The following is a 55,714-nucleotide window of genomic DNA, read 5'->3' on the forward strand; positions in this document are numbered from 1 at the left end:
AGGATGGCCAGCTGGGTGACGAGCATTTCGATCGGCGGGATCAGCACCACCAGCAGCGCCAGCGCGATGGCGAGGGTATTGCCCCAGACGAATCCCTGCAGCGCGCCCCAGGCGGTCACCTTGAAGTTCGGCCCGTACAGCGACCAGCCGTCGGTGTACATGGTGTGCAGCACCTGCCACGGCCCGGGCACGGTGCCATTGGCCACGTGCAGTGCGGCGAGCACCGCCCACACCCCCACCAGGATCACGATGCCCGCGAGGCCGCCGAGCGTGGAGATGTGCAGCCGCCCGCGCAGCGCGGTCAGCGCGCCGCGCGGTTCGTCCCGCACCGATTCTGTTGCCGTGCTTGTCATTCGGTCACCACCCCGCCCTGTCCGGTGCGCCCGAACAGCAGCTCGGACAGATAGTCGCAGAGTTTGTGGAATTCGGTGGTGCGCATCATCTCCGGGGTGCGCGGGCGCGGCAGGTCGATATCGACCATCTCGACCACGCGGCCGGGCCGCGGGCTCATCACCGCGACCACATCGGACAGGAACACCGCTTCGGCGATGCCGTGCGTGACCATCAGTGTGGTGGCGGGCTTTTCGGTCCAGATGCGCAGCAGTTCCAGGTTGAGCCGCTGCCGGGTCATATCGTCGAGTGCGCCGAAGGGTTCGTCCAGCAGCAGGATCTTGGGTTTCACCACCAGTGCGCGGGCGATCGAAACCCGTTGCCGCATACCGCCGGACAGCTGCGCGGGTTTGGCCTTCTCGAAGCCTTCGAGTCCGACCAGGGCGATCAGGTCCGCGATCAGTCCGGGATCGGCGGGCAGTCCGGCGACCTGCAATGGCAGTTTGATATTGGATTCCACGGTGCGCCAGGGCAGTAGCGCCGAATCCTGGAAGGCGATGCCGAATTCGTGTCTGCGCCGCAGTTCGGCCGGTGTCTCGCCATTGATGCGGGCGGTGCCCGCGCTCGGGGTGTCGAGCCCGGCGAGAATGCGCAGGATGGTGGATTTCCCGCAGCCGGAGGGCCCGAGCAAGGACAGGAACGCGCCCTCGTCGGTGTGCAGGTCGACCGAGTCCAGCGCGGCGACAGTGCGCCGCCCGGAGCGGAAGGTCTTGCTCAAACCGCTGATGTGTATGCCTGTTCCGCCCGAGCTCATAGGGCCACGATAGGAGCAGGGAATTGCACCGAGATTGCGAATCGGCAGACTGGATTTCGCGCCGGTTACGACTGCCGCCCGAATCCGGTTACCGAATCCTCACCAGCCGGAGGGTTCGAACCAGTCCCGGGCTTCCCGGCGAAACAGCAGCACGATCAATACGAGCGAGGTGATCGGGCCGAGCGGTCCCGGCGGATGCCCGTCGGTGATCGACGGCACCGTCCACAGCATATTTAGCACGGCCAGCAGAATCGCGCCGATGCGCACCGACTGGCCCTCGGACTGAAAGGTCAACGCCACCAGCCCGAGCAGCCACGCCGGTATGAATGGAATCGCGGTCTGGATGGCGGAACTACTTCCCAGCAACCAGCCGGAGGACGCCGTACACAGGATTCCGACCAGGGCCATGAGCACCGCGATGAACTGTGCCGCGCGCACCGCCCGCGGCATCCGGTACGTCTCGTCTACTCCCTGCCCGTGGTCGGACGGGGTCCGCAGATCCGGCATCCCAGCGAATTTACCCCGCCGCGCCGGGCCGATCCGGTCACCACGCCGCCGCGCGGCAGTGCCGTGCGCCACCTGTCCACAGTCATGCACAGCCGCCGTGGGGATTACCCGCTAACTATGAGCGAGCGGCCACCGGTTCCAATTCGGTGACTCGAACGGTCGGCATCAACCGGTCGCGCAGGACGCGGTCTATCTCCCCCGCGACCGGAATGACCACGGCGGCGGCCGAAGTGGCGACGGCGTCAGTGAGCAGGGCGGGCCAGTTGGGGGTGCGGGTGCCCGCGAGGCCCGCGATGATGGCCGCCACGGCGGCATCGCCCGCACCGGTGGGGTTGCCCGCGAGCGGTTCGGGCAGGGCGGCGGACCAGGCGCGATTGGCGGTGACCGCGATCATGCCCGCACCGCCGCGGGTGACGATGACCGCGCCCGCGCCGTCGGCGATGAGCGGGTCCACCGCGGCCAGCACTTCCGGAACGGTGGTGGCGGGGCGGCCGGTGAGTCGTTCCAGCTCTTCGGTATTGGGGGTGAGGATGACCCCGGGCACGCGGGCGGAGAGTTCCAGCGCCGTCCCGTCGAGATCGCAGATGGTGGGCACCCCGGCGTGCACGGCGGTGCGGGCGAGTTCGGCGGGCAGGCCGGGGTCGACGCCGCCGGGTAGTGATCCGGCGATGACCATGCCGCTCATATCCGAGAGCATGCCCGCGACCCGCACCCGCAGTTGATCGACCGCGTGCGGTTCGGAGATGCGCGGCCCGGGCTCCCAGAGCGCGGTGGCGGTGCCGTCCCCGGATTCGCTGATCACCACGGTGCGCCGCACCCACGGCAGTGCGTGCACGAAGTCGACGGGCATCTCCAATTCGGCCGCGGCGGCGAACGAGTGATCGCTGAATCCGGTGGCGCGCGCGTATTTGCCCAGCTGATTGAGCACCCGATTGACATTGATGCCGCGACCGCCGAGCCGCTGATCCACCGAGCGCACCCGGTGTGCGCGGCCCCGTTCGAACTGCTCGACCCGATAGGTCATGTCGTAGGCGGGGTTCATGGTCACGGTGAGGATCACCCTGACAACTAGTTCATGTCCGCACATCGGACGCAAGACCCAAACCTCTCGAATGGGCAGTGAAAGGGTTCGCAAAGGCGGCAGTTCGGACGGATCAGTCCGGTACGGCCCGCAGGATTCGGGTGCCGAGCACGCGTAGGTGATGCTCCACATCCCGTTGGATGCCGAACCGGCCCGGGCCCAGATACTTTCGCGGATCGGAGCTGGCCGGGGCCGCCGCGAGCGCGGTGCGGACCGCCTCGGTGAGCGCGATATTCAACCGGGTGCCGATATTGATCTTCACCATGCCGTGCCGCACGGCGGACCGCAGGCCATCATCGGGCACACCCGACGAACCGTGCAAGACCAGCGGGATATCCAGTGCCTTCGCCAACCTCGCAATGAGATCGGTGTCCAGGGTCGCGGCGCGGGTCTGCATGGCGTGCGTCGAGCCGACCGCGACGGCGAGCGCGTCCACCCCGGTCGCGGCGGCGAAGGCGACGGCCTCATCCGGATCGGTGCGCACGCCCGGCACGTGCGCGCCGTTCTTCCCGCCGACCTCACCGAGCTCGGCCTCGACGTAGACCTCGCGTTCATGACACCACCGCGTGATCGCGGCTGTGGCAGCGACATTTTCGGCATAGTCCAGCGCCGCCCCGTCGTACATGACCGAACCGATCCCGACCTCGACCGCCTCCTTGACCAGATCGATCTCGGTGGCATGGTCCAGATGCACCGCGAGCGCGGCCGAACTGTCCTGCGCGATTTGCAGGCAGGCGCGGGCCAATGGCTTCACGCTCCCGTGATAGCGCGCCGTATTCTCCGAAATCTGAAGTATCGCGGGCCTTTCCACGGCTTCCGCGGCGGCGGCGATGGCTTCGGCGTGTTCGAGGGTGATCACATTGAACGCGCCGAGCCCGCCCGGCCGGGCCAGTTCGATCAGTCGTGGAATCGGGGTGAGCATGGATTCTCCTAGTAGAGCCAGGTGTGCCAGTCCCGCACCCGGATCTCCGGAATGAGGCGGGCGCGTAGGTCGAGATCGATCTCGCCCGCCACCGGCCGCGCCACGGCGGCGGCGGATGTCGCCACCACCTCGGCGACCAGTGCGGGCCAATCGAGTTCGGGCGCACCGAGCCAACCGGGTGCGATGGTCTCCGGAAAGGACAGCTCGGGCGGGATATAGCGGGGAATCTTCGGCAGCGCCGCCAACCCGGCAATGAGCGCCGCGGCGGCCGCATCCCCCGCCCCGGTCGGATTTCCGCTGATCGCGGTGGGCGGGGCAGCGGACCAGCCCTTCCCGCGCACGGTCGCGAAAACCCCTGCCGGGCCGAGCGTCGCGACGATCACGGCCACCCCCGACTTCTGCATCGGCTGCACCACATCCAGCAGCCGACCCGGGTCCTCGGACACGTCGCCGAGCAGCGCGGCACGGTCACCCAGAGCACCGCCGGGCACCGAGGCATGATCATTCGGAGCACTGCGGGGCGATGCGGGATGTCCGCCCGGAACCCCGCTCAGCAGTGCCGCGAGTTCATCGGTGTTGGGCATGAGCACGACGCCCTCCACCCTGGCGGCGCGACGGAGCGCCTCACCATCGACATCGCAGATGACCGGCACGTCGGCGCGGATCGCGAGGCGGGCCAGCGCGGCCGGGAAGCCGGGGTCGAGTCCGGCGGGCAGTGAGCCGGAGATGACCAGGCCGCGCGCCTGCGGCAGCCGGGCGGAGATGCGGTCTTTCAGCTCGTCGGCGGCGGCCGGATCGTGCAGTGCCGCACCGGGTTCCCACAGTCCGGTGGTGGTGCCGTCCGCCTCGCTGAGGACGACGGTGCGGCGCACGTGCGGCAGCGCTTCGACGAAATCGACCGGCATCTCGGCGGCGGCCGCACGGGCGAACGCGGCGTCGGCGAATCCCATGGCGATGACTTCGTGCCCGAGTGCGCCCAGCACGCGTGCGACATTCAGCCCCTTGCCGCCGACTCGCTGTTCGACCGCCGGAATGCGCTGCACCGCGGCGTATTCGAACTTTTCCAGCCGATAGGTCAGATCGTAGGCCGGGTTCATGGTGACCGTGAGGATCATGACAACCACCGTCCGCGATGCAGCACCCGGCGCAATTCCAGTTTTTCGTCGACGGCGATGATGTCGGCATAGCCGCCCGATTTGATATCCCCGATATCGGTGAGCCCGGCGGTGGTCGCGGGCGTCATGGTGGCGGCGCGGACCGAATCATCCAGGGACGCACCACATTCCCACACCGCCCAGGCCAGACAGCGCAGCAGATGCGCGGTGCCACCCGCGATGGACCCGCTCGCGATGCGCGCCACGCCATCGCTGACCCGCACCTCCTGCGGACCGAGCCGGTACGTGCCGTCCGGCATTCCGGCAGCGGACATGGCATCGGTGATGAGCGCGATCCGCTGCGGGGCGGCGGCGAACACCAGCGCGCCGAAACCGGCATCGACGTGCACTCCGTCACCGATGAGTTCCACGGTGGCATGCCCGCGCGCCGCGGCCGCGACGGCCGCCGCCACCGGCCCGCCCGATCGATGATGCAGCGGCCGCATTCCGTTGGCGAGATGGGTGACCGAGCGCGCGACCCCGTTGGGCTGCACGGCATCCCGGAAGACTCCGAACTCGGCGTCGGTATGCCCGAGCGATACGGTCACCCCGTGATCGGCGAGCAGACTCGCCACGGCGGCGTACCCGTCCCGTTCGGGTGCCATGGTCATGATGCGCAGATGCCCGCCCGCCGCTTCGAGCAACCGCCGCGCCAGCACCGGATCGGGATCGCTGAGATAGCGCGCATCCTGTGCGCCACAACGGGTTTCGGAAAGAAATGGCCCCTCGGCGTAGATCCCGCCGATCACCCCGTCCTGCGCCAGCTCCCGCAGCGCCGCCGCCTGCGCGACCATATCGTCGGGTGCGGCCGTGACGATCCCGGCCAGTACGGTGGTGCTTCCCATGGACCGGTGATAGGCCGCCGCCCCGGCGGCTTCCTCCTGATCCACGGTGTCGAACCGACGCCCGGCCCCACCGTGCACGTGAATATCCACCAGCCCCGGCAACAGCATCCCCTCGAACGGCAACTCCCCCGATTCCGGATGCGTCACCGCCCACTGCTCATGGGTGCGCACCGCGATGATCCGTTCTCCCAGCACGGATATCACCCCGTCCTCGACGATGTGACTCGGCGCGAAGACCCGCCCGCGAATATGCACCCCGGCATCCACCGCGAAGCTCGGCACACTCACCTCGTTCGCCGCCTGCGCTTTGCGCCGCGCCCGGCTCCGGCTCGACCGATTCCGGCTCGTCCCATTCGGATGCTCGCCCGGCGCGCTCATGCCAGCACTCCGTAGCGTGCGAACAGCGCCGCGCCGGTGAGGCCCGCGCGAGCGCCGAAGGCTCCCAGCACCACTTCGGGCGCGGGGACCACGCGCAGCCGTGCGGCGAGCGCATCGCGCAGGGGTTGGGCGAGCGCTTCACCCGCACCGGCGAGACCGCCGCCCAATACGATGCGTTCGGGGCAGGCGGCGTGGATGACACCTAGCAAGCCGTCGGCGAGTGCGTCGACGGCATCGTCCACCACGGCGCGCGCGTGCTCGTCGTACGCGCGCGTGCCGCCATCGCGGGCATCGTCATCGGCATTAGCCAGGCGTTCGAATACCATTGCCGCGCTGTCACATTCGATACCGGTGCGCCGGGTGTAGGCGCGCGCTATCGCGGCGGCCGAGGCCACGGTTTCCACGCAGCCGGTATTGCCGCACGGACAGGGCAGACCGTCCGGGCGCACGGCGATATGCCCGTACTCCCCGGCCTGCCCGATGCCACCGCGCACGAATCGCCCTCCGACGGAGAGTGTTCCGCTGATCCCGGTGCCGATGATGACGACGCAGACGGTGCCCCGATCACCGCCGGCGCCGAAGCGCCATTCCGCCCAGCCCGCGGCCGCCACATCGTGTTCGATCAGCACCGGCATGCCCCAGCGTTCGGTGAAGCGCGAGCCCACCTCGATATCGCGCCACCCCACGTTCGCGCTGAACACCGCGATGGAATTGGCCGTGTCGACCACCCCGGGCAGCAGTACCGCCGCCCGTTCCACCCGTGCCCGCTCCGATTCGGCGAGCTTGTCCAGCAACGCGTCCCCGAGCGTCAGCATGGCGTCGAAGGCCGCCGGACCGCGCGGGGTGGCGACATCCCCGGCGGCGAGCACCGCGCCCGCGGCATCGCTGATCTCGGCCTTGATGGTGGTGCCGCCGACGTCCAAGCCCAGTACCAGGGCCTGCGGGCCGAGTCCGATGACGGTTTGCAGGTTCATATCGGGCTCCGATCGGACGAACACGCTCAGGCTCACATCATGGCTCAGGAATCGAGGACCACTGAGCGAGTGAGGCTACGCGGATGATCGGGATCCAGCCCGATATCGGCCGCACGAAGTACGCAGAGCCGGTGCACCCGAACCAGATCCGCCATCGGATCGATGTCCCGATGCTCGAGATGTGCGCCGGTGGCGGCGATATCGGCGGCGAATCCGGGCAGCAGCGGTCCGAACGCCCAGACCGCGCGGCCGGGCGCGGCGATGCTGATCGGCCCGTGCCGATACTCGGTCGCCAAGTAGGACTCGGTCCAGGATTGGCAGGATTCGCGCAGTTTGAGCGCGGCCTCGTCGGCGAGCGCGGCGGCGAATCCCATTCCGGTGAAGGTGATCTGGTCGGCGTACCGCACCGCGGCGAGCGCGACCGCCGGATCCTCGGCCAATACCGCGCGGGCCTGCGCGATCACCGGCGTCAGGTCCTCGCCCAGGCTCCAGCGCAGAATGGCCAGGGTGGTGGTGGCGAACCGGGTCTGCACCACCGACCGCTCGTCCACCTCGTCGATGAGGATCGAATCGCCCAGGGCGAGAACGGGTGTGCCCGGGCTCGAGCAGATGATCACGCGCGGCGTCCCGGCCGGGAGCGCGCGCAGCACATCGATCACCTCGGTGGTGGTGCCGGAGCGGCAGATGATCACATAGCGGTCGTAGTCGCGACCGATGGGCGGCTGGCCGGCGGGCCAGGCGTCGGTGAGCCCGTGCCCGGCGCGCTCGCGCTGCGCGGCGTAGGCCCGCGCCATGAAAAGCGAGGTGCCGCAACCGATCGCGGCCACGCGTTCGCCGGATGCGGGCAGTAGTGCGCGATTTCGTTCGGCGATGACCCGCGCGTGGACCCAGTTGTCCGGCTGCGAGGCGATCTCGGTGGAGAGGTGGGTGGCTGGGGTGTGTTCGGCGGAGGACAGCACCAGCCCAGCGTGCGCCCAGTGATCGTTCATGTCAAATTTACAGCCAAAGTAGTCACAATCGATCACGGCTGGGTTAGATTCGACAACGATCACCCGGTCGACCCATCATCCCCCGTTTGACCCGGGTGTGTGTATCGAAAGGTTCGACAAGTGAAAAGACGTCTCCATCGGACACTCACCGGCGTAGCCGTGCTCACCGCCGCGGTGCTGGCCACCTCGTCCTGCGGCTTCGGTTCCAAGAGCTCGGACGATAACGACCCCAACACCGTCAAACTGCTGGTGCCCTCGTACAGCGATGGCGCGCACGGCACCAAGGCGCTGTGGGACAACATCATCAGCGGATTCCACGACAAGAACCCGGACATCAAGGTCGATCTCCAGATCGAGTCCTGGAACAGCATCAATGACGTGGTGCGCACCAAACTGCAATCCCAGTCCACCACCCCGGACATCCTGAATATCGACGCCTACTCCACCTTCGCCAAGGACAAACTGCTGTACGCCGCGAAGGACGTCACCTCCGACGCCACCCTCGCCGATATCCAGCCCGCCTTCGCGCAGAACGCCACCATCGACGGAACCCAGTGGGCGCTACCGCTGTTCGCCTCCACCCGCACGCTGTTCTACAACTCCGAGCTATTCGAGAAGGCGGGCATCACCACCCCGCCCAAGACCTGGGCCGAACTCACCGACGACGCCAAGAAGATCCAGGCGCTCGGCGGCGGCGTCTCCGGATACGGCCTGCCGCTGGGAAGTGAAGAGGCACAGGGCGAAACCTCCATCTGGACCTTCGGCGCGAGCGGGAACTGGTCCGACGGCGGCAATCTCACCATCGACACCCCGCAGAATCTGGCGGGCGTCAAGGCCATGAAGGCCATCGCGGATGCCGGTGTGACACAGCCGAATCCGGGCGCGACCGATCGCAAGGACGTGATCAACGCCTTCATCCAGGGCAAGATCGGCATGATCGAGGGCCTGCCCCCGGTGCTCGGCATGATCAGCGATAAGAATCCGGCGCTGAAGTACGCCACCGCGCCCTCGCCCACCGAGACCGGCGCGCCCGTCACGCTCGGCGTGGCCGATCATCTGATGGCGTTCAAGAAGGACGGGAAGAAGCAGGATTCGATCCGCAAGTTCCTGGATTACTTCTACACCGCGGACGTGTACTCGAACTTCGTCAAGAACGAGCACTTCATCCCGATCACCAAGAGCGCGGTCACCGCGCTGGCCGACGATCCGGTGACCAAGATCTTCGCCGCCACCCTCCCGGTCGCGAAGTTCTACCCGAGCAACAATCCCAAATGGGGTGCGGTGCAGGGCGCGATCAAACAGCAGATGGGCACCATCGCGCAGGGCGCGGACCCGGCCGATGTACTGAAGAAGATCACGCAGGCGGCGAGTTGAGCAGGCGGACAACACGATTCACGGCGGGGCTGGCAGCCCTGCCGTGGATCGGCCCGGTGCTGGTGCTGATCGCGGCGATCGTGGTCTTCCCGGCCGGGTACATGCTGTGGACCAGCACCCGGGTACTGAGCCCGTACGGGCAGGATCAGGGTCCGGCCGGATTCGCCAATTACCGCAGGCTTTTCGCGATTCCGGAGCTCGGCCCGATCCTGGTGCACACGGTGGTGTGGGTGGTGGCGGTGGTCGGGCTGACCCTGCTGCTCTCGGCCGCGCTGGCGCAATTCCTGAACAAGGACTTCCCGGGCCGCACCGCGGTGCGCATGGCGGTGCTGGTGCCGTGGGCGGCATCGGTGGTGATGACGACGACGATCTTCTACTACCTGCTCGATCCCGATGTCGGCATCGTGAACCGGCTCCTGGTCGATATCGGCCTGCTCGATCGCGGTTACGGTTTCACCAAACAGCCGACGCAGGCGTTCATCGTGGCGATCGTGGTCGGCGTCTTCGTCTCGGTGCCGTTCACCACGTACACGATTCTGGCGGGGCTGCAATCGATTCCGGCCGAGGTGCAGGAGGCGGGCCGGGTGGACGGCGCGAATTCCTGGCAGCGTTACCGGCACATCACGCTGCCGCAGCTGCGCCCGGCGATCGCCGTCGCCGCCATCATCAACATCATCAACGTCTTCAACTCGCTGCCGATTCTCCAGGTGCTGACCGGCAGTATCGCGGGCTTCTCCGCCGACACCACAACCACCTTGACGTTCAAGCTGATTCGGCAGAATCAACAGGTCGACACCGCCGCCGCCATGAGCGTGCTGAACTTCGTGCTGATCGTGGTGATCATCGCGATCTACGTGAAGGTGATCCGCCCGACCGAGCAGGTGGACGCATGACGACGACCGGGCCGACGCTGTCGAAGGAACAGCGCACGCCGAAACCCCGTGTGCCACGGCGCAAACGACGACGCTGGGAACTCACCGCCGTCGGCGTATTGCTCGCGGCCATCTTCCTGATCCCCTACCTCGTGATGGTGCTGGGTTCGCTGAAATCGCGCGCCGAGATCCTGCACATTCCGCCGACCTATCTGCCGCAGCAGTGGCACCCGGACAACTACTCCACCATGTGGAACACCCCGGAGACCCCGCTCGCGTTCAATATGGTCAGCACCATCGTCATCTCGGTGGCCGCGACCCTGCTGGTGCTGCTGGTGGCGGTTCCGGCCGCGTACTACACCGCGCGCCGCCGCTTTCCGGGCCGGGTGGCCTTCCTGGGCCTGGTGCTGATCACCCAGATGCTGCAACCGACCGTGCTGGTGACCGGGCTGATCCGGGAGTTCTTCACACTCGGCATCAATGACACCTGGCTGGCCATGATCCTGGTGAACTCGGCCTTCAACCTGTCCTTCGCGGTCTGGATCCTGCACAGCTTCTTCGCCTCGGTCCCGGTGGAGATCGAGGAGGCGGCCCAGCTCGACGGCCTGTCCCGCCTGCAAATCCTGACCCGCGTCAGCCTGCCGCTGGTCTGGCCCGGCATCGTGACCGCCACCATCTTCACCGTGGTCGCGTGCTGGAACGAATTCGCCGCCAGCCTGGTCATTCTGACTACCCCGGAGAACCAGCCGCTGTCCGTGGCCCTGACCAAATTCATCGGCCAATACGACACGGCTTGGCAATACGTGTTCGCCATCTCTACGGTCGGTATCGTGCCGGTCGTCATCCTCTTCGCAGTTATCGAAAAACGCCTGGTCGCCGGTCTGACCGCGGGAAGCGTCAAATGACCGCAGCGGCCGATAGGCCCATGCGCTGGAACCGTCTGCTGGAGTTGCTCGCCGAAGCGGGGCGGCTCTCGGTGGAGGAGGCGTCCGAGCGACTCGGCGTCTCCCCCGCCACGGTGCGACGGGACTTCACCGCGCTGGCCGAACAGCAGCTGGCGACCCGCACGCACGGCGGGATCGTGGCCACCTCGGTGGCCTATGACCTGCCCGCGCGGTATCGGCACGGGGATGAGGCCAAGCAGCGGATCGCGGAACACGCTGCGGGGCTGATCGATACGCATGCGGTGGTGGGGTTGAACGGGGGCACCACGACCACCGCGGTCGCACGGGCGCTGGCGAGCCGCCCGGATCTGGCGACCGCCACCGATGAGCGGCTGACACTGGTCACCAACGCGCTCAATATCGCCGCCGAGATGGTGCTGCGGCCGTATCTGCGCACCATCTGCCTCGGCGGCATGGCGCGGCGGGAATCGTATGAGCTGCACGGGCCGCTGGCCGAGCGGTCGCTGGCCGAATTGCGTTTGGACACGGTGGTTCTGGGCGTCAACGCCATCTCGGTGGAGGGCGGGGCGCAGTGCACCCACCTCGACGAGTCCGGGGTGAATGCCGAAATGGTGCGCCGCGCACAGCATGTCATCGCGGTGGCGACCTCGGACAAACTGCATCGCACGGCGCTGGCGCGGATCTGTCCCATCGATCGGATCCACGTTCTGGTCACCGACGGTGATGCCGATCCGGAGTCGGTGGCCGCGCTGCGCGCCTCCGGGGTCCGGGTCGACCTCGTCTGAGCCAGTAAAAATCCGGAACTTTCCCGGGTATCGCCGCGCCCAGATTGAATGATTGTTAATGATCGATTTCTCTATAGACAGAGCAGAAATGCGCACTTACTCTCGGATGCACCGATAATCCGGCGCTGTCTCAGAGGACTTCTCATGCATGAACTGCCCGCCCCCGATCTGATCGGCACGATCCTCGGATATCTGCTCATGTCACCGATGTCGTTGCTGCACAACCTCGGTCAACTGCTCGCGACCCTGCGATGAGGGCGGCCATGCGCACACCGCTCCTGGGCGCCCTGGCCGCCGCACTGCTCGCCACCGGCAGCGCGGTATGCCTGACACCCGCGGCCGCGGTGCCGATTCCCGGCGGGCAGGTGACCACGCTCTTCCTGCCGGGAGCGGACGGCGTGCCGATCAACGCGGTGATCACCGCACCGCCGGATCTGGCCGAGCATCGGAATCCACTGGTACTACAGCCTTCCGGCTGGGGCATGCCCGCGGTCGGGAGCATCGGATCGGCGTACAAGCTCTCCAGCGGGGAAGGATTCGTCTCCATCGAATACACCGCGCGCGGCATGTACCTGTCCGGTGGCGATGTCGATCTGCTGGGCGATAAGGACGCCGAGGATGCCTCGGCGCTGATCGACTGGGCCATCGCGAACCTGAATATCGACCCGGATCGCATCGCCATCGCGGGCGGATCGTACGGAGCGGGCATGAGTTTGATTGCGGCGGCGCATGATCCGCGCATCAAGGCGATCGTGGCCGATTCCCCGCCCGGTGATGTCACCGAGGCGCTCGCGCCCAATGGCACACCGAAAACCGGTGGGCCGATCGCGCTCACCCTCGCGGGCGTGGCCACCAACCGGTTCAGCCCGGAACTGGTGACGCACGGACTCGACGCCATCGTGAACCACAATGCGAACGCCTTTGCCGCCCTGCCGAATCGGCATCTGCTGGCCAAGGCGATTCCACAGCTCAATGCCAATGGCACCGCGGTGTTCCTGGCTCACGACTGGCAGGACAGCCTGCTGCCGGTGGGGCCGATCTACGCCATGTTCGATCAGCTGACCGGGCCGAAGATGCTGTACGTGGTGCCGGGCGATCATTCCACCGGGGGCGGGCCGGGAAGTGTTGCCGGACTGCCCAATTCGATCTGGGATGCCGGACTGCGCTGGCTGGACCACTACGTCAACGGGGCCGATAACGGCATCGACCGGGAGCCGACGGTCAATATCCAGCCCGCGAACACGGTGAGCCCGCTACCCGATCCCCATGCCCTGGTGCACTTCCCGTCGGTTGAGGCGGCGGAGATCGCACCGCGCGAATTCGCGCTGTCCGCGCCCGGTGCGGGCGTACTGGGGGCCGATCCGAACGAATCCTGGAGCCGGGGGCTGATTTCCGCGCCGACCACCGCCGTCGCGGCGGTGCCCTACGTGACGGGCTCCCTGGCGCAATTGGGGCTGGCCCCGGCGATTCCGCTCGGCACCGTGGACCGTAACGCGGCGGGCGTATGGCGCACCGTACCGTTCGCCGGTGGCGGCGTGCTGTCCGGTACACCGCACCTACGGATCACCGCGGCCCCGTCCGGCCCGGACCTCACCATGATCGGCATCCTCTACGACGAGAGCCCCGACGGCACCGGTAAGACCATCAGCTACTGGCCGATCACCCGGCACGGACTCGCGCCCGGCGTGCCCACCACGCTGGAATGGGATCTCGCGCCGACGTATTGGAATCTCGCGCCCGGACATCGGCTCACGCTCACCGTCACCACGCAGGACCCGATCCCGTTCGAGAGTTCGACGCCGATGGGGAGCACCGTCGTCTTCGGTTCGCCGTCCGCGGCCGAGCTTCCGGTCAGCGGATCGTGAAATCGGTGCGGCACAGCGGGGCCGGAAAGCTGGGCGCGCTCACGGTGCTGGCGGCGGTGGTTCTGTGCACCGTCGCACCTGATGCTCGGGCCGATATCGCCACCCTTCCGGTCAGCGTGCCGAGCGTGCACGAATTCGCCGCCGGATCAGGCAGTTTCACGCTCGGCGGCGCGGCGCGGATTATCGCCCCGGGCGCTGCCGCATCGATCGCCGCGCGTTTCGCGGCGGATATGAACCGAGCCGGGCGCACCATGGCGGAGGGGAATGGCGCGCCCGGGCCCGGGGATGTGGTGGTGCGCATCGACGATTCCGGGCCCGAGCGGCCGGAGTCGTATCGCATCGAGATCGGCGCGGCGATCACCGCCACCGCGCGCACCGCGGCGGGTGCGATGCACGCGACACAGACTCTGCTGCAATGGTTTTCCCAGTCCGCCACGGTGCCTACCGGAACCGTGACGGACTGGCCGGACTACCGCGAGCGCGGCATGCTGCTCGATCTCGGCCGCAAGTTCCTCAGCGTCGACTGGATCAAGCAGCGCATTCGGGAGATGGCCTACTACCGGATGAACCTGCTGCAACTTCATCTCTCGGATCACTACGGCTTCCGACTGGAAAGCCGATCACATCCCGAGATCACCTCGTCCGAGCATTACAGCCGCGCGGATATCGCCGAAATAGTTTCCTACGCAGCCGAATACGGCGTAGAGGTAATGCCGGAGATCGGCTTCCCGGGACATATGAACGCCATCCTCGAAGCCCATCCCGAGCTGATCCTGCACCCCGCGACCACCGGCCCGATCGATGCCGCCACCGACAGCCTGCTCGCGGGCACCGCCGACGGTCGTATCGACCTGTCGAATCCGGGGGCGCGGCCACTCATCGAAGATCTGCTGCGCGAATATCTTCCGCTGTTTCCCGGGCGCTATTTCCACCTCGGCGGGGATGAGTACGTCAGCGATTACAGCCGCTATCCGCAGCTCGGCGGACCGGAACTGGTCGCGGACACCGTCAATTGGGCCAATGGCATCGTGCGCTCGTACGGCAAGACCGCGCGCATCTGGAATGACGGCATCCCACGCGGCAGCCGTATCCCCGTCGACACTTCGATCATCGTCGATCACTGGACCGCCGGAAACGGCCTGCTGCCCTGGCTCGGAAATGACGGCGGCCCCGAACAACTCGCCGATCGCGGCTACACCCTGAGCAATGCCGCCTTCACCCCCACCTACTGGGCCACCGGTGGTTATGCCGCACCCCTGAACTCCCCGCCGGAACTCCTGTACGCCTGGGACCCCGGCCTTTTCGTGAACGGCACCCGGCTGCGGCCCGATCAACAGTCCCGGCTGCTCGGCGCGAAACTCTGCATCTGGGCCGATGATCCGACCACCATGACCGAAGAGCAGATGATCGCGCCGGTGCTGGCTCGCCTGCCGATCATGGCTCAGCAATTGTGGGCCGGGACCAAAGGTATTGGGTACGGCGAATTCACCGACCGCACGCGCACCGCGGGTCTGCCCGCCCACTGAGCCGAAGTGGCTGTATCCCAGCGCTATTCACCACGGCACCGGTAGCGTGTCGCCCACCACCAGAGCAGAGGATCCGATGCGCCGTTCTTTCCCATCGGCCCGCGCCATCTCCGCGTCGGTACTGGCCGTCACCGCGCTGACCACCGCTGCGGGGTTCGGCATCGCCCCCGCCGGGGCCGCACCGCTCGCGTACGAATCCTGTCGGCCGACGGCCGCACATCCGTACCCCGTGGTGCTGCTGCACGGTACGGCGGACGATGCCACCGCGTGGAATGTGCTGGGGCCCAGGCTGACCGCCGCCGGATACTGCGTCTTCGCGCCCAGCTACGGCAAGGGTTCGCCGCTGATCCCGTTCGGTGGCGTCGCCGCGGTGCGGGGTTCGGCCGATGAGATGGCGGCCTACATCGACGGCGTACTCGCGACGACCGGTGCGAGCCGGGTCGATATCGTCGGCCATTCGCAGGGCGGCACCATCGCCGAGTACTACGCCAAGAATCTCGGCCGGGCGGCGAACGTCCGTGCGGAGTTGCTGCTTTCGCCGGTCAGTCACGGCACCACGCTCGGCGGCGTCACCGAGCTCGCGGATCAGGTTCCGGCACTGCACGATGCGGCAGATCGGTTCGTACTGCCCGTCGTCTGCGCCGCCTGCGCCGACCTCGAGGTCGGTTCGGATCTCACCCGCGCCCTCAACGACGGCCCGATCGCCCAGCCGGGTGTTCGCTACGCGGTGCTGGCCACGCGCGACGACACCATCAGCACTCCGGCGGGCGCGGCGTCCTTCCTCGTGGAGCCCGGTGTGCGAAACGAATTCGTTCAGGATCTGAGCCCGGGCGTGGTGACACACAAGGACATGCCCAGGAATGACACGGTGATCGCCTGGGTGTCGGCGCAACTCGCCGCGAATTGATCAATCGTCCGCGAATGTCGTTGCCAATCGGAGACATTCGCGTAGCAGGATGACCGCCGTGCATCTCCCGCCGAAACATCTGCTGCTGCAGGCTTGCCGCGGCCTCCCGCCCGAAGATCGACACCCGGTGCTGCACTGCGCGGGCCTATTGGCGGATCTGCACGAGAAGCGACTGACCGCGGAAGCCGGGGCCACCGGGCTGATCGACCACGAACGAGCCCGCATGGTGCTCGATATCGACCGGTGGGTGGCGATGGAACTGCCCAAGGCCGACCGCGACGCCCAATTGCACACCGAGACCGTCGGCACCGTGATCGACCGGCTCGCGCAATTCTCGGCCCTGGCCTATCTGACGCTCGCGTACGCCGACGAAGCCATGCACGAGGCGGCGACGCGACTGCGCGAACTCGCTCTGGCCTACGAGCATCTGGCGAACGAATTGGCCGCGGGCCGGCGACGACTGCCCAATCTGACCGGGAATCGCGAATACGAGTACTGACAGCCCGGATACGGGACCGAACACAGCACGGATCGGCTATCGATCACGGCGCGAATTCGTGTCGTCGACGGCGCCCGGCGAGGGTACGGGACGCCGTCGACAGCACAGGTGGATCATGCGCAATCCACCGTCGAGACCCGGGCCAGGGTTTACAGCGAACAGAACCCGCGTGGGAGTGCGGTGGCAGTGCCCATTCGCTGTTACCTGACAACCACCAGGCTCGAGCTCGACAAGAAGAATCGTGCGCCGCGAAGCTCGGAACCGGCGTGGATCCGACTGTGAACTTGCTGGGAACCGCGGTTTCGGCGTAACAGGTCCGCGAGATCGGCTCGTCATCCCGGCGCGCTTTTGGCCGGGATCCACCATTGGTGCGCACCAGCTGCCCGTGTGGATTCCGGCCAAAAGCATGCCGGAATGACGGGGCTTGGTTTCGAGGCTGACGGATTCAGTCGACCGGTGTGCCGGTCGGTTCCGGGAGCAGGGCGCGCAGGGTGCCGATGGTGTCGGCCTGGTGCGGTTCCTTATCCGGGCGGTAGCGCACCACGCGGGCGAACCGCAGCGCCAGGCCGCCCGGATAGCGGGGGCTGACCTGGACGCCGTCGATGGCTATCTCGACCACCAGTTCCGGCCACAGGTACACGGTGGTGCCGTCCCGCTCGCGCTCATGACGCGGGAATTCGGCTGTCTGCCACTGCAATAGCGCATCGGTGAGGCCCTTGAAGGTTTTGCCGACCATGATCGGCTCACCGCCGTCCGGATCCCGTGCGCCCAGATGCAGATTCGACAGGTACCCGGTGCGGCGGCCGTAACCCCATTCCGCGCCCAGCACGATCAGATCCAGGGTGTGTGTGGGTTTGATCTTCAGCCAGGACCGACCGCGCCGCCCCGCCGCGTACGGCGCGTCCAGGGATTTGATCATGATGCCCTCGTGCCCGGCGGCCAGCGCGCCGTCGAAATATTCGGCGGCCGCCTCGGCATCGGGGGCGATGAGCGCCGGAATGCTCAGCGCGCCCGCGACTTTCGTGAGCGCCGCGCGGCGCTCCCGCAGGGGTGCGTCCAGCAGATCGACACCGTCCAGGTGCAGGCAGTCGAAGAAATACGGGTGCAGCAGCAGTTCCTGCGCGGTCGCCGCACCGAAACGGCTCATGGTCTCCTGGAACGGGCGTGGGCGGCCGGAATCGTTGAGCGCCAGCGTTTCCCCGTCCAGCACCACACTCGTGCAGTCGAGTTCCATTACCCGCCCGACCAATTCGGGGACGCTCTTGGTGATATCGCGCAGCGTGCGGGTGAACACCCACACCTGATCGCCGTCCCGGTGCACCTGGATTCGCGCACCGTCCATCTTGTGCTCGACGCTCACATCGCCGTCGAATTCGGCCATGGCCTCATCGAGCGCCGCCCCCGGCGACGCGAGCATCGGCTGAATGGGCCGCCCCACCTCGAGCCGGAACGCCTCCAGCGCGGCCACCCCACCGCTCGCGGCCGCGACCGCCGTCACCGGTAGTCGCCCGGACAGCATGTGCGCGCGCCGCACCGCGTCGATCGGGACCTCGAACGCCTTGGCCACCGCCTCCGCCACGATCGCGGTCAGCGCTCCCTGCCGCATCTCCCCGGTCAGCAACCGCAGCACGAAATCGTGCTCGTCCGCGGTGGCCGTCGCGAAGAGCCGCTCCAACAGCTCACGCCGCCGCGCCACCGACCCGTTTCCACTGACGCCCGCGAGTTCGGTGAAAACTCGATCTACCTCGGTGACCGACAGCGTGCCGACCGCGGCGGGGGCCACCTCCATGCTGATCAGCGTCCGCCATCCGGTGCCGATCCGCCCCTGCGACAATTCGCCCGATGCCCAGGCGACAACATTCGCCAATTCCCCGGCCTCGGCCTGGCCCAGCAGCTCAGCGAGGGTATTGATCTTGATTTTCCGCGAGGAGGTCGCGCGTACCGCCTGCAACGCCTCGACCACTTGCGACAAATACATCACCCGACGGTAACTCCGAGGTCCGACACATCGGGGACCTCGGGCCGAGCGTCCCTGTGACGCACCCCTCAGCAGGGGTGCTAATTCCGGGTTGGCAGGGTTGCTAAACCGCCCATAAACTGGGCGCATGGCCAAGACTTTCGTCGGTGCGCGGCTACGTCAGCTGCGCACCGAACGCGGGCTGAGTCAGGTCTCCCTCGCCAAGAAGCTGGAGATTTCGGCCAGCTACCTCAACCAGATCGAACATGACGTCCGCCCGCTCACCGTACCGGTCCTGCTGCGCATCAGCGAGGTCTTCGGGGTGGACGCCGGATTCTTCTCCTCCCAGGACGACACCCGGCTCATCGCCGAACTCCAGGAAGTCGTCATGGATCAGGAATTGAGCATCGAGGCCGATGCCCAGGAAATCGCCGAAATGGTTTCCGCGCACCCGGGTTTGGCGCGCGCCATGGTGAATATGCATCGTCGCTATCGCAACACCACCGCGCAGCTTGCCGCCGCCACCGAGGACCGGTTCGCCGACGGCAGCGGTTCCGGAGCCATCTCCAAACCGCACGAGGAAGTGCGCGACTACTTCTATCAGCGGCAGAACTATATTCACGAATTGGATACCGCCGCAGAGGAACTCGCGACCAGAATGCGATTCCACGGCGGCGATCTGAAACGTGAGATCGCGCGCCGCCTCAGCACCGCGCACGGCGTGCAGATCGTGGAGCGCATCGATCTGGGCGACGGGGTGCTGCACCGATACGATCCGGAATTGCGCCGCCTGGAAATCGCGCCGCATCTGTCGGGCGGGCAGCGGGTATTCAAACTCGCCGCCGAACTCGCCTATCTCGAGTGCGGGGATCTCATCGAGAAGCTGGTGGAGGAGGGCAATTTCTCCAGCCCGGAATCCCGCGTGCTCGCGAAACTCGGCCTGGCCAACTACTTCGCCGCCGCGACGGTGTTGCCGTACAGCCACTTTCATGAAATGGCGGAGGATTTCCGCTACGACATCGAACGACTCTCGGCCTTCTTCACCCAGTCCTACGAGACCATCTGCCACCGGCTCTCGACGCTGCAACGCCCGCGCCTGCGCGGCGTCCCGTTCTCCTTCGTCCGCGTCGACCGCGCGGGCAATATGTCGAAACGCCAGTCCGCCACCGGTTTCCACTTCTCCTCCAGCGGCGGCACCTGCCCGCTCTGGAATGTCTACGAGACCTTCGCCTACCCAGCGAAGATCATGACCCAGATCGCCCAGATGCCGGACGGCCGCAAATACCTCTGGGTAGCCCGCACCGTGGAACGCCGCGCCACCCGCTACGGCGAACCCAGCAAGGTCTTCGCCATCGGCCTCGGCTGCGAACTCCGCCACGCGGGCCGCGTCGTCTACGCCGACGGCCTCGACCTCAACGAACCCAAGGCCACCCCCATCGGCGCCGGCTGCCGCGTCTGCGAACGCTCCAACTGCCCCCAACGCGCCTTCCCACCCCTGGGCAAAACCCTCGACATCAGCGAACACCGCAGCTCCATCTCCCCCTACGTCATCCAGTGAGACAGCCGTGGGCGTACCTCGCGACGCGGCATCCCGGGACCGGCGCGTTTGTGTTGCATCGCCGGACACCAGGCCTTTAGGGTTGGCCGGTCGTCGCTCACATAGCGACCAGAATCAGTTCCGAGGGAGTTGGGGGATATCCGGCGGATGGTTGACGACGAGATGCTCGCGGAGCGCGCCGGACGAATCGATGCCGCGATCGCGAAAGTACGCGGACGGGCCCAATCGTCCGGTGGTCTGGTTGTCGTGGAAGTCGACGCCTACAAAATGATCACCGATCTCCGTATAGCGCCGCACGCGATGAGCAGCGATTCCACGCGCTTGGCGACCGTGATCGCGGCCCTGCACAAGCAAGCCTCGGAGCAAGTCGAGACCGCGGCGGAGCAGGCGTATGCCGAGGCGACCGCGGAACGCGCGGCAGCACCCGCCGCGGCGGCCTCCGAATGGGAGGACCCGAACGAATTCGGACCGTCCCCCATTACCTTCTCGATGTGACGGGATGCGTTGACACATGGTCGGATTCGATCCAGAACAAATGCGTCAGCTCGCAACCTTCGTGCGAGAACGCGCCGATGCCATCGCGGGGAAAGTTCCGGTGGCGAATGAAAGTCGACTCGCCGCTATCGATGAAGGCAAGGGAATGAAAGGCTCTCGCATCGCGGTCACAATCTCCGAGACCGTGTTGACCCTGGATACGGTGATGAAATATCACGTCACCAAGCTGCGGCAGATGGCGGACACGACCGATGCGGCGGCCACCACAGCCGAGGGGATGGACGGCGCCAACGCAGGAAATATACAGAAGGCTGGACCGCGGTGACGGATGGCAACCTGACCGTTCCGATCGTGCTCGGCTGGAATCTGAAGCATCTGCGTGACGTGGTGGACACCCTGACGAAGGTGGGACCGGAGATCGAGACCGAAATGGTTTCGGCTGCAACACGTATCGATAAGTCGGATGATTACTTCGTCGGAGAAGGGGGCGAAGCCGCTCGCACTCGGGGCGCCACGGACAAGACCGACGGCCTCGGGACAGTAGATGTCTACGCGGCACTCGCGGGCGAGATCACAGGTGTCTGCAACACATTCCAAGTCGAAATCGCCAGGATGCAGATCGCTGCCGCCAAGACCGCGGCCTCCAAATGGGATCTCTTCTACAAGGATGACGGCGAAGTTGTCTCGCGAAAATCCAACTGGGAGACCGCGAAGAGTAACTGGATGAACCCGGTCAGCGCCATCGCCGCCAAGGAATTGGAGGAGACCGTCCTGACCAGGATGTTCAGAGAGGCACTCGCGAACGTCCTCGAACAGGATGCCAAAACCGCGAGCATTGCCGGAGTCCTGGAGAAGCTGACCGATTCGGTGAAGATCGGGATGGCGAACATCCCCAACGACCCGAAGCTCGCCAACATCCTGCTGAATTTCCAGGTGAACCCCGAGGACATGGAGGTATGGCCGAGTGGCATTGTCCTCCAATCCATCCTGGCCGTCGATCCCACCTTCACGCCGGACGCCATGACCAAATCCGAGGTGACAGCCCTGGAAAAACTGCTCGTGCGGGAAGGGCCTGCGGGATTGGTCGACTTCTACAACATCAAGAAGATGGCGACACAAGCCGCGAACGAGAGCGACTTCAGCGCGACCGTGAACGACGGTCAGGGCGACGCGTTCCGCCACACATACTGGAACGCGTTGCTCACCAGGAGATTCGGCGAGACGTTTGCCGACGAGTATGCGACATCACATGAGGGGGGCGCCGGTCAGCCGTCCCATCGTGAAGCGATGGATCTGTACAACAACAGCATCGGACGACAAATAGGCGCGGACAACCCCACTGCATCGCCAGAAGACTTGAAGACCAAAGTAACGCAGGCGATCAACGACGGGAGGGCGGTCATCATCGGGAAAGAAAACGCTGGCGCCACGCCACAGATCATGTGGAGCAACCAGATTTCCAAGGACCATCCGGAGCTGCAAGGCCTGCCTACGGACCTTTATGTACCGCTGCCGGGGAAACAATGAGGACAACCCGCACTAGGTGCTTCATTGCGCTGGTTGCCATGACGGCATCGATTCTCGGCGGCTGCTCGCTCGCGGGTACGCACGATGACAGCAAGCCGGCCTGTACGGCGGGGTTCGACATCGGGCGCGCGGCCGAGACGCTCGGATCCGCCGACCGCTTCTTCACCGAATATCAGAACGCCGAGAAGCGTGCCGAGCCAGTTCGACTGGGCGATATCACCCGGGCTGCCGGATGGTCCGACGACTGGGTGCGAATGGTCGAGGTGCCGCCGAACATCACCGAACGAGACCTGAATCGCGATGCGGGCACGTCCGAGAATTGCTGGAGGGGGCTTCCGCGGGGGGACGGCAGTGATCACACGGTGTACGGGTACTACCTGTTCGTGAAAAACGAAGGCGGTCCGATGAAGACCGTGCCCGTGCAGTCGGTGCGCTGGCCGAAAGCGGTTCGCGTGGTCGGATTCGAGAATCGCAGAGCGTTGGCCATCGATACACTGCTGCTCCCGGACCACGGTGGGCTGGTTCCAGCGCCGTAGACCGATGCCGCGGGTGCGACGACGTTCGCGGTACGACATCTCACAATCCCGATCGGGTCGGAGTCAGCTCACGCTGGCCCGGCCCGCTCGCATTTTCGGCCTCTCAGCTGCGGTCATAGCAGCGGTGATCGAATCGAACTTCGTTGCGGTGAGCGGAAATTCACGGCCACGAAACATCGGCAATCGGACTGTCATCGAGAGTCATTCCGGCGCAATACTTCCCGTTTACGGTTCCCCTCACGAATACAGCGGTTGTATACGCGGCCGTATTCGCAAGCGACGCACGTGGCGTCGATGTGCAAGTGAGAAGGGTCCGCCCAATGCAAGATTCCCACCGCCGGCAGCGAACTCAGCGCCTGGTCAAGGCCATCACCATCCCGACCGCACTGGTGCTGTCCGCAGCCATGATCGCCGGTTGCGGTTCCCGCGACAGCGATACCGCCGCGGGCTCCAACGCCAAGTCCTGCGTCGACACCTCCAAGGACACCATCAAGATCGGGTCGCTGCACTCGCTGACCGGCACCATGGCCATCAGCGAGGTGACCGTCGCGAACGCGACCAAGATGGCGGTGGACCAGATCAACGCGGCCGGCGGCGTCATGGGCAAGAAGATCGACCTGGTGCTGGAGGACGGCGCCTCGGATCCGAAGACCTTCGCCGAGAAGGCCGAGAAGCTGATCAGCTCCGACTGTGTCGCAGCGGTTTTCGGCGGCTGGACCTCGTCGAGCCGTAAGGCCATGAAGCCCAAGTTCGAATCCCTGAACTCGCTGCTCTACTACCCCGTGCAGTACGAGGGCCTGGAGGACAGCAAGAACATCTTCTACACCGGCGCCACCACCAACCAGCAGATCGTCCCGGCCCTGGACTACCTGAAGCAGAAGGGCATCACCTCCCTCTACCTGGTCGGTTCGGATTACGTCTTCCCGCAGACCGCCAACCGCGAGATCAAGGCGTACGCCAAGGCCAACGGGATCGAGATCAAGGGCGAGGATTACGCCCCGCTCGGCTCCACCGATTTCTCCACAATCGTCAACAAGGTCCGCAACTCCAAGGCGGGCGCGGTCTTCAACACCCTCAACGGCGACTCCAACGTCGCGTTCTTCCGCGAGTACTCCAACGCGGGCCTCAAACCCACTGATATGCCGGTGGTTTCGGTGTCCATCGCCGAGGAAGAGGTCGCGGGCATCGGCGCGCAGAACATCGCGGGCCAGCTGACGGCGTGGAACTACTACCAGACCGTTGACACCCCGGCCAACAAGGCGTTCGTCGCCGCGTACAAGGCCGCCTTCGGCGCCAACAAGCCCACCTCGGACCCGATGGAAGCCGCCTACACCTCGGTCTTCCTGTGGAAGAACACCGTCGAGAAGGCGAAGTCCTTCGCGGTGGCCGACATTCAGGCCGCCGCCGACGGCGTCAGCTACGACGCCCCGGAGGGCACCGTCACCATCGACGGCTCCAACCACCACATCACCAAGACCGCGCGCATCGGTGAGATCCGGCCGGACGGACTCATCTACACCGTGTGGGATTCGGGCAAGGCCGTACAGCCGGACCCGTACCTGAAGTCCTACGACTGGGCCAAGGGCCTCAAGTAATCAGATAGCCGCCGATGAGGGGCGGCCGGTGCGGAACTCGTTGCCGCACCGGCCGTTACGGCGGCCATCCCGGCCATGAGGATCGCCCACGACGCGCTGCCCCGCCACGGCGGCGCGAGAGAACCACAGAGGTATTCACAATGGAAGTCGCTGTCGGACAGCTGTTCACGGGTTTGAGCCTCGGCTCTATCCTGCTGCTCGCCGCGCTCGGTCTGTCCCTGACCTTCGGTCAGATGGGCGTGATCAATATGGCGCACGGCGAATTCATCATGGCCGGGTGTTACACCACATTCGTTGTACAGCAAGTCATTCACTCCACCGGCGTCGCGCTGATCGTGTCGCTCTTCGTCGGTTTCCTGGTCGGCGGTCTGCTGGGCGCCGCCCTGGAAATGGGTCTCATCCGCTGGATGTACGACCGTCCGCTGGATACCCTGCTGGTCACCTTCGGCGTCGGCCTGGTGCTCCAGCAGGTCACCCGGGACATCTTCGGCGCGCCCGCCAAGAACGTGGTGGCCCCCGATTGGCTGACCGGCGGCATCACCATCGCCGGAACCGTCGTCCCCAAGACCCGCATCTTCATCATGGTGCTGGCGGTCGCCGCGGTCATCGCGCTGGCCACCGCACTCAAGACCACGCCGCTGGGCCGGCGCATCCGGGCCGTGGTGCAGAACCGCAGCCTCGCCGAAACCTCCGGCGTCTCTTCCCGATTCACCGATATCAGCACGTTCTTCATCGGTTCGGGCCTGGCGGCCGTCGCCGGTGTCGCACTGACCCTGATCGGCTCCACCAGCCCCACCATCGGCCAGTCCTATCTCGTCGACGCCTTCCTGGTGGTAGTCATCGGCGGCCTCGGCCAGATCAAGGGCACCATCATCGCGGCCTTCGGCATGGGCCTGCTCAATTCCTTCGTCGAATACTCGACCACGGCCTCGGTCGCCAAGGTGATCGTCTTCATCGTGATCGTGATCTTCCTGCAGGTACGCCCGCAGGGCCTGTTCACCGTTCGCACCAGGAGCCTGGCTTGACTTCCCGCCACGCCTATCGAGTAGCGGTCCCTGCTCTCACGAGCCGAGGTTTCTGCTTCACCGACGACTGCCGTCCCGGGGTATCCCGATGAGGTCTTACGCCATCTCCACAGACTGCAACCGCCAGTCCGGCGGCCAGAATGTTCCGAGCTGCATTGACGTCACGATCGTGGGTGACACCGCAGGTTTCACAGGCCCATTCCCTGACCGCCAACGGCATGTCGTCGGCAACGGCTCCGCACGCCGAACAGAGTTTGGACGAGGGGAACCATTGGTCGACGACAATCACCTCACGCCCGTACCGGGAACCCTTGTACTCCAGCATGGTTCGGAACTGTCGCCACGAAGCATCCACGATGGCCCGCGCGAGACCGCGATTGCGAACCATCCCTCGGACCTTCAAATCCTCGATAACGAGCGTTTGATTCTCACGCACGAGTCGAGTCGTCACTTTGTGCAGGTAGTCGCTTCTCCGATCAGCGATACGGCAGTGGATGCGCGCAACCGCCCGGCGAGCCTTCTTCCGATTCTCGCCGTCGCCGGGGGCCTTCCGAGCCAGGCTCCGCTGTGCTCTGGCAAGTCTGATCTGCTCGCGGACTTCATGTTTGGGGTTCAGGATCTTCTCCCCCGTGGACAACACCGCAAGGCTCGCCAAACCCATATCGATACCAATCGCGGCATCGGTGACGGGCGGGGACTCGACTCCGGAGTCATCACACAGCAGCGATACGAACCATCTCCCGGCGCGATCGCACGACACGGTGACCGTGGACGGCTGAATCCCCTCGGGCAGTGGTCGCGACCAGACAACCTTCAAGGGTTCGGCCAACTTGGCAAGCGTCAGTTGCCCGTTGTGGTACCGAAAGCCGCTGCGCGAGTATTCGGCACTGGCACGGGACTTCTTGAGGGATTTGAACCGCGGATACCGCGCCCGCTTATCCCAGAAAGCAACGAATGCGGACTGCAGGTGTCGCAGTACCTGCTGCAGCGGAACAGCCGCTACATCGTTCAGGAACGCAAGCTCGTCGGTCTGCTTCCACAACGTCAGCATCGCCGAAGTGGTGTTGTAGGTAATTCGTTCTCCGTGCAGGCGCCAGGCCTCACTTCGAGCTTCCAACGCCAGGTTGTACACGAACCGCACACATCCGAAAGTTCGCGTCAGCTCAGCTGCCTGCACATCGGTCGGATAGAAGCGAAATTTGAACGCCCGCTTCACAGAAGCGGATTGCATGATCAGAAAATTAGCACACCCGTTCGATACGCGCCTCGGTTTTCACGAACCCGGGCTCGCGTCACCTGCCGTCAGGCGCGGGCGTCTCGGGAAGGATTCCAATGACTTCCGTTGTGCAACGGCTCAGTACCAATTCCTCGCTCAAGGCCGTGGGCGGATTCGCCTTGGCCGCAATCGTTCTCTTCGGAATCGCGCCGGCGGTGCTCACCGATTTCCGGTTGAGTCTGCTCGCCAAATTCCTGTGCTTCGCCATTGTCGCGGTGGGTATCGGGCTGGCGTGGGGGCGCGGCGGGATGCTGACGCTCGGGCAGGGCGTGTTCTTCGGGCTCGGCGCGTACATCATGGCGATGCATATGCAGATGGCCGATGCGGCGAAGGCGCACGAGGATGTGCCGGAGTTCATGTCGATCGCGGGCATCTCCGAATTGCCTTCGTACTGGCAGCCTTTCGCTTCCGCGCCGGTCGCGATCCTCGGGATTCTGGTGCTGCCCGCCGCCATCGCGGCGGTGCTCGGGTTCGGTGTTTTCAAGCGACGCGTCAAGGGCGCGTACTTCGCCATCCTGAGCCAGGCGCTGGCGGCCGCGCTGGCGATTCTGCTCACCGGGCAGCAGACCATCGGCGGATTCACCGGGCTCAGCGATTTCAAGACCTTCTTCGGCTTCCGGCTGGACGATCCGGTGAACCGGCGCATGCTGTTCTTCATCGCGGCGGGTGCGCTGCTGATCGTGGTGGCCGTGGCCCGGCAGTTGATGAACAGCCGGTACGGGGAACTGCTTGTGGCGGTGCGTGATCAGGAGGAGCGGGTGCGCTTCCTCGGATACGACCCGGCCAATATCAAGATCGTCGCCTACGTGGTGGCGGCCTTCTTCGCGGGCATCGCGGGTGCGCTGTTCACGCCGATCGTCGGCATCATCTCCCCCGCCGATATCGGCGTGGTGCCCTCCATCGCCTTCCTCATCGGCGTCGCCATCGGCGGGCGCACCACCCTGCTCGGCCCGGCGCTCGGCGCGATCGGCGTGGCGTGGGCGCAGACCAGCTTCTCGGAAGAGTTCCCGTCCGGCTGGATCTACCTCCAAGGTGCGCTGTTCATCGTGGTGGTCGGCTTCCTGCCCGCCGGCCTGGCCGGATTCGGACCCATCGCAAAGCAATTGGCGGAAAGACTGCGCTCAGCTCGCACCACCCCCGCCGTCCCGGCGAGCACCGCGATCGTGGCCTCGGTCATGTCCACCGGCGCACCGGCCGAACCGGAAACCCCTGCGGACGAAGCGAAGGTGACCGCATGAAAATGGACAGCGAATACCTCGAGATCCGCGGCCTGTCGGTCAGCTTCGACGGCTTCAAGGCCGTCTCCGACGTGGATCTGACTGTGCTGCAAGGGGATCTGCGATTCCTGATCGGGCCCAATGGCGCGGGCAAGACCACGCTCATCGACGCCATCACCGGTCTGGCCGTCGCCACCGGATCGGCGCAGAAGTCCGGGAACGAACTGATCGGCAAGAAGGTGCATCAGATCGCCCGGCTCGGGGTCGGTCGCACCTTCCAGACCGCGTCCGTATTCGAACAGCTCACCGTGCTGCAAAACCTCGATATCGCCGCCGGGGCAGGACGTTCCGCGCTCACCCTGCTGCGCAAGCGCAAATCGGTGCTGCCCGCCATCGAGGAAGCCCTGGAGACCATCGGCCTCACCGCACTGCGCGACAAGCCCGCCGGAATCCTCGCGCACGGGCAGAAGCAGTGGCTGGAGATCGGCATGCTGCTGGTGCAGAACGCCTCGGTGCTGCTACTCGACGAACCCGTCGCGGGCATGAGCGCCGAGGAGCGCGAGGAGACCGGAAACCTGCTGCGCCGCATCGGAACCGAACGCGTCGTGGTGGTGGTCGAACACGATATGGACTTCATGCGCGCCTTCGCCACCTCGGTGACGGTGCTCGCCGGTGGCCGCGTACTGAGCGAGGGCACCGTGGAAGAGGTGCAGGCCGATCCGAAGGTGCAGGAGGTGTACCTCGGCACCGCCGCCGCGGGTGAACTGCCGCCCGTCACCGAAACCCCATCCGCCGACGTCACGGAGGCCGCGAATGCTTGAACTCGTTGACCTGACCACCGGTTACGGCCGCACCCAGGTGATTCACGGTGTCTCCCTGACGGTTCCGAGCGATGGCGTGGTCGCCGTCATGGGGCACAACGGGGCCGGGAAGACCTCGCTGCTGCGCGCGGCGGTCGGACTGCTGCCCGCCAAATCCGGCAAGATCCGCTTCAATGACGAGGACATCACCAAGCTGTCGCCGTCGCGGCGGGTGAAGCGCGGTATCGCCTATGTGCCGCAGGGGCAGCAGTCGTTCCCGCAGCTGTCCACCATGGAGAACCTCCAGGTGGTGGCGGACGGGCGCAAGCGCGCCAAGGAGCTCATCGCCGAATCCCTGGATCTGTTCCCGGCTTTGAAGGAACTGCTCACCCGCAAGGCCGGGCTGCTGTCCGGTGGTCAGCGCCAGCAGCTGGCCATTGCCCGCGCCCTCATCACCGAACCGAAACTGCTCATCCTGGATGAGCCGACCGAGGGCATCCAGCCGTCCGTCGTCGCCGAAATCGAGCGAACCATCATCGATCTCACCAATCGCGGCGGTTTGAGCGTGCTGCTGGTGGAACAGCACATCGGCTTCGCGCTACAGGCCGCGCAGCAGTACTACGTCCTGCAATCGGGGCGCATCACCTCCACCGGGGCGGGTGGCGCGGGCGCGGAATCCGATGTCCGACTGGCCATGGCGATCTGATCAGGCGATCCGACATGGCGCGCAGGGGGCGTATTCCACTGTCCGAGCGGGTCTACGACGCGCTGCAACGTGACCTCGCGGCGGGCGTCCTGACCCCCACCGAACGGCTCGGCGAGGAACGCCTCGCCGAGACCTACGGCGTCTCCCGCACCCCCGTCCGCGAGGCCCTGGCCCGCCTCTACGCCGACGGTCTCCTGGAACGCCACACCGACGGCCTCTACCCCTACCGCCCCCGGGTCAACGAACTGGGCGACCTCTACGAACTCCGAATAGTATTGGAGGCCAGGGGAATTCAACGCCTGCAAACCGCGGCCGCCGGACTCGACCAGTTCGATACGACGCCCGGCGCAGCCACCCGCGCCCCCTACCTGTCCACCGCTACCGGACCGGGACCGGGTTCGACCCAGCTGCTCCATGACGCCGAGGCGTTGCGCCGCGAGTTGGAGCTGTGGCGCCAGCTCCGCGACCAGCCACCCGAGCCGGGTGCGGAACTCATCGCCGCCGATGAGCGATTCCACTCCACCCTGCTCGTAGCGGCGGGCAACTCGGCGCTGGCCGACGCCCTCGCCACCGTGCACGCCCGCGTCCGCCCGGTCCGCGCCATCGACATGCCCACCGCCGAACGCGTAGCCGCCATGGCCGAGGATCACATAGCTATAGCCGAAAGCCTGCTCGCAGGCGACCTCGACACCGCGCTGCGCACCCTCATGGCCCACCTCACCAGCTCCCGAGCCCACGTCCTCACCCGAGCCAAGCGCGCGATCGAAATGACGAAACTCGCCCAGGCCGTACGGGAGTGAGCGCCGATGCGGCGGCTGCCGTATCGGTCAGTGGTCGGTTTGGATGCGCAGGGCGGTGATGGTGCTGGCAAGGCCCTCGTACTGGTTTGTCAGCAGGACGATTTCGATGAGGCGGCGCTCGTCGTAGTGGGTGGCCAGGGTTTGCCAGGCGGCGTCGTCCAGGTCGCGGGTGGTGACCAGTTGGTCGACGGCGGCCAGCAGGGCGCGTTCCTTGTCGTTCCAGCCGGGCGCGGTGGGACCGGTGCGAATCCAGTCGAGCTTCTCCTGGGTGACGCCCGCGCGCTTGCCGAGGCGAATGTGATGATCCATCTCGTAATCGCATTCGCGCAGGTGAGCGACGCGAATAATGACGAGTTCGGACTCGTAGCGGCGCAGGCGGCCGCCGGGCATGAGCTTGCCGGAGAAGTGCAGCCAACCGCGGAACAGGCCGCCGGTGCGGCCGAGCGTGCTGAACAGGTGGGCGTCCTCGGTCCCGGCGGCGCGCGAAAGCGCTTGCCAGACAACCCAGTTGATCGGACCGAGCTCACGGAGACGGCCGGGAGCTATGCGTGGCTGCGTCGACACCATGCCTCACGCTAACAGCCTGTCCCAGTCAGCGGCCACCATATGTTCGACGCATCAGCCGATGCCGACACGACCGCCCTACACCGCGGCGATCACGATCGCCCGCCGATCCACGTGCGCCCGCTCGCTAGGGTTCGGCGCGGTGCCTGGCGCGGGAACCCAGTGCGAGGGGCAGGGTTTCGGCGGGGTGGTCGCCACGGACGCGGGCGTGCAGGTGCATATCGTGCCAGCCGTCCTCGTGCAGGGTGGCGCTGCGGTTGACGCCCTCGAGCAGGAAACCGCATTTGCCCGCCACCCGGCAGGACTGCTCATTGTGCACCGAATGGCGCAGCTCCAGCCGATGGAAACCGACCTCGTCGAAGGCCCACGCGGTGACCGCCTCGACCGCGCGCGGAGCGATGCCGCGACCGCGCGCACCGGGCATCACCCAGTAGGCGACGGCCGCCGTTCCGTGCGGCGGCTCCATCCCCAGGATCGACGCGCGACCCACCACCCGACCCGAACGGCTATCGGTCACCGCCCAATTCGCGTCCACCCCGCCGTGCCAGGTCCGGCCCCACGCGGCCACCAGCTCACCCGCCTCCTCGACGGTCTCGGCGGTGCGCCGATGCCAGCGCTGGATGAGCGGATCCTGGAACGCGGTGAACACCTCCTCGGCATCACGGCGCAGCCACGGCCGCAACACCAGATCCTCGCCCGCCGGAAGCACCGGTTGCGCGGTTCTGGTGAAGACTTCGGCGGCAACGATTGCCGGGATGGAACGCGGCATACTTCGAATTCTGCCCCGTGCGCGGCGGTGGTGTCGTGGGAAATTTCGATCGGCCGCAATCGGACTGCGGGGTCGCATTACCGCAACGGGCCACCGGTCGAGCGAAAGGCATTCCAGCCGAACAGGATTCGCAACGGCTGCGCCAACAGCCGACAGGGCCCCGCTGAGTTCCGGGCAATCTCCGGCGCGATTCGGCCACTGGCGCGACTCGGACATCGGTAGCGGAATTCATCCGGCCGACCCCACCCGGAGCCAATCCCGCGCAACACTCACCCGACTCCTCGGGATCCGTCCACCCCGCACCCGTCTGCCCAACGGGCTCGGTCGGCCCCGAGACCCGGTCGAGCCGCACGAGACCCGGCCCACCCCAGAACCCGTGCGGCCCACGAGACTTGTTCGGCCCGCGCGAGATGCGATCAACCCGCGCGAGATTCGATCAGGACCGCGAGGCCGTCGAGGGTGCGGGCCAATCCGAAGTGGTAGGCGTGATCGGCACTGTAGGCGCTGTCATGCACCTGCCCGGCGGCGGCCCCGACCCGGGCGGCGAGCGGATAGCGCTCGGCGGGCATGACCCGTTCCAGCAGCGGTGCGGCACGCTCCCACCATTCATGATCGGATTCGCCGCTGTCGGCGGCCGTTCGCGCGGTATCGATGGCGATGCGCGCCACCGAGGTGACGAAGCCGAGCAGATACGTCAGCGCGGCATCCATTTCCACATCGCTCAGGCCGAGCCCGTCGAACGCTCGCAGCTCATGGTCGTATTTGGCGGTGACGCCCGGCCCCAGCGGCGGCCGCGTGGTCGGCACGTACGCGACCCACGGATGCGCCGCGAGCAAGGCCCGATTCTCCGCCGCGATCACGGAAACCTTTTCCCGCCAAGGCATTCCGGTGAGATCCGCCCGCGGCATCGCGTGATAGACGGTATCGAGCATGAGATCCAGTAGTTCGGCCTTACCCGGCACATAGGTGTAGGTGGCCATCGGCGTCACCCCGAGTTTCGCCGCGACCGACCGCATGGTGAGCGCGCCCAGCCCCTCGGCGTCGGCGATCTCCAGCGCCGCCGCGACCACCGCGTCCACCGTGGTGCGCTGTTTGGGCCCGCGCGCCGGACCGCCCTGTCCGGGTTCGCGCCACAGCAGTTCCAGCGTGCGCACCGGATCTCCGGCCGAACTGCGCTCTCGTGCACCCATCGCCTCACCTCCACGCCGATCGTATCCATGTGACGCGCGTCACGATGCAGGCCATCGGGAATTTACGTACAAAGTACAGCGTACTTAGTACGGAGTTTATCGGCAGCGAGGAGCCCCCATGAAGATCACCGCATCCGCCCTCTCCCTGAACGTGCCCGATCCGACCGCCTCGGCGGCATTCCTGATCGACCACTTCGGCTTCACCGAGGCCATGTCCGCCGACGGCTTCGTCTCCCTGACCCGGCCGGACGCCGGAATCAACGTCATCTACCTGCGTACCGGCCTGGCCAGCTTCAAACCGGCAACCATCGCGGGCAGCGCCGGACAGGGCGTGCTGGTGGTATTCACGGTCGAGGACATCGACACCGAATACGCCCGGGTCCGGGAAGAAGGCGTCCCGATCGTCACCGAGATCGAGACCGAACCCTGGGGTGAGCGCTACTTCCAAACCGTCGATCCGAATGGAATCGTGATTCAACTCGTCCAGTGGGTCTAGTCGTGTCGATTCCGTCCCTTCCCGTTCGAGGAGTAGGTGAGGACCGCTGAACGGTCCGCCTCGAACGGGAAGGACAGGTAATGCGCAAAGTAGTGGCAATCGAGAACATGACGCTGGATGGCTACGTCGACTCGCAGACCGGAATGGGGTTCGAATGGACCTTCCGCGGCTACAGCGAAGAGGTCGACGCCTTCGGTAACCAGCACGTGCGCGCCGACGTGGACACCGCGATGTACGGGCGCAGGACCTTCGAGGGCATGCGCGGCCACTGGTCGCAGGTGCCGTCGAACCCCGACGCCAACCCGGGCGAACTCGCGCACGCGGAATGGGTCAACAATGTGGACAAGATCGTCTTCTCCACCACGCTCGGCGCGCCCGACTGGGCGAACACCCGCGTCATCGCCGCCGACGCGGCCGCGCGCGTCGCCGAACTCAAGGCCGGAGACGGTGGGACGCTTGCCATTTACGCCAGCCCCAAACTCGTGCACTGGTTCATCGACAACGGCCTCATCGACGAATTCCGGATCATGGTGCACCCGGTGACCATCGGGTCCGGCACCCCGCTCTTCCACGACAAAGCCACACTGGACCTGAATCTGCTGGAATCCAAGACCTTCGACTCGGGTGCGGCATATGTCCGCTACCAGGTCGCGTGAGCGAGAGGATCGAACAATGCGACACATGGTGCTGATCCGCCTGGACCCGTCCGCCGCCCCCACCGGCGGCCCGGACGAGCAGTTGATGGCGGATATGAACGTGCTCATCGAAGAGATGACCAAGGCCGGAGTCCTGCTGGACACCGCGGGCCTGCGCCCCACCGAGGAGGGCACCCGCGTGCGCCAATCCGGCGGTAAGCAAACCGTCATCGACGGCCCGTTCACCGAATCCAAAGAGATCATCGGCGGCTACTGCCTGCTGCAAACCCGCTCCAATGCCGAAGCGGTGGAATGGGCCTCGCGCTTCCTGCGCGTGCACGGCCCGGAATGGGAGATCGAGGTCGAGGTCCGGCAGCTCGACGACCAGGGCTGACCGCATGCGGCCACGCGAGCACTCGACATCCTCTCGACGCCAGTGCCAGGGCAGTGCGCCCAGCTGACGAGAGTCGGCCGCCCGGTGCGGAAACTCCCGGCCGCGAGGCTCATACCTCGCGGCCGTCGGAGGAGCGCGCACGTCGAGCGGTGGAGGCGGCGTGGCGCATCGAGTGGCCGCGGCTCGTCGCCGGGCTCACCCGAATCGCCGGGGATATGGGCACCGCCGAGGAACTCGCCCAGGATGCACTCGTGGCAGCGCTGGAGCAGTGGCCACGCGACGGGGTGCCGCCGAATCCGGGCGGCTGGCTGATGCTGACGGCGAAACACCGTGCCATCGACCGGATTAGGCGCGACGCCACCTTCGCCCGCAAACTCGAATTACTCGGACACCAACTGCGCATAGACGAGCACGGACCGCGCGCCGACGCGTTCGGGGTGGACGAGTCCGACACAGGCGGATTCGCGCCCGGCCGGTTCGGATCCGGCACCGCGCTGCCGCCCATCTCGGCGACGACCACCTCCGGCGCGCTGGGCAATGGAGCGTCCCCCGACAACCCTCTCACCGGGGAATCGGCAGCGGACAGCGCCGCCGAGGCAGGAGTGTCCCCGGCTGATGCGGCCGCCTCCGATGATCTGCTGCGGATGATGTTCACGGCCTGCCATCCGGTGCTGACGCCGCCCGCGCGGTCGACGCTCACGCTGCGCATGGTCGGCGGGCTGAGTACCGGGGAGATCGCGCGGGCCTATGTGATCTCGGAATCGACTGTGGCGCAACGGATCGTGCGAGCCAAGCGCACCATCGCGGACTCCGGGGTGAAGTATGAGGTGCCGCGCGGGGCGGAGTTGGCGGCACGGCTGGAGTCGGTGCTCGAGGTGATCTATCTGATCTTCAACGAGGGGTACACCGCTACGGCGGGAGATCGCTGGGTGCGAGCCGAATTATGCGAGGACGCACTGCGTTTGGCGCGCATCCTGACCGGGCTGCTGCCCGAAGAACCGGAGGCGCACGGGCTGGCGGCGCTGCTGGAATTGCAGGCGTCCCGCCTCCAGGCGCGACATGGGGCTGCCAATGAGCCTGTGCTGCTTGCCGATCAGGATCGCGCGCACTGGAACGGGCTGTACATTCGCCGCGGCTTCGCGGCGCTGGGACGTGCACACGCACTGAACCGCACGCAGGGCCGCCCGCCCGGACGCTATGCGCTGCAAGCCGCGATCGCGGCGGTGCACGCCATGGCACCGAGCACCGCCGACACCGATTGGCGGCGCATCGCCGGACTGTATGCCGTTCTCGCCGAACGGTTTCCATCACCAATCGTGGAACTGAACCGGGCCGTGGCGGTAGCCATGCTGCACGGTCCCGCCGCCGGACTCGAACTCGCCGACAAGGCAGCACAATCCGGCGCACTCGACGGCTACCACCTGCTGCACGCGGTGCGCGGCGACCTGCTCGCCAGCCTGGACCGCGGTCCCGAAGCGCGCGCCGCCTTCCTGCGCGCGGCCGAACTCACCGGCAACAGCACCGAACAGGCGTTACTGACCGGCCGGGCGGAACAAATCCCTCCGAAGGACGACTAGCCACCGCCGCGAGTACCGCTCCGGAAAAGCTACGAGCATAGACCGCCGAACAGCGCGAACCCCGGAAGTTTCCGATTCGGCGCGCCGGTCCGGCTCCCACGTGAACCGCCGCGAGGCGCGTACGGTGGAAGCTTCTCCGCCCTAGTCGTGATTACGAAAACCATTGGAATTCTCGTGATCTCGGTCGCGCCGATCCTGTTCGGCGTCGGCAGCCCGGCCGCGTACGCGGACACCGGCGCACCACCCGCCGGACTCTCCGGCCCGACCGCCACCGGCGGCAGCGCGCAAGCCCCCGGCGGTCATCAACCGCAGGCCAACGCGACCCAGCCGTCGAAGACCGGGCCGGTCTGGCAGGGCGGTGGATTGCGCTGGGTGACCGATACCGGACAGGAGCGCAGGCGGGTCACCGCCGCCGAGATCGCGCAGTTGTCCGAGTACACCAATGGGCTCTCGGACCTGTCGGTGGGATTTCTGCAATTGACCGCGGGACTCTCCCAGACCGCTCCCACCATGCTCGGATTGGCCTCCGGCGTCACCTCATTGGCGCCCGGGATGTCGGAGTTGTCATCCAGCCTGTCCGAACTGGCCTCCAGTTCGAGCGGGGCGGCCGGATTCCTGGAACCGTCCTGGGTTTTCCCGCGACCGGCGCTGAAAGCCATGGCGCTCAGCATCGTTCCACTGGACCAGTTCGGCGCGTTCGACCAGATCATCTCGCACGAGAGCAGCTGGCGGGTGTTCGCCGTCAACCCCGCCTCGGGCGCGTACGGCCTGGCCCAGGCCCTCCCCGCGCACAAAATGGGCGCGGAGGGACCGGACTGGATCTTCAATCCGCTGACCCAGCTGCGCTGGGCCTACAAATACATGAACGAGCGCTACGGCAGCCCGATGGCGGCCTGGGCGTTCTGGCAGGAACACAACTGGTACTGAGCGAGCTCAGTTGAGGGCGGCGCGGAAGACCTCTACCGCCGGGGTGGTCTCGCGACCCAGCAGCTTGCGCAGGTCGCCGCTGTCGACGGCGAGAATGCCCTGGGCGATACCCGCATCGGCGTCGGCGAGTACGGCGGCGTAGCCCGCGGGGACGCCGTTCTGCTCGAGGGCGGCGGCGTAGTCGGCCTGCGGCAGATCCTGGTAGCGCACCGGCTTACCGGCGGCCTCCGAAATCGCCTGCGCCAGTTCGGCATAGGTCGCCAGATCGCCGCCGAGTTCGTAGGTCTGCCCCTCGTGCCCGGCGCCGGTGAGCACCTTGGCGGCGGCCTCGGCGTAATCGGCGCGGGCCGCGCCCGCCACCTTGCCCTCGCCGGCCGCACCGTAGAAGACGCCGGACTCGGCCGCAGCGGTGGCCCCGTTCAGGTAGTTCTCCCAGTACCAGCTGTTGCGCAGCCGCACCACGGGTACGGACGCCTCATCCAGCGCCGCCTCGGTACCGCGGTGCTCCTGCGCCAGGATGAGCTCATTGCGCTCGGCGTTCGGAATGCTGGTGTAGGCGAGCAGGCTCACGCCCGCGCGCTCGGCGGCGCGAATCACGTTGGTGTGCTGGGCGACTCGGCTGCCGAACTCATTGCCGGAGATCAGCAGCACGCGATCGACACCCGCGAAGGCACGGTCCAGCGCCTCGGCGTCGTCGTAGCTCGCCTCGCGAACCTCGACGCCGCGCTCGGCCAGATCGGCGACCTTCGAGGCATCGCGCACCACGGCCACGGGCTGCGCACCCTCGCGCAGCAGCGCCTCGATGGTGAGGCGACCCAGCTGACCACTTGCTCCGGTGACGGCGACGGTCATGACTTCCTCCAGGTATTCAAGGGAATGAACTACGGTATCGACGTGTACTAACTAATAGTAAGCACATACCATTCCCGCACCGCAACCCGAACGGTTAGGTAATCTCGAATCATGAGCACGCCCGCCCCCGAGCACGACGACCCCACCCTGGAGGCCGACGTCTTCGCCCGAAACTGCGATTCCCGCCCGGTCCTGCAGAACGTGGCGAGCCGCTGGGGCGTGCTCTCCCTGGTCGCCCTGCGCGAAGGCGCCTTCCGCTTCAGCGCCCTGCGCCGCCGCGTCGACGGCATCAGCGAACGCATGCTCTCGCAAACCCTGCAAACCCTGGAACGCGACGGCATGATCCACCGCGAAGTCCAGCAATCGATCCCCCCGCACGTCGAATACACCCTCACCGATCTGGGCGCGAAAGTCGCCGACCAGCTCGAGGGCCTGGTAGTCCTGCTGGAAACCAATATCCACGAGATCCGCTCCGCCCAGGACAACTACCACCGCGACTGAGCGACGTCGAAATCACCTGTGCGACAAAACCATCGACGAAGGAGCGGAACCATGCCCACCGACCTCGACTACCTCGAACGCTGCGTCGAACTCGCCACCGAAGCACTCGACGCGGGCGACGAACCGTTCGGATCGGTACTGGTCGGAGCCGACGGCACCATCCTCGCCGAGGACCGCAATCGCGTCTCCGGCGGCGATCAAACCCTGCACCCCGAATTCGAACTCGCCCGCTGGGCCGCCGAAAACCTCTCCCCCGCCGACCGCGCCACCGCCACCGTCTACACCTCCGGCGAACACTGCCCCATGTGCTCGGCCGCCCACGCCTGGGTCGGCCTCGGCCCCATCGTCTACGCCGCCTCCACCAACCAACTCACCACCTGGCTAGCCGAATTCGGCGTCCCCGGAGGGCCGGTGAATCCCCTCCCCATCCGCCAGGTAGCCCCGAACATCCCCGTCACCGGGCCCTTCCCGGAGCTGACCGACCGAATTCACGCCCTCCACAGGCGCTTGCATCTGGGCGTCTGACTCCGGGATCAACCAACCCCGAGGTTGACCACTCGGGACAAAAACAGCCCGGTATCAGCGGGTTTCGCTGATACCGGGCCGGATCGAGTTGTGCTGCGGGCGAAGTGATCAGAAGTTGATCATGTGGCCTGCGAGGCCGTGGATGGCCTCCTGGAGGGCTTCGCTCAGGGTGGGGTGGGTGTGGACGTTGCGGGCGAGTTCGTTGACCGTGAGGTCCCACTTCTGGGCCAGGGTCAGCTCGGGGAGGAGTTCGGAGACGTCGGGGCCGATGAGGTGGCCGCCGATGAGTTCGCCGTACTTGGCGTCCGCGATGAGCTTCACGAAACCGTTCGGGTCGCCCAGGCCGTGCGCCTTGCCGTTGGCGGTGAACGGGAAGGTGGCGACCTTCACGTCGTAGCCCTCGTCGCGGGCCTGCTGCTCGGTGAGACCGAAGCTGGCGACCTGCGGCTGGCAGAAGGTGGCGCGCGGCATCATGCGGTAGTCGCCGAGCGGGAGGGTTTCCGCGCCGCCGATGGTCTCGGCCGCGACCACGCCCTGCGCTTCGGCGACGTGCGCGAGCTGGAGCTTCGCGGTGACGTCACCGATGGCGTAGATGCCGGGGACATTGGTGCGCATGTACTCGTCGATGGCGATGGCGCCGCGATCGGTGAGCTGCACGCCGGTGTTCTCCAGGCCGTAGCCGTCGATGCGCGGTGCGAAGCCGACGGCCTGCAGCACCTTGTCGACGGTGACGGTCTCGATATTGCCGGACTTGTTGTCCTTGATCGCGACGGTGACCTTGGAGCCGTCGTCATCGATGGACTGCACGGCCGCACCGGTGGTGATGGTGATGCCGAGCTTCTTGTACGCCTTGGTGATCTCCTTGGAGACGTCGGCGTCCTCGTTCGGCAGTGCGCGGTCCAGGAATTCGACGATCCGCACATCGACGCCGTAGTTCTTGAGAACGTAGGCGAACTCCATGCCGATCGCGCCCGCGCCGACCACCAGGATGGAACCCGGCAGGTCGCGGGTGAGGATCTGCTCCTCGTACGTCACCACATTCGCGGACAGCGAGGTCCCCGGCAGCAGCTTGGTGGTGGTACCGGTCGCGATGATGACATTGTCGAACGTGATGGTCTCGGTGCCGCCCTTGGACAGCGCGACCGAGATCGTCTTGGCATCGGTGAACGTACCCGTGCCGTCGAACTCGTCGATCTTGTTCTTCTTCATCAGGAAGTGGACGCCCTTGACGCGGCCGTCCGCCACCTTGCGACTGCGATCGAATGCAGCGCCGAAGTCGAAGCTCACCTCACCGGAAATACCGAAGGTCTTGGCCTCTTTATGGAAAATATGGGCCAGCTCCGCGTTTCGAAGCAGCGCCTTGGACGGAATGCAGCCCACGTTCAGGCACACGCCACCCCAGTATTTCTGCTCGACAATAGCTGTTCGCAGGCCGAGTTGAGCGGCGCGGATCGCAGCGACGTAACCGCCGGGACCAGCGCCGAGAACGACGACATCGTAGTGGGAAGTCACACCCGCGAGCCTAGCCCCGCCGCGCGAGTCGCACTCATCCAGCCTGCCCGGTTTCGAAGCGGCTGATCAGACCGTCCCGCACCGTGAAGCGCCAGGCGGTGCGCATGCTCCCCCACCGGTCATTGGCGTAATCGGCGACGAATTCGGTAGGCGCGGTGACCGATTCGACCTGCATCCGACCATTGGTGGTGAAGATTTCCGAATCGGTCCACTGGGCCAGATTCCGCTCATTGCCGTCATCGGACATGCTGGCGTCCGGGGTGAGGGTCTGGAAGAACGCGTCCACGTCATGCGCGTTGACGGCGTCCACGAATTTCTGCACCGTGCGATCGAGCTGGGTCATCTGATCTCCCCTTCGATACGGAATGGGTTGAGCAGGGCAAACACCGGGTTCGAGTCTAGCGGCGAAGATCGATTACGCCAGTGGTCGGTCAGTCCCGCCAGACCTGAGCGGCGATGCGGGCGAAATTTCCATGGAAGACGGCGGCACGCTCGGCGGCCGATAAACCGCGGTTCGCCAGCACCTCATCCAGCCCCGGCACATCGGATGCGCCGAGCAGATCCTCCGGCGGCGTCCACTGCAATGGACCCCAGCGGGTGAACTCCGCGGAGAACACCTCCGGATTCGCCGCCACCTCCGCATTGAAGTCATCACCGTCGAACGAGAAATCCGAGCTGAACCCGATGTGCTCGATTCCGACCAGCTCCGCGCCGTAGACGATGTGATCGGCCATGGCCTCGACGCGTTCGGCGCGCTCGCCCGGCGCATTGCGCCCCAGGAAGATGCCGACGCCGTTGATGCCGATCACCCCGCCGGTGGCGGCGCACGCCCGCGCTTGATCATCGGAGATATTGCGCGGATGCGCCCACACCGCAGCGAAATTCGAATGGCTGTAGACCATCGGAACGGTGGTGATATCGGCGATGTCCAGGCCCGTGCGCGGCGAACAGTGCGAACCGTCCGCGAACATGCCGACCTCGTTGAGGGTGCGAATCAGATCGCGGCCGTACGCGGTCAGTCCGGTGTCCTCGGTATCGAGGCAGCCGCAGCCCGCCGCATTCGCGTAGTTATAGCTGGGCAGCAGCGACCGCACACCCAGGTCGTAGAACATCTTCACATTGTCGAGGTCACCGCCGAGCGGTCCGGAATCCTCCAGATCGAAGGCGAGCGCGATGAGGTCCGGATCCGGATCGACCGCGTCGGCGATGCGCTCAACCAGCCGGAATCGACCGTCCGCCAAGGCATCTCGGCGGAATTGATCGATCATCCGCTCCGAATCCCGGGTGGAGTGCAGCGAATAACCCACATTCACCGAAAGATACGAACCCAGCGGATAGCGCGCCAGCTCGGCAATATCGGCCGAGGGCAGCAGCGGCAGGCAGCAGTGCTGTTCCCACAGCAATCCGGGACCTCCTGGGCGGATCGGCATAAAAACAGCAATCTTAACGACGATTAATGTTCCAGGCGTGAACCCGCTCGACGGCACCGCCTCCACCCATCTCATTCGATTGGTCCGGGACGCGGCACTGCGGGCCGGGGTGCGCCCCGAACAGATCGCCGCCGTGCACGGTGTGGACGAAGCGGCGCTGACCGGGGAACTCAATCGGATTCCGCTCGATTCGCTGGTTCGCCTGTGGGAGTTGATCGCGCACACCCGGACCACCCCCGGCGCGGGTGTCGCGGTGGTGCGCGACGCACCGCTCGGCAGCCTCAACACCTGGGATTACCTGGTGACAACCGGTGCGACACTGACCGATTCGCTGCGCGCCGCCCAGCCCTACCACCGCCTGGTCACCGCCGCCGCCGAGGGCTTCGACCTGGACGGCGACGGCGATCTCACCATCGGATACCGCACCACCGCGGGCGACCCCGCCGTCGTGGCCGTCGTCAATGAATACGTGCTCGCCTACTACCTGCGCCGCGCACGGGAGGCCACCGGCCGCCCGATCCGCCCGTCGCGCGTGACATTCGGGCATGCCGCGCCCGCCGATCACTCCGAATTGGCGACCGCGTTCGGCACCGAGAACATCGAATTCGATGCACCCGCCGACTCGATGACGTTCACCGCCGCCGATGCCACCGCTCCGCTGCTGCGGCCGGATCCGACCCTCAATCAACTACTGCGCAGTCACGCCGATCTGGTCCTGGCCGGCGCCCGCCCCATCGCCGACCCGTTGGATGCCTTCCGCGCCGCCCTCGCCGAAACCCTGGACCGCGGTGAGGTTTCCCTCGATCTGGTGGCCCGCCGACTGCTGCTGAGTCGCCGCACCCTGCAACGCCAGCTCGCCGAACACGGCACCACGTGGCGACAGGAAGTCGATCTGGCGCGCTATGAACAAGCCAAATCCCTTCTCGCGGAAGGGAAATTGACCACCACGGCGATTGCGAACAAGCTCGGCTTCGCCGACGATCGCGCGCTGCGCAAAGCCTTCCACCGCTGGACCGGAGCCTCGCCCACCGCGCTGGCGCGTTAGGACCGGGCGGTGGCATCGCGGGACCTGGGATGCGCCGCGCACCCGCCATAACGTTATCCACATCGGAACGGACAACCCGCTCCGGATAACGAAAAGGCAAGTGCGACATGACAACTCAGCTTCGTACCGGTCGGGAGATCCAGCTGGCAGCGCGCCCCGACGGCGTGCCGACCGCCGCGAACTTCGCCATCGTGCAGCGGCCGATCCCCGAACTCGCGGACGGCCAGATCCTGGTGCGCAACACCTGGATGTCGGTGGACCCGTACATGCGCGGCCGGATGGACGACCACCCGTCCTACATCCCGCCGTTCGAGCTGGGCGCGGCCCTGGAGGGTTCGGCGGTCGGCGAGGTGATCGAATCCCGTTCCGCCGCAATCCCGGTCGGCAGCACCGTCTCGCATTTCGCGGGCTGGCGGGAACTGGCGGTGGTCGATGCGGCCGCCGCCGATCCCATCGATACCGCGCTGGCCGCGCCGCAGCAGTACCTCGGCGCGCTCGGCACCACCGGCCTGACCGCCTACGCGGCGCTCACCGAGGTGGCCCCGGTGCGCCCCGGTGACACCGTCTTCATCTCGGCGGCCGCGGGCGCGGTCGGCAGCGTCGCGGGCCAGATCGCCAAGGCGCTCGGCGCGGCCCGGGTGATCGGCTCTGCGGGCGGCGCGGCCAAAACCGCGCTGCTGCGTGACGAATTCGGCTTCGACGCCACCATCGACTACCGCGCAGGCGATCTGGCCGGGCAATTGGCGGCCGCCGCACCGCAGGGCATCGACGTCTACCTGGACAGCGTCGGCGGTGAGCACCTGCGCGTCGCGGTCGACGCCATCGGACAGCACGGCCGCATCGCCCTGGTCGGCGCGATCAGCGGTTACAACGGCGTCGAACCCGCCCGGACCCCCGACCTCTACCTCGCGGCGACCAAGGAGGTCACCCTGCGCGGCATGCTGGTGACCAGCTACCTCGGCCTCTTCCCCGAGTACATCGGCAAGGCGGCGGCCTGGCTGGCCGACGGCACCCTGCGCACCCGCGAAACGGTGTACGAGGGCCTGGACCAGGCCCCCGCCGCATTCCTGGGCGTCCTGTCCGGAGCCAACACCGGCAAGATGCTGGTCCGACTCGGGTGACCCCCGAAACCCCTCGGAATCACCCTCGGCCACAGCCGCACCCGATCGGTGCGGCTGGTCGTCGGCTACTGGGCGGGCGGCTGGTGCTGCCCATCGCCCGGCTGCGGATTCTGCTGTTCCTCGCGGCGCTTGGCGCGGCTGCGACGCCAGGCGACGCCGCCCGCGGCCGCGGCGGCGATCAGGCCGCCGCGCAGTGCTCCGCCGACGACCTCGTGCAGCAGATCGGATGACATTGTTCCCCCTGGTTTTCGGTGTGCGAACGGCAGCCGAAAGACGATCCCCCCGATTGCCTTCGCAGATTCTGACAGCACCCGCCGACACCGGCAAACGCTGGCGGAAGCGGTGACCGAACGCCGGGCGGGCGCGGGCTCGGCGACAATGTACGAATGACCGGTGTGGACGAGGGCGTGACGGATCCGTATCTGTGGCTGGAAGAGGTCACCAGTGAACGAGCGCTGGATTGGGCGCGAGCGCATAACGAGGTGGTGCTGGAGCGCTTCGCGGCGTCGGAGCGATTCAGTGGACTCGAATCGCGAATTCTGGCCATGCTCGACACCGATACCCGCATCGCCTATCCGGGACGGCGCGGCCGCTGGCTCTACAACTATTGGCGCGACGGCGCGCATCCCAAGGGCCTGTGGCGGCGCACCACTTTCGACGAATACACCAAAGACGAACCGGCGTGGGAAGTGCTCATCGATCTCGACGCGCTCGCCGAGGCCGAGGGCGAGAACTGGGTGTGGGGCGGGGCCGCGGTATTGCGCCCGGAACAGCAGCGCGCGCTGATCAGCCTGTCCCGGGGCGGCGCGGACGCCAAGGTGGTGCGCGAATTCGATATCGAGGCAAAGGTTTTCATCGAACCGGAGAACCAGGGCTACTTCCTGCCGGAGGCCAAATCCGAGATTCGCTGGATCGATATCGACACCGTCTATGTGGGAACGGATTTCGGTCCGGGCGCGCTCACCGATTCCGGTTATCCGCGCATCGCCAAGCGCTGGAAGCGCGGCACCCCGCTGACCGCGGCCGAAACCGTGTACGAGGGCGAGGCCACCGATGTGGCCGTCTCCGCGGGCTATGACCGCACCCCGGGCTACGAACGGCATTTCGTCGGCCGCGCCACCGACTTCTTCAACGAAGAGGTCTACCTGGTCGAATCCGATGGCACGCTACGGCATCTCGACGTGCCCACCGACGCCTCGGAATCCTGGTACAAGGATTGGCTGCTCGTGCAGTTGAAATCCCCGTGGGAGATCGAGGGCGTCACGCACCCGTCGGGCGCGCTGCTCGCCATCGATTTCGAGCGATTCCTTTCCGGTGCACGCGATTTCGAAGTGATCTTCACCCCCGACGCGCACACCGCCCTGCACGGTTACGGCTGGACCGAGAACCATCTGCTGCTCATCACGCTCGAGGATGTGCAGACCAAGCTGTACGTGCTCACCCCCGGCCCGGACGGCTGGACCCGCGAGGTGCTCGCGGACGCCCCGCCGATGGCCACCACCAGCGTCATGAATCTGGATCCGCTGGAGGGCGGTGACGAATTCATGCTCTCCACAAGCGGTTTCACCAGCCCCACCACGTTGCTGGCGAGTTCGGTGGGCGGCGGCACCGAGGTGCTGAAGAAGGAACCCGAATTCTTCGACGCCGACGGCGTGCACACCGAACAGTTCTTCGCCCGCTCCGACGACGGCACCATGATCCCGTATTTCGTTCTGCGGCACCGGGATCGGCTGGATACCCCCGGCCCCACCGTCATGTCCGGCTACGGCGGTTTCGAGGTCTCCCGCACCCCCGCGTACAGCGGTGCGGCCGGAATGGGCTGGCTCGAGCGCGGCGGCACCTGGGTGATGACCAATATTCGCGGCGGCGGCGAATACGGCCCGGAGTGGCACACCTCCGTGCAGAAGGCCAACCGGCACAAGGTGTACGAGGATTTCGCCGCCATCGCGCGGGATCTGGTGGCGCGCGGCATCACCACCCACGCACAGTTGGGCGCGGTCGGCGGCAGCAATGGCGGTCTGCTGATGGGCGTCATGCTCACCCGCTATCCGGAATTGTTCGGGGCCATTGTCTGCCAGGTGCCGCTGCTCGATATGAAGCGCTATCACCTGCTGCTGGCGGGCGCGTCCTGGGTGGCCGAATACGGTGACCCGGACAAGCCGCAGGAGTGGGAGTACATCTCGAAGTATTCGCCGTATCAGAACACCGATCCGGCCGGTGCGTATCCGCCGATCCTGCTCACCACGTCCACCCGCGATGATCGCGTGCATCCGGGTCACGCCCGGAAGATGGCCGCGCTCTTGGAATCCCAGGGCCACCCCATCTGGTACCACGAGAATATCGAGGGCGGGCACGGCGGCGCGGCGGACAATAAGCAGTCCGCGTTCCAGGCCGCGCTCATCTACGAATTCTTCACTCGCACACTGATCGAGCGGGACGCCTGACGGTCCTGTTCGCGAATCAGCGGTCCCGGAGCCATTTCTCGACGTAGTCGAGGGTGTTCCCGGGATCGCTGATCCAGCCGTTGTGCCCGTGCGGCACCGGGTTGTGCCAGGTGCTGATCTCGGCCTTGGGCAGCTTGTCCAGCAATAGTCTCGCCGCCCGGACCGGTGTCAGATCGTCACCGGTCATGGTGATCGACAGCACCGGCAGTTTGAGCCGGGAAATGCGCTCCTCGTAATCGATATCGGCCCCGGCGGGTTCGAAGCGCCCGGTGCGCGCCACCCGCGCCCAGTCCTCGATGAGCAGCCGGGACTGCCGTCCGAAGCTGCCCGCGACCACGGTGTCGCCCGGCCAGAACCCGGCGATGTTGGCGGTCAACGAGATTGCCGCGCTGCCGAGCAGGAATCCGGGCCCCGCGAGTCCGCGATAACCCCGGTGATGCGGCGTCCCCGAGGCCACCAGGATCAGTCCGCCCAGCCGCCCGCGAATGCGCGAGGCGTACATGAGGCCCAATTGCCCGCCCATGCTGTGCCCGAGCAGATACGGCGTGCTGTCCGGAAACCGTTCGCGCACCACCTGGAACATGGCCGGGAAATCCACCGCGACCAATTCCTGATAGCCGTAGCCGCCGGGCGCGGCACGATTCGCCGCGCGGCTGTCCCCGTTACCGCGCATCTCCAGCAGGGCCACATCGAACCCGCGCGCCGCCAACGGGATTCCGAACAGCGAGTAGTACTCCCCCGGCACCCCGAGCCCGGGCGCGATCACCACCACCGGTCGCGGCGTATCGGGCGTAATCGGATGCCGGTGCGGGCCTTTCGCCGGAATAAGCCGCACCGTGACGGTCGTCCCGTCCGGCATCTGGATCGGCACACTCTCCACGCACCGCACGCTACCGCCTGCCCGCCCCGCACCCGCACAGCGGCACGAACGCGGCCCTGTGGGCAACGCAGGACGCCGCACCGGCGCAAAGCCGGTGCGGCGGACGCTGTTCGGTATGTCAGGCGCTGACGGCGCCCATGATGACGCGGCGCAGCACGCTGATGACCTCGTCGAGGGGCTGGCGGGGTTCGGAACCGCTCCAGGCGTCGACGACGTAGTTCACCGCACCGATGATGGCCAGTACGCGCATTTCGTAGTCGCCGGGCGGGATTTCGCCGTGCATGGCGGCATCCTCGGCGGCTCCGGCCAGCAGCGCGCCCCAGGCGCGGCGCAGTTCCAGTCGGAACTTCTCCACCTTCGGCCCGGCGCCCACGACTTCGACGAGGGCGACCCGCGCCTTGCGCGGATCTCGCCCGATCGACTCGATATAGGCGCGCACCGCGGCGTCGATGATGTCGATGGCACTGGCGTCGGAGTGATCGGCGATGGTGGCCGCCACGGCTTCCCGCGATTCGCGATCGATCTGCTCGTAGAGCTCGAGCAGTAGCGATTCGCGCCCGGTGAACTCCTCGTAGAACTGGCGTGAGGAGAGTCCGGCGTCCTTACAGATGGCGCCGACGGAGCTGTTTGCGTATCCGTCGCGTGCGAATACCGTCAGCCCCGACTCCAGAAAACGTGCACGACGCTGCCGTTGCCGGTCTTCTACGGGCTGCCCGGCGTACATTCTTCCCGCGTTCGTTTCCTGAGACATTGCGCCAGACAATACCGAAGGGCCCGATCCCCTCGTCATGGATCGGGCCCTTCGTTTGCACCTTCGGTATCCCGCGCGATAGCCGAAAGTTGGCTCAGTGGTTCGGAACGCTGCGGCGCACCTGGGAGCGGCGGGTATAGGCAGGGGAACCGCCCCAGGTTCGGAACGCGAATCCGGGGGGAGAATCGCTTTCCGATGCCGCATTGGACCGAAAATCACTGATCGTTTGCCACTCAGCACGATACAGAGCAGGCGAACTGGACGGAATACTTTTGCAGGAGTTTTTTAGGATTTATTTCCCGGCTTATCCGCAGACATGACGAAGGGCCCGATCCCCTCGTCAGGGATCGGGCCCTTACCTGCCTCCCCGGCTTCCGCGCAGTAGCCGAAAGGTGGCATTCGCGTGGCTACTTGGCGGAACCGCTCGCCGAGCCGGTCGCGAGCAGCTTCAGGATGGTCTGCACGAGGACGTCAGAGAGGAGGTTGGTCATGGTGGTGCTCCGATCGATAACCAGTGTCAGTGCGGTCACTGACTGTTTGCCATCGGGAACATACCGAGCCCAACCCCACCCGGGGAAGCTTTTGCAGGAAAATTCTAGAATTTTTTCGATAGGGCCCTAGATCACCCTCTACCAGCGGGAACCTCCGGCTCACCGAGGGTGAGCATAAGCCGATTGGCCCAGGAGAAGGAAGCGGTCGAGAGCACCAGATCGTGGATCTCGGCGGCGGCGAAACCCAGCTCGCGCAGTCGCTCGATATGCGCCGGCAGCGCCCGCGGCGGGTTCGCGGCCAGCGCGTCCACGAAATCGACGATGGCGTCCCAGGTTTCGTCGATGCGCGCGCCATTGCCCTCGTCCAGCAGTCGCTGCACGTCCGACTCGCGCTTGGACAGCGCCGAGGTGAAGCGCGAATGCACCGAAGCGCAATACTCGCAACCATTGTGGCGAGAGGTCACCGTGGCGGCGAGTTCCCTTTCGGCCCTGCCCAATCCGGCCCGGCCGTAGAAGATCTCCCGGTCATTTCCGCTGCGGTGCGCGAGCACATTGGCATTACGCGCCAATACTCGGAAATACGGTCCGACACCGCGATCTCCCGCCAGCAACGGGGCCTGTTCGGAGTCCGCGTCGGCGAGCTTTATCGGCTCCACCCACGGCACCCAATCGAGGTGCTCCTGCGTGAAACCGGCAGGGCGACGGGCGGGTTCGACACCGCGCACCTCGCGCACAACCGATACCGGTGTGGCAGCCACGGGCTGCGCCACCTCGGCTCTCGCCACGGGGGCGGCGTTCTCACTCATGTCCCGCTCCGATCAGCGTGAGCCCGGCCAGCAGCCGGACCTGGAAGTGCACGTAGCCGATGAGCTGCGCCACGGTGACGATGTCGTTCTCGGAAAGGCCGACCGCCGCCAGCGCGTCGATATCGGCGCGCGTCGCGGTGGCGGGGGCGGTGCTCACCAGCGCGGCATGCCGCAGAATCGCCGCCAGTACCGGATCACCCTCCGCCGGAACGGTTCCCAGGCCCGCGTAGTGCGCGGCCAGTTCCGGCGCACCCGCCAGCTCCGCCACCGCCACGGCCGCCGCGATCAATCGCGACCGCCCCACCGACTCCGCCGCCGGGCCGTTCAGCAACGCCTCGTACACACCCTGGGTGTGCTCCACGACCGCCGGTCGCTCGTTCCGGAGGTCCCGAACGGCCGCGGCGCGGGGACCGAGCACCGCGGCGATCACATCGGCCACCTCGGCCGTGAGTTCGCGTTCGGCCGTGAGTTCGGTTGCGGCGGTGCCGCTCCCGCCCGGCCGGGTGTCCTCGGCCACGGGTATGCCCGCGCCGGTGGCTGTTTCGCTCACTGTTCCGTTCCTTCCCGCCGACCCAGTTGCGGCGCAACCTCGGTGGCAATGAGTTCGATCGAGCGCAGGGTCGCCTCGTGGCCGGGATCGACCGGATGCACCTGCACGATGAAATCCGTCGACTGCCGCAGCGCGGTGTCGGCGGCGAGTCTCGCGACCACCTCATCGGGGGTGCCGATGAAGGAATCGCGCAGCACCTCCGCGACGGTGCCGCCCACCTCCGGACCGCCGTTGCGGCGCAATTGCTCCAGGAAGCGGGTCGCGCCGCGTTCGGCGAGCCTCCACGCGACGTCGTGGTCGTCGGCGACGAAAACGCCTCGGGAAGCGCCGATGCGCGGTTGCACGCCGTCCGGGAGCGCGTCCAGATACGCCGCCACCAGCGGCTCCTGAATCTCCCAGAGGGTGGCGGCCGCGGTGTCCCGATCACGCGGCTGCGCCTTGGACAGCAGCAGGCCGTCACCCGCGAGCCCGGCCCGGCGCGCGCCCGCGGCGGAGAAGGTGGCCTGCCACACCCGATCCCGCAGCGTCCCCGCCGGTGGGTTCAAACCGCGATCCCCGACCAACGCGGCACCCGAGAGCGCGGCCGTCAGCACCGCCAGCTTCTCGGCGTACACCTGCTGCCGATCCGCCCCGGCGAGATCGAACAGTTCGAAGGCGTGCCTGGAACCGCCCGCGCCGACACCGATTTCGAGCCGCCCGCCACTGAGCACATCCAGCACGGCGGCATCCTCGGCCACCCGGATCGGATCCTCCAGTGCCAGCGTCACGATCGCGGTTCCGAGCCGCAGCCGCGGATACCGCGCCGCCGCGTGCGCGAGAAATACGAACGGCGACGGCAACCCGCCCTCATCCGGATCCAGGTGATGCTGCGCCACCCACGCCGCGTCGTACCCGAGCCGCTCGGCCAGCTCGAACTGCTCGAGCGCGTGCCGGTAGACGGTGGCCGCGTCCTCGGTCGCCTGCGCGCGGACGAGCCTGGTGAACAGCCCCAACCGCTGCGGGGTCATGCCGTCTCCTCCCTATCGATCACGCCGTCGCCTTGCCCAGGTAGGCGTCGCGGACGGCCGGGTTGTCGACGAGCTCGCCGGCCGGACCGTGCAGCACGATCTCGCCGGTGCGCAATACATTCGCGGTGTGCGCGATGCTCAGCGCGAGCTCGGCCTGCTGTTCGACGATCAGGATCGCCAGGCCCAATTCCCGGTTCAGCCGGGCGATTTCATCGAGCACCCGGTCCACGAACTTCGGCGACAGACCCATGGTCGGCTCATCCATGCAGATGAGCCGGGGCTTGCTCATGAGCGCGCGGGCGAAGGCCAGCATCTGCTGCTCACCACCGGACAGGGTGCCCGCGCGCTGCGTGCGCCGCTCGGCCAGGCGCGGGAAATGCTCGAACATCTCGGCCGCCCGCGCCGCCAGCACCGACCGCCGCTCCCTGCGGATATAGCCGCCGACGAAGAGGTTCTCCGCCACCGTCATCGCGGGAAAGACCCTGCGCGCCTCGGGAACCGACGCCAACCCGGCCTTGATGCGCGCCGACGGCGGCGTGGTGCTCACATCGACCCCGTCGATGCGCACCGCACCGGAGGTCGGCTTCAGTAATCCGAGCGCGGTCTTCATGGTCGTCGACTTCCCGGAAGCGTTGCCGCCCAACAGCGAAACGATCTCCCCCGGCCGAACCCGCAGTGATACTTCGTTCAAGGCCCGAGACGCCCCGTAATGCACCACCACCCGGTCGAATTCGAGGATCGGCTCGATGTCCGCGTCGAACCCGGCCGCAGCGGATATGACCTGCGGAATAGCACTAACCGACATCGGCGGTGACCTTTCCTTCGGTCTGTGGTTCGCTATGCGTCCGGTCCGGCTCCACGGCGGCCGCCCGGCTGCGCCCGAGATATGCCTCGATGACGCGCGGATCGGCCAGCACCTGATCCGGGGTGCCCTCCGCGATCACGCGGCCCTCGTCGAGCACCAGTACGCGGTCGGACAGGTCGTGAACGAGGTCCATTTTGTGTTCGACCAGCAGCACCGTGTGACCGTGCGCCTTCAATTCGGCGAGTTGCCTGCCGATTTCGGCGGTCTCGGTCTGATTCATGCCCGCGGCGGGCTCGTCGAGCAGCAGTAGATCGGGTTCCAGCGCCAGGGCGCGGGCAATCTCGGTGCGGCGGCGATTGGCGTAGGACAGGGTGTACGCCAGATCGTCGGCGCGCGGGCCGAGCCGCTCCTGGAAGCGGGCGATCTGCGCGTCGATCCGTTCGGCGATGGCCTTGCGTTCGGCGCGAGCCGCCGGGGTCGGAATCAGCGCGACGAAGACCTCGGCGAGCAGGGATATCCAGCGCAGCAGGGGAATTCCGGCGAACGCACGCAGCGGGCGGGTGGCGCGCAGGGTGGTCTGCAAGCCGACATCCACATTCTCGCGGACCGTCATATTGCCGAACACCCGCCCGTTCTGGAAGGTGCGCGCGATACCCGCCGCCGCGGCCGCTTCCGGCCGACCGGCGCGAATTCGCTTGCCGCGCACCAGAATCTCGCCGCCGTCCGGCTTCAAGACGCCGGAGATCAGGTTCACCGTTGTCGATTTCCCGGACCCATTGGGTCCGATGATCGAGACGAATTCGCCCGGCGCGATGGCGAATTCGATTCCATCCACAGCTTTCACACCCCCGAACGAACGCCGGAGACCGCGCACCGCGAGTACCGGTTCAGGCTGTGACCCGGACACGTTCCCTCCTCACCAGAATGCCCTGCGGGCGGAACCGCACGACCAGCAGCAAGACCAAGCCGTAGAGCACGATGCGCAGCTCGGGCGCGAGCCGCAGCGCCTCCGGCACCCCGATCAGCACGGCCGCGCCGAGTACCGCGCCATACGGTGAGGCCGTCCCGCCGAGTACCAGAATCGTCACCACCAGCAGTGACATCGGCAGGTTGAACACGGTCGGATCGATATACGAGTACTGGTGCGCCAGCAGCGCACCGCCGATCCCGGAGAAGAACGCGGCCAGCGCGAACGCCAGCGCCTTGTAATCCCGCACCGGAACGCCCGCCGACCGCGCCGCCACCTCATCCGCGCCGATGGCGCGAATGGCGGTGCCCAGACGCGACCGCTGCACACCCAGAATCACCGCGAGGGTGATCGCCAGCACCACCAGCTCCAACCGGAAAATCTCGGTGTGCGTGGTGAATTCGACTCCGAGGATCTCCGGTGCCGGAATTCCGAAGATGCCGTAGCTGCCGCGCGTCACCGATTCCCAATTGCGAATCAGCGCCACCGTCACGATGCCGATGCCGAGCGTGGCGATGGCGACGTAGTGCCCACCCAATCGCCACAGCGGTGCGGCGAGCACCGAAGACACCACGGCCGCAACGATTCCCGCGACGACAATGGCGGGCAGGAACGCCCAGCCATGCGAAACGGTCAGCACCGCGGAGGTATACGCGCCGATGGCGATCGGCCCCGCCTGCCCGATGGCCAGCTGGCCCGCCGATCCGGCGACCAGCGTCATGGACACCGCGATGATCGCGTACGCCAGAATCTGCGTCCCGACCGAGATCCCGTAATCATCCGACAGCGCCGGAATGACAAGTCCCGCAACGGCGAACGCGATCAGCGCATGCCACCACCGAATCCGCCACTGCCGTCCCGAACCCAGGAAGGTTCCGGTCAGCGGCTCGGATTCGATGGCGGGCGGGCGCGCCAGCAACCCGCCCGGCCGCAGCACCAGGAACACCACCAGCAGTCCGAAGGTGATCAGATCCCGGTACCCGTCACCGAAGGTGTAGATGCCGAACGCCTCCACCAGCCCGAGCACGAAACCACCCAGCACCGCACCGGGAATCGAGCCAAGCCCGCCGATGGTGGCGGCCACGAAACCCGTCATGCCCACGACACCACCGCTGGTCGGGGAGATATTCGAGTTGTAGAGCCCGACGAAGATGCCCGCCAGCCCGCCCAGGCCGGACGCGATGGCGAACGCCAGCGACTGAATCCGCCCCACGCTGATGCCCATCTGCGCGGCCGCGTCCGGATCCTGCGCGGTGGCGCGAATCGCGAGCCCGTACCGCCCGAAGCGCAGGAAGGCCCACAGCCCGGCCATCACCGTGACGGTGATACCGAACATCACCACGTCCGAGGTGCCGAACCGCACCCCGCCGACCTGAAAGTTATTGGTGGACAGCACCTGTGGGAATGGCCGGGTCTCCGGGCCGAATACCAGCGCCACCAGGTTCTCGATGATCAACCCCACCGCCACCGTGGCCAGCAGGGCCGCGATGGCCGGGGCGCGCCGCAGCGGCCGCACCGCCAGCACATCGATACCGACGCCGACCAGCGCGGTCACCCCCACCACCACGATCAGCGCCGGCCACAGCGGCAGCCCGTGCTGGGCGATCAACCACCAGCCCAGCACCGAACCGAACGCGAAGATCGCGCCGTGCGCGAAATTGATGACATTGCTGACCCCGAAGATCAGCGTGATGCCCACGGCGATGAGCGCGTACGCATTGCCGTGCACCAGACCCGCGATGAGCGTGTCGAACATCTACTTATTACCGGTCGGCACGAAAGCACCGTTCTTCAAAAGCAATTCGATCGGCTTCACACCGCTCGGCCGCCGCGTCTGCTGATCGAACGCGAACGAATTGCCCAGCCCGATGCCGTCGAAATCCTTGCCCTCGCGCAGGCCCTTCAGCACGCCCTCGCGGGTGGCCCCGCCGAACTTGGCGGCCTTCACCAGCACGTTGATCGCGTCGTAGGCATACACGTTGAAGTCGCCCGGATCGGTGTTGAACTTGGCCTTGAACTTCGTCACGAAGTCCTGCACCTTCGGGCTCGGATCGGACGGCGCGAAGATGCCGTTCACGATGTCGCCCTCGGCCGCGGTTCCGGCCAGCTGGATGAACTGCGGGGTGTTCTGGCCGCCGAAGAATTGGCCGCCGTACCCGACATCGCGCAACTGCTTCACGATCAGCGCGCCGTCGGGGCCGTAACCCAGGTGCACGAACGCGTCCGGATTGGCGTCGCGGCCCTTGATCAGCACGGGCCGGAAGTCCTGCGAATCGGGCAGAATCGAGGAGGAGTAGGCGATTTCGATGCCCTTATCCTTCGCGGACTGCTGGAAGAACTGGAAAGCCTGCTTGCCCCAATCGGTTTCGAGGTAGACCACCGAAACCTTCTTGGCCTTGGCCCGCACCCACTGCGCATTGCGCTCCTGGAACACATCCAGGGTGATGGACGGACTCCACGAATAGTCGCCGCCCTTGGTGAAATCCACCGAGGAGTTGGTGAAGCCGTACTGCACCAGCTTGCCGCGGTTGTACACCGGCGACGCCGCGATCGACGCGGGCGAGGAGAAATCACCCAATTCCGCGATGATGGACTTGTCGCCGACGAACTTGGTGGCGATCGGCACCGTCTGCTTCGGGTCGGACTGCGAATCCTCCCACTTCAGCGCGACCTTCTTACCGTTGATCCCGCCCGCCGCGTTGACCTGCTCCAATGCCAGGTCGAAGCCCTGCTGCCAGAGCCGCCCGTACTCCGCCGACGCGCCCGTCTTCGGTCCCGAGACACCGAAATACACGGTGTCCCCGCCGCTGTCGGACGATGATCCGCCGCAGGCCGACACCAGCGTCGCCACCATGGCCGCGGCAGCGACCCCCGCCAAAACCCGAAGCCGGCGCGATCCGGACCACTGCTCGCTCATCTGATTCCTCTGCACTCCACCGACTCCCCAGCCGGAGTATGGGAGCGCAAACGTATCGATATGCGCGCGGTGCGAACACCGTTCGAATCAGCGTGACGGCAAAAGTGGGATGAATAGACCAGAGTTGTTGGTATTCAGCGCATTAGATGCGATCGCAGCCACGCCGGGAATTCGGTGAGATCGGAAAGCACCACATCCGCGCCCTCCGCCGACAGCTCCTCCGCCGCATACGGGCCGGTGGTGACCGCCACCGAGAAGGCGTCCGCGACCTTGGCCGCACGCACATCACCCAGATGATCACCGACATAGATGGACGCGCCGTGCTCGCGCAGCACCGCG

General features: G+C 66.5%; 59 protein-coding genes (2 of these 59 only partly in view). 29 read left to right on the forward strand and 30 right to left on the reverse strand.

Annotation, left to right across the window (positions count from 1 at the left end; all coding sequences use genetic code 11):
• The 9 genes from ACFVUS_RS43315 to ACFVUS_RS43355 all read right to left on the reverse strand — a co-directional run.
• A protein-coding gene (locus ACFVUS_RS43315) for an ABC transporter permease (protein WP_387781205.1) crosses the window boundary here: on the reverse strand, positions 1 to 353 show its 5' portion. The gene continues 469 nt to the left of window position 1, outside the view; the window shows 353 of its 822 coding nt (coding positions 1-353); it begins with the start codon at positions 351 to 353; its stop codon lies off the left edge, out of view.
• Complete coding sequence (locus ACFVUS_RS43320) at positions 350 to 1,144, reverse strand: ABC transporter ATP-binding protein (RefSeq protein ID WP_387781208.1); 795 nt, start codon at positions 1,142 to 1,144, stop codon at positions 350 to 352. The genes ACFVUS_RS43315 and ACFVUS_RS43320 overlap by 4 nt, the downstream gene beginning before the upstream one ends.
• A 99-nt stretch (positions 1,145 to 1,243) precedes the next feature.
• Complete coding sequence (locus ACFVUS_RS43325; protein WP_387781211.1) at positions 1,244 to 1,651, reverse strand: hypothetical protein; 408 nt, start codon at positions 1,649 to 1,651, stop codon at positions 1,244 to 1,246.
• Between the two features lie 115 nt (positions 1,652 to 1,766).
• Positions 1,767 to 2,699, reverse strand: a complete 933-nt coding sequence (locus ACFVUS_RS43330; protein WP_387781214.1) for a hexose kinase — start codon at positions 2,697 to 2,699, stop codon at positions 1,767 to 1,769.
• A gap of 106 nt (positions 2,700 to 2,805) precedes the next feature.
• The gene (locus ACFVUS_RS43335) at positions 2,806 to 3,654 is read right to left on the reverse strand and encodes a class II fructose-bisphosphate aldolase (protein ID WP_387781217.1); all 849 of its coding nucleotides are present in this window, start codon (positions 3,652 to 3,654) and stop codon (positions 2,806 to 2,808) included.
• 8 nt (positions 3,655 to 3,662) lie between these two features.
• Positions 3,663 to 4,769 (reverse strand): PfkB family carbohydrate kinase, encoded by a 1,107-nt coding sequence (locus ACFVUS_RS43340; RefSeq protein ID WP_387781220.1) that lies wholly within the window; start codon positions 4,767 to 4,769, stop codon positions 3,663 to 3,665.
• A complete protein-coding gene (locus tag ACFVUS_RS43345; RefSeq protein ID WP_387781223.1) occupies positions 4,766 to 6,031 on the reverse strand; it encodes an N-acetylglucosamine-6-phosphate deacetylase in 1,266 nt (421 codons plus the stop codon). Before ACFVUS_RS43345 ends, ACFVUS_RS43340 begins: the two co-directional genes overlap by 4 nt.
• Positions 6,028 to 7,005, reverse strand: coding sequence for an ROK family protein (locus ACFVUS_RS43350; RefSeq protein WP_387781226.1), 978 nt, complete (start codon positions 7,003 to 7,005; stop codon positions 6,028 to 6,030). Before ACFVUS_RS43350 ends, ACFVUS_RS43345 begins: the two co-directional genes overlap by 4 nt.
• Before the next feature lie 44 nt (positions 7,006 to 7,049).
• Positions 7,050 to 7,994, reverse strand: a complete 945-nt coding sequence (locus ACFVUS_RS43355) for an SIS domain-containing protein (RefSeq protein ID WP_387781229.1) — start codon at positions 7,992 to 7,994, stop codon at positions 7,050 to 7,052.
• Positions 7,995 to 8,114: 120 nt separating this feature from the next.
• Here ACFVUS_RS43355 and ACFVUS_RS43360 point away from each other — a divergent pair, with 120 nt between their 5' ends.
• The 8 genes from ACFVUS_RS43360 to ACFVUS_RS43395 all read left to right on the forward strand — a co-directional run bounded on the left by ACFVUS_RS43360 (position 8,115) and on the right by ACFVUS_RS43395 (position 16,727).
• The gene (locus tag ACFVUS_RS43360; RefSeq protein ID WP_387781231.1) at positions 8,115 to 9,368 is read left to right on the forward strand and encodes an extracellular solute-binding protein; all 1,254 of its coding nucleotides are present in this window, start codon (positions 8,115 to 8,117) and stop codon (positions 9,366 to 9,368) included.
• Entirely contained in the window at positions 9,365 to 10,261 is an 897-nt protein-coding gene (locus tag ACFVUS_RS43365) for a carbohydrate ABC transporter permease (protein ID WP_387781234.1), read from the forward strand. The genes ACFVUS_RS43360 and ACFVUS_RS43365 overlap by 4 nt, the downstream gene beginning before the upstream one ends.
• Positions 10,258 to 11,145 (forward strand): carbohydrate ABC transporter permease, encoded by an 888-nt coding sequence (locus ACFVUS_RS43370; protein WP_387781237.1) that lies wholly within the window; start codon positions 10,258 to 10,260, stop codon positions 11,143 to 11,145. The genes ACFVUS_RS43365 and ACFVUS_RS43370 overlap by 4 nt, the downstream gene beginning before the upstream one ends.
• Entirely contained in the window at positions 11,142 to 11,930 is a 789-nt protein-coding gene (locus tag ACFVUS_RS43375) for a DeoR/GlpR family DNA-binding transcription regulator (protein ID WP_387781240.1), read from the forward strand. Before ACFVUS_RS43370 ends, ACFVUS_RS43375 begins: the two co-directional genes overlap by 4 nt.
• Positions 11,931 to 12,193: 263 nt before the next feature.
• Entirely contained in the window at positions 12,194 to 13,795 is a 1,602-nt protein-coding gene (locus ACFVUS_RS43380) for a CocE/NonD family hydrolase (RefSeq protein WP_387781242.1), read from the forward strand.
• A 5-nt stretch (positions 13,796 to 13,800) separates the two neighbouring features.
• The gene (locus ACFVUS_RS43385) at positions 13,801 to 15,321 is read left to right on the forward strand and encodes a glycoside hydrolase family 20 protein (RefSeq protein WP_387781245.1); all 1,521 of its coding nucleotides are present in this window, start codon (positions 13,801 to 13,803) and stop codon (positions 15,319 to 15,321) included.
• A 76-nt stretch (positions 15,322 to 15,397) separates the two neighbouring features.
• Positions 15,398 to 16,228 carry an esterase/lipase family protein gene (locus ACFVUS_RS43390; RefSeq protein WP_387781248.1) on the forward strand — a complete coding sequence of 277 codons (831 nt, stop codon included), beginning with the start codon at positions 15,398 to 15,400 and terminating at the stop codon, positions 16,226 to 16,228.
• 49 nt (positions 16,229 to 16,277) lie between these two features.
• Positions 16,278 to 16,727 carry a DUF4254 domain-containing protein gene (locus tag ACFVUS_RS43395; protein ID WP_387781250.1) on the forward strand — a complete coding sequence of 150 codons (450 nt, stop codon included), beginning with the start codon at positions 16,278 to 16,280 and terminating at the stop codon, positions 16,725 to 16,727.
• A gap of 445 nt (positions 16,728 to 17,172) precedes the next feature.
• On the opposite strand, the gene ACFVUS_RS43400 is transcribed toward ACFVUS_RS43395, so the two are convergent.
• Complete coding sequence (locus tag ACFVUS_RS43400) at positions 17,173 to 18,705, reverse strand: ATP-dependent DNA ligase (RefSeq protein WP_387781253.1); 1,533 nt, start codon at positions 18,703 to 18,705, stop codon at positions 17,173 to 17,175.
• Between the two features lie 127 nt (positions 18,706 to 18,832).
• Here ACFVUS_RS43400 and ramB point away from each other — a divergent pair, with 127 nt between their 5' ends.
• The 7 genes from ramB to urtB all read left to right on the forward strand — a co-directional run bounded on the left by ramB (position 18,833) and on the right by urtB (position 25,420).
• Positions 18,833 to 20,242, forward strand: a complete 1,410-nt coding sequence (gene ramB, locus ACFVUS_RS43405; protein ID WP_387781256.1) for an acetate metabolism transcriptional regulator RamB — start codon at positions 18,833 to 18,835, stop codon at positions 20,240 to 20,242.
• Between the two features lie 147 nt (positions 20,243 to 20,389).
• Positions 20,390 to 20,737 (forward strand): YbaB/EbfC family nucleoid-associated protein, encoded by a 348-nt coding sequence (locus ACFVUS_RS43410; protein WP_387781259.1) that lies wholly within the window; start codon positions 20,390 to 20,392, stop codon positions 20,735 to 20,737.
• 16 nt (positions 20,738 to 20,753) lie between these two features.
• A complete protein-coding gene (locus tag ACFVUS_RS43415) occupies positions 20,754 to 21,062 on the forward strand; it encodes a hypothetical protein (protein ID WP_387781262.1) in 309 nt (102 codons plus the stop codon).
• Complete coding sequence (locus tag ACFVUS_RS43420) at positions 21,059 to 22,264, forward strand: DUF6973 domain-containing protein (RefSeq protein ID WP_387781265.1); 1,206 nt, start codon at positions 21,059 to 21,061, stop codon at positions 22,262 to 22,264. The genes ACFVUS_RS43415 and ACFVUS_RS43420 overlap by 4 nt, the downstream gene beginning before the upstream one ends.
• A 38-nt stretch (positions 22,265 to 22,302) precedes the next feature.
• Positions 22,303 to 22,800 carry a hypothetical protein gene (locus ACFVUS_RS43425; RefSeq protein ID WP_387781268.1) on the forward strand — a complete coding sequence of 166 codons (498 nt, stop codon included), beginning with the start codon at positions 22,303 to 22,305 and terminating at the stop codon, positions 22,798 to 22,800.
• Positions 22,801 to 23,204: 404 nt separating this feature from the next.
• Positions 23,205 to 24,395 carry an urea ABC transporter substrate-binding protein gene (urtA, locus tag ACFVUS_RS43430; protein WP_364649534.1) on the forward strand — a complete coding sequence of 397 codons (1,191 nt, stop codon included), beginning with the start codon at positions 23,205 to 23,207 and terminating at the stop codon, positions 24,393 to 24,395.
• A 140-nt stretch (positions 24,396 to 24,535) separates the two neighbouring features.
• Positions 24,536 to 25,420, forward strand: coding sequence for an urea ABC transporter permease subunit UrtB (urtB, locus tag ACFVUS_RS43435; protein WP_364649414.1), 885 nt, complete (start codon positions 24,536 to 24,538; stop codon positions 25,418 to 25,420).
• 13 nt (positions 25,421 to 25,433) lie between these two features.
• Here the strand turns inward: urtB and ACFVUS_RS43440 are convergent, their stop codons facing one another.
• Positions 25,434 to 26,651, reverse strand: a complete 1,218-nt coding sequence (locus ACFVUS_RS43440) for an RNA-guided endonuclease InsQ/TnpB family protein (RefSeq protein WP_387781271.1) — start codon at positions 26,649 to 26,651, stop codon at positions 25,434 to 25,436.
• Between the two features lie 101 nt (positions 26,652 to 26,752).
• Between ACFVUS_RS43440 and urtC the strand changes: the two genes are divergently transcribed.
• From urtC to ACFVUS_RS43460, 4 genes are read left to right on the forward strand one after another with little or no spacing between them, the layout of a single operon-like run.
• Positions 26,753 to 27,934 (forward strand): urea ABC transporter permease subunit UrtC, encoded by a 1,182-nt coding sequence (urtC, locus tag ACFVUS_RS43445; RefSeq protein ID WP_387781274.1) that lies wholly within the window; start codon positions 26,753 to 26,755, stop codon positions 27,932 to 27,934.
• Positions 27,931 to 28,734 carry an urea ABC transporter ATP-binding protein UrtD gene (gene urtD / locus ACFVUS_RS43450; RefSeq protein WP_387781277.1) on the forward strand — a complete coding sequence of 268 codons (804 nt, stop codon included), beginning with the start codon at positions 27,931 to 27,933 and terminating at the stop codon, positions 28,732 to 28,734. The genes urtC and urtD overlap by 4 nt, the downstream gene beginning before the upstream one ends.
• Positions 28,727 to 29,419 (forward strand): urea ABC transporter ATP-binding subunit UrtE, encoded by a 693-nt coding sequence (gene urtE, locus ACFVUS_RS43455; protein ID WP_387781280.1) that lies wholly within the window; start codon positions 28,727 to 28,729, stop codon positions 29,417 to 29,419. The genes urtD and urtE overlap by 8 nt, the downstream gene beginning before the upstream one ends.
• Before the next feature lie 14 nt (positions 29,420 to 29,433).
• The gene (locus ACFVUS_RS43460; protein ID WP_387781283.1) at positions 29,434 to 30,219 is read left to right on the forward strand and encodes a GntR family transcriptional regulator; all 786 of its coding nucleotides are present in this window, start codon (positions 29,434 to 29,436) and stop codon (positions 30,217 to 30,219) included.
• Positions 30,220 to 30,246: 27 nt separating this feature from the next.
• On the opposite strand, the gene ACFVUS_RS43465 is transcribed toward ACFVUS_RS43460, so the two are convergent.
• The 3 genes from ACFVUS_RS43465 to ACFVUS_RS43475 all read right to left on the reverse strand — a co-directional run bounded on the left by ACFVUS_RS43465 (position 30,247) and on the right by ACFVUS_RS43475 (position 32,742).
• Positions 30,247 to 30,786, reverse strand: coding sequence for a carboxymuconolactone decarboxylase family protein (locus ACFVUS_RS43465; RefSeq protein WP_387781286.1), 540 nt, complete (start codon positions 30,784 to 30,786; stop codon positions 30,247 to 30,249).
• Between the two features lie 124 nt (positions 30,787 to 30,910).
• Entirely contained in the window at positions 30,911 to 31,552 is a 642-nt protein-coding gene (locus ACFVUS_RS43470) for a GNAT family N-acetyltransferase (RefSeq protein WP_387781289.1), read from the reverse strand.
• A gap of 416 nt (positions 31,553 to 31,968) precedes the next feature.
• The gene (locus tag ACFVUS_RS43475; RefSeq protein ID WP_387781292.1) at positions 31,969 to 32,742 is read right to left on the reverse strand and encodes a TetR/AcrR family transcriptional regulator; all 774 of its coding nucleotides are present in this window, start codon (positions 32,740 to 32,742) and stop codon (positions 31,969 to 31,971) included.
• A gap of 118 nt (positions 32,743 to 32,860) precedes the next feature.
• Here ACFVUS_RS43475 and ACFVUS_RS43480 point away from each other — a divergent pair, with 118 nt between their 5' ends.
• The 5 genes from ACFVUS_RS43480 to ACFVUS_RS43500 all read left to right on the forward strand — a co-directional run bounded on the left by ACFVUS_RS43480 (position 32,861) and on the right by ACFVUS_RS43500 (position 36,771).
• Entirely contained in the window at positions 32,861 to 33,238 is a 378-nt protein-coding gene (locus ACFVUS_RS43480; RefSeq protein ID WP_387781295.1) for a VOC family protein, read from the forward strand.
• 80 nt (positions 33,239 to 33,318) lie between these two features.
• On the forward strand, positions 33,319 to 33,894 hold the full coding sequence (locus tag ACFVUS_RS43485; protein ID WP_387781298.1) for a dihydrofolate reductase family protein: 576 nt from the start codon (positions 33,319 to 33,321) through the stop codon (positions 33,892 to 33,894).
• A gap of 16 nt (positions 33,895 to 33,910) precedes the next feature.
• On the forward strand, positions 33,911 to 34,267 hold the full coding sequence (locus ACFVUS_RS43490; protein ID WP_375964035.1) for a YciI family protein: 357 nt from the start codon (positions 33,911 to 33,913) through the stop codon (positions 34,265 to 34,267).
• Between the two features lie 149 nt (positions 34,268 to 34,416).
• On the forward strand, positions 34,417 to 35,844 hold the full coding sequence (locus ACFVUS_RS43495) for an RNA polymerase sigma factor (protein ID WP_387781301.1): 1,428 nt from the start codon (positions 34,417 to 34,419) through the stop codon (positions 35,842 to 35,844).
• Between the two features lie 174 nt (positions 35,845 to 36,018).
• On the forward strand, positions 36,019 to 36,771 hold the full coding sequence (locus tag ACFVUS_RS43500; protein ID WP_387781304.1) for a transglycosylase SLT domain-containing protein: 753 nt from the start codon (positions 36,019 to 36,021) through the stop codon (positions 36,769 to 36,771).
• Between the two features lie 6 nt (positions 36,772 to 36,777).
• Here the strand turns inward: ACFVUS_RS43500 and ACFVUS_RS43505 are convergent, their stop codons facing one another.
• Positions 36,778 to 37,623 (reverse strand): SDR family oxidoreductase, encoded by an 846-nt coding sequence (locus tag ACFVUS_RS43505; protein WP_387781307.1) that lies wholly within the window; start codon positions 37,621 to 37,623, stop codon positions 36,778 to 36,780.
• Positions 37,624 to 37,734: 111 nt separating this feature from the next.
• On the opposite strand from ACFVUS_RS43505, the gene ACFVUS_RS43510 reads away from it, so the two are divergent.
• Both ACFVUS_RS43510 and ACFVUS_RS43515 read left to right on the forward strand, forming a co-directional pair.
• A complete protein-coding gene (locus tag ACFVUS_RS43510; RefSeq protein WP_387781310.1) occupies positions 37,735 to 38,124 on the forward strand; it encodes a winged helix-turn-helix transcriptional regulator in 390 nt (129 codons plus the stop codon).
• 51 nt (positions 38,125 to 38,175) lie between these two features.
• Positions 38,176 to 38,649, forward strand: a complete 474-nt coding sequence (locus ACFVUS_RS43515; protein ID WP_387781313.1) for a nucleoside deaminase — start codon at positions 38,176 to 38,178, stop codon at positions 38,647 to 38,649.
• Positions 38,650 to 38,757: 108 nt separating this feature from the next.
• Here the strand turns inward: ACFVUS_RS43515 and lpdA are convergent, their stop codons facing one another.
• The 3 genes from lpdA to ACFVUS_RS43530 all read right to left on the reverse strand — a co-directional run bounded on the left by lpdA (position 38,758) and on the right by ACFVUS_RS43530 (position 41,591).
• Complete coding sequence (gene lpdA / locus ACFVUS_RS43520) at positions 38,758 to 40,161, reverse strand: dihydrolipoyl dehydrogenase (RefSeq protein ID WP_387781316.1); 1,404 nt, start codon at positions 40,159 to 40,161, stop codon at positions 38,758 to 38,760.
• Positions 40,162 to 40,195: 34 nt separating this feature from the next.
• Positions 40,196 to 40,504: a nuclear transport factor 2 family protein gene (locus ACFVUS_RS43525; protein WP_376066573.1), complete on the reverse strand. Its 309-nt coding sequence runs from the start codon at positions 40,502 to 40,504 to the stop codon at positions 40,196 to 40,198.
• An 88-nt stretch (positions 40,505 to 40,592) separates the two neighbouring features.
• On the reverse strand, positions 40,593 to 41,591 hold the full coding sequence (locus ACFVUS_RS43530; RefSeq protein WP_387781319.1) for a dipeptidase: 999 nt from the start codon (positions 41,589 to 41,591) through the stop codon (positions 40,593 to 40,595).
• A 37-nt stretch (positions 41,592 to 41,628) separates the two neighbouring features.
• On the opposite strand from ACFVUS_RS43530, the gene ACFVUS_RS43535 reads away from it, so the two are divergent.
• Entirely contained in the window at positions 41,629 to 42,636 is a 1,008-nt protein-coding gene (locus ACFVUS_RS43535) for an AraC family transcriptional regulator ligand-binding domain-containing protein (protein ID WP_387781322.1), read from the forward strand.
• Positions 42,637 to 42,743: 107 nt separating this feature from the next.
• Complete coding sequence (locus ACFVUS_RS43540; RefSeq protein ID WP_387781325.1) at positions 42,744 to 43,757, forward strand: NADP-dependent oxidoreductase; 1,014 nt, start codon at positions 42,744 to 42,746, stop codon at positions 43,755 to 43,757.
• A gap of 65 nt (positions 43,758 to 43,822) precedes the next feature.
• Here the strand turns inward: ACFVUS_RS43540 and ACFVUS_RS43545 are convergent, their stop codons facing one another.
• Positions 43,823 to 43,990, reverse strand: coding sequence for a hypothetical protein (locus ACFVUS_RS43545; RefSeq protein WP_364649474.1), 168 nt, complete (start codon positions 43,988 to 43,990; stop codon positions 43,823 to 43,825).
• A gap of 153 nt (positions 43,991 to 44,143) precedes the next feature.
• On the opposite strand from ACFVUS_RS43545, the gene ACFVUS_RS43550 reads away from it, so the two are divergent.
• Positions 44,144 to 46,201 carry a prolyl oligopeptidase family protein gene (locus tag ACFVUS_RS43550; protein ID WP_387781328.1) on the forward strand — a complete coding sequence of 686 codons (2,058 nt, stop codon included), beginning with the start codon at positions 44,144 to 44,146 and terminating at the stop codon, positions 46,199 to 46,201.
• A gap of 16 nt (positions 46,202 to 46,217) precedes the next feature.
• Here ACFVUS_RS43550 and ACFVUS_RS43555 read toward each other — a convergent pair whose 3' ends face one another.
• From ACFVUS_RS43555 to ACFVUS_RS43605, 11 genes are all read right to left on the reverse strand, one after another.
• Positions 46,218 to 47,081 (reverse strand): alpha/beta fold hydrolase, encoded by an 864-nt coding sequence (locus tag ACFVUS_RS43555; RefSeq protein WP_387781331.1) that lies wholly within the window; start codon positions 47,079 to 47,081, stop codon positions 46,218 to 46,220.
• A 118-nt stretch (positions 47,082 to 47,199) separates the two neighbouring features.
• Positions 47,200 to 47,832 (reverse strand): TetR/AcrR family transcriptional regulator, encoded by a 633-nt coding sequence (locus ACFVUS_RS43560; protein WP_364649483.1) that lies wholly within the window; start codon positions 47,830 to 47,832, stop codon positions 47,200 to 47,202.
• 407 nt (positions 47,833 to 48,239) lie between these two features.
• Positions 48,240 to 48,362, reverse strand: a complete 123-nt coding sequence (locus tag ACFVUS_RS43565; protein ID WP_364649487.1) for a hypothetical protein — start codon at positions 48,360 to 48,362, stop codon at positions 48,240 to 48,242.
• 92 nt (positions 48,363 to 48,454) lie between these two features.
• Positions 48,455 to 49,129: a peroxidase-related enzyme gene (locus ACFVUS_RS43570; RefSeq protein ID WP_387781334.1), complete on the reverse strand. Its 675-nt coding sequence runs from the start codon at positions 49,127 to 49,129 to the stop codon at positions 48,455 to 48,457.
• Positions 49,122 to 49,679, reverse strand: a complete 558-nt coding sequence (locus ACFVUS_RS43575) for a hypothetical protein (protein ID WP_387781337.1) — start codon at positions 49,677 to 49,679, stop codon at positions 49,122 to 49,124. Before ACFVUS_RS43575 ends, ACFVUS_RS43570 begins: the two co-directional genes overlap by 8 nt.
• On the reverse strand, positions 49,676 to 50,686 hold the full coding sequence (locus tag ACFVUS_RS43580; RefSeq protein ID WP_387781340.1) for a putative FMN-dependent luciferase-like monooxygenase: 1,011 nt from the start codon (positions 50,684 to 50,686) through the stop codon (positions 49,676 to 49,678). Before ACFVUS_RS43580 ends, ACFVUS_RS43575 begins: the two co-directional genes overlap by 4 nt.
• A gap of 19 nt (positions 50,687 to 50,705) precedes the next feature.
• The gene (locus ACFVUS_RS43585; protein ID WP_387781343.1) at positions 50,706 to 51,491 is read right to left on the reverse strand and encodes an ABC transporter ATP-binding protein; all 786 of its coding nucleotides are present in this window, start codon (positions 51,489 to 51,491) and stop codon (positions 50,706 to 50,708) included.
• Positions 51,481 to 52,335, reverse strand: a complete 855-nt coding sequence (locus ACFVUS_RS43590) for an ABC transporter ATP-binding protein (protein WP_387781346.1) — start codon at positions 52,333 to 52,335, stop codon at positions 51,481 to 51,483. The genes ACFVUS_RS43585 and ACFVUS_RS43590 overlap by 11 nt, the downstream gene beginning before the upstream one ends.
• 43 nt (positions 52,336 to 52,378) lie before the next feature.
• A complete protein-coding gene (locus ACFVUS_RS43595; protein WP_387781349.1) occupies positions 52,379 to 54,214 on the reverse strand; it encodes an ABC transporter permease in 1,836 nt (611 codons plus the stop codon).
• A complete protein-coding gene (locus ACFVUS_RS43600; RefSeq protein ID WP_387781352.1) occupies positions 54,215 to 55,375 on the reverse strand; it encodes an ABC transporter substrate-binding protein in 1,161 nt (386 codons plus the stop codon). It abuts the gene before it with no gap.
• A gap of 134 nt (positions 55,376 to 55,509) precedes the next feature.
• A protein-coding gene (locus ACFVUS_RS43605; protein ID WP_387781355.1) for an HAD family hydrolase crosses the window boundary here: on the reverse strand, positions 55,510 to 55,714 show its final stretch. Its footprint extends 434 nt past the window's final position; the window shows 205 of its 639 coding nt (coding positions 435-639); its start codon lies beyond the right edge, outside the window; the stop codon is at positions 55,510 to 55,512.

The sequence above is a fragment of the Nocardia sp. NPDC058058 genome, from assembly GCF_042885355.1.
Lineage (GTDB): Bacteria > Actinomycetota > Actinomycetes > Mycobacteriales > Mycobacteriaceae > Nocardia.

Excerpts from the sequence above, each read along its gene's own strand:
- ACFVUS_RS43320 (WP_387781208.1), bottom strand. The coding sequence starts at position 1,144 with ATGAGCTCGGGCGGAACAGGCATACACATCAGCGGTTTGAGCAAGACC.
- ACFVUS_RS43325 (WP_387781211.1), bottom strand. The coding sequence starts at position 1,651 with ATGCCGGATCTGCGGACCCCGTCCGACCACGGGCAGGGAGTAGACGAG.
- ACFVUS_RS43335 (WP_387781217.1), bottom strand. The coding sequence starts at position 3,654 with ATGCTCACCCCGATTCCACGACTGATCGAACTGGCCCGGCCGGGCGGG.
- ACFVUS_RS43340 (WP_387781220.1), bottom strand. The coding sequence starts at position 4,769 with ATGATCCTCACGGTCACCATGAACCCGGCCTACGATCTGACCTATCGG.
- ACFVUS_RS43345 (WP_387781223.1), bottom strand. The coding sequence starts at position 6,031 with ATGAGCGCGCCGGGCGAGCATCCGAATGGGACGAGCCGGAATCGGTCG.
- ACFVUS_RS43350 (WP_387781226.1), bottom strand. The coding sequence starts at position 7,005 with ATGAACCTGCAAACCGTCATCGGACTCGGCCCGCAGGCCCTGGTACTG.
- ACFVUS_RS43355 (WP_387781229.1), bottom strand. The coding sequence starts at position 7,994 with ATGAACGATCACTGGGCGCACGCTGGGCTGGTGCTGTCCTCCGCCGAA.
- ACFVUS_RS43370 (WP_387781237.1), top strand. The coding sequence starts at position 10,258 with ATGACGACGACCGGGCCGACGCTGTCGAAGGAACAGCGCACGCCGAAA.
- ACFVUS_RS43375 (WP_387781240.1), top strand. The coding sequence starts at position 11,142 with ATGACCGCAGCGGCCGATAGGCCCATGCGCTGGAACCGTCTGCTGGAG.
- ACFVUS_RS43380 (WP_387781242.1), top strand. The coding sequence starts at position 12,194 with ATGCGCACACCGCTCCTGGGCGCCCTGGCCGCCGCACTGCTCGCCACC.
- ACFVUS_RS43390 (WP_387781248.1), top strand. The coding sequence starts at position 15,398 with ATGCGCCGTTCTTTCCCATCGGCCCGCGCCATCTCCGCGTCGGTACTG.
- ACFVUS_RS43395 (WP_387781250.1), top strand. The coding sequence starts at position 16,278 with ATGACCGCCGTGCATCTCCCGCCGAAACATCTGCTGCTGCAGGCTTGC.
- ACFVUS_RS43400 (WP_387781253.1), bottom strand. The coding sequence starts at position 18,705 with ATGTATTTGTCGCAAGTGGTCGAGGCGTTGCAGGCGGTACGCGCGACC.
- ramB (WP_387781256.1), top strand. The coding sequence starts at position 18,833 with ATGGCCAAGACTTTCGTCGGTGCGCGGCTACGTCAGCTGCGCACCGAA.
- ACFVUS_RS43410 (WP_387781259.1), top strand. The coding sequence starts at position 20,390 with ATGGTTGACGACGAGATGCTCGCGGAGCGCGCCGGACGAATCGATGCC.
- ACFVUS_RS43415 (WP_387781262.1), top strand. The coding sequence starts at position 20,754 with ATGGTCGGATTCGATCCAGAACAAATGCGTCAGCTCGCAACCTTCGTG.
- ACFVUS_RS43425 (WP_387781268.1), top strand. The coding sequence starts at position 22,303 with ATGACGGCATCGATTCTCGGCGGCTGCTCGCTCGCGGGTACGCACGAT.
- urtA (WP_364649534.1), top strand. The coding sequence starts at position 23,205 with ATGATCGCCGGTTGCGGTTCCCGCGACAGCGATACCGCCGCGGGCTCC.
- urtB (WP_364649414.1), top strand. The coding sequence starts at position 24,536 with ATGGAAGTCGCTGTCGGACAGCTGTTCACGGGTTTGAGCCTCGGCTCT.
- ACFVUS_RS43440 (WP_387781271.1), bottom strand. The coding sequence starts at position 26,651 with ATGCAATCCGCTTCTGTGAAGCGGGCGTTCAAATTTCGCTTCTATCCG.
- urtC (WP_387781274.1), top strand. The coding sequence starts at position 26,753 with ATGACTTCCGTTGTGCAACGGCTCAGTACCAATTCCTCGCTCAAGGCC.
- urtD (WP_387781277.1), top strand. The coding sequence starts at position 27,931 with ATGAAAATGGACAGCGAATACCTCGAGATCCGCGGCCTGTCGGTCAGC.
- urtE (WP_387781280.1), top strand. The coding sequence starts at position 28,727 with ATGCTTGAACTCGTTGACCTGACCACCGGTTACGGCCGCACCCAGGTG.
- ACFVUS_RS43460 (WP_387781283.1), top strand. The coding sequence starts at position 29,434 with ATGGCGCGCAGGGGGCGTATTCCACTGTCCGAGCGGGTCTACGACGCG.
- ACFVUS_RS43465 (WP_387781286.1), bottom strand. The coding sequence starts at position 30,786 with ATGGTGTCGACGCAGCCACGCATAGCTCCCGGCCGTCTCCGTGAGCTC.
- ACFVUS_RS43470 (WP_387781289.1), bottom strand. The coding sequence starts at position 31,552 with ATGCCGCGTTCCATCCCGGCAATCGTTGCCGCCGAAGTCTTCACCAGA.
- ACFVUS_RS43475 (WP_387781292.1), bottom strand. The coding sequence starts at position 32,742 with ATGGGTGCACGAGAGCGCAGTTCGGCCGGAGATCCGGTGCGCACGCTG.
- ACFVUS_RS43480 (WP_387781295.1), top strand. The coding sequence starts at position 32,861 with ATGAAGATCACCGCATCCGCCCTCTCCCTGAACGTGCCCGATCCGACC.
- ACFVUS_RS43485 (WP_387781298.1), top strand. The coding sequence starts at position 33,319 with ATGCGCAAAGTAGTGGCAATCGAGAACATGACGCTGGATGGCTACGTC.
- ACFVUS_RS43490 (WP_375964035.1), top strand. The coding sequence starts at position 33,911 with ATGCGACACATGGTGCTGATCCGCCTGGACCCGTCCGCCGCCCCCACC.
- ACFVUS_RS43505 (WP_387781307.1), bottom strand. The coding sequence starts at position 37,623 with ATGACCGTCGCCGTCACCGGAGCAAGTGGTCAGCTGGGTCGCCTCACC.
- ACFVUS_RS43510 (WP_387781310.1), top strand. The coding sequence starts at position 37,735 with ATGAGCACGCCCGCCCCCGAGCACGACGACCCCACCCTGGAGGCCGAC.
- ACFVUS_RS43515 (WP_387781313.1), top strand. The coding sequence starts at position 38,176 with ATGCCCACCGACCTCGACTACCTCGAACGCTGCGTCGAACTCGCCACC.
- ACFVUS_RS43525 (WP_376066573.1), bottom strand. The coding sequence starts at position 40,504 with ATGACCCAGCTCGATCGCACGGTGCAGAAATTCGTGGACGCCGTCAAC.
- ACFVUS_RS43530 (WP_387781319.1), bottom strand. The coding sequence starts at position 41,591 with ATGCCGATCCGCCCAGGAGGTCCCGGATTGCTGTGGGAACAGCACTGC.
- ACFVUS_RS43540 (WP_387781325.1), top strand. The coding sequence starts at position 42,744 with ATGACAACTCAGCTTCGTACCGGTCGGGAGATCCAGCTGGCAGCGCGC.
- ACFVUS_RS43545 (WP_364649474.1), bottom strand. The coding sequence starts at position 43,990 with ATGTCATCCGATCTGCTGCACGAGGTCGTCGGCGGAGCACTGCGCGGC.
- ACFVUS_RS43550 (WP_387781328.1), top strand. The coding sequence starts at position 44,144 with ATGACCGGTGTGGACGAGGGCGTGACGGATCCGTATCTGTGGCTGGAA.
- ACFVUS_RS43560 (WP_364649483.1), bottom strand. The coding sequence starts at position 47,832 with ATGTCTCAGGAAACGAACGCGGGAAGAATGTACGCCGGGCAGCCCGTA.
- ACFVUS_RS43570 (WP_387781334.1), bottom strand. The coding sequence starts at position 49,129 with ATGAGTGAGAACGCCGCCCCCGTGGCGAGAGCCGAGGTGGCGCAGCCC.
- ACFVUS_RS43580 (WP_387781340.1), bottom strand. The coding sequence starts at position 50,686 with ATGACCCCGCAGCGGTTGGGGCTGTTCACCAGGCTCGTCCGCGCGCAG.
- ACFVUS_RS43585 (WP_387781343.1), bottom strand. The coding sequence starts at position 51,491 with ATGTCGGTTAGTGCTATTCCGCAGGTCATATCCGCTGCGGCCGGGTTC.
- ACFVUS_RS43595 (WP_387781349.1), bottom strand. The coding sequence starts at position 54,214 with ATGTTCGACACGCTCATCGCGGGTCTGGTGCACGGCAATGCGTACGCG.
- ACFVUS_RS43600 (WP_387781352.1), bottom strand. The coding sequence starts at position 55,375 with ATGAGCGAGCAGTGGTCCGGATCGCGCCGGCTTCGGGTTTTGGCGGGG.